Source organism: Gluconobacter aidae (genome assembly GCF_009547075.1).
GTDB lineage: Bacteria > Pseudomonadota > Alphaproteobacteria > Acetobacterales > Acetobacteraceae > Gluconobacter > Gluconobacter aidae.
Genome location: NZ_WIPH01000014.1, coordinates 1 through 57,671, shown reverse-complemented (window position 1 = coordinate 57,671; position 57,671 = coordinate 1). Strand labels below are relative to the sequence as shown.

At 61.5% G+C, this 57,671-nt stretch carries 50 protein-coding genes (1 of these 50 running past the window's edge); 21 read left to right on the top strand and 29 right to left on the bottom strand.

All coding sequences use genetic code 11. The features are described 5' to 3' along the window. A protein-coding gene (locus GFJ39_RS07965; protein WP_407645878.1) for an efflux RND transporter periplasmic adaptor subunit crosses the window boundary here: on the bottom strand, window positions 1-1,075 show its 5' portion. The gene continues 125 nt to the left of window position 1, outside the view; only the first 1,075 of its 1,200 coding nucleotides appear in the window; it begins with the start codon at window positions 1,073-1,075; its stop codon lies off the left edge, out of view. Between the two features lie 132 nt (window positions 1,076-1,207). Here GFJ39_RS07965 and GFJ39_RS07960 point away from each other — a divergent pair, with 132 nt between their 5' ends. Next, window positions 1,208-1,876 carry a TetR/AcrR family transcriptional regulator gene (locus GFJ39_RS07960; RefSeq protein ID WP_228391849.1) on the top strand — a complete coding sequence of 223 codons (669 nt, stop codon included), beginning with the start codon at window positions 1,208-1,210 and terminating at the stop codon, window positions 1,874-1,876. A gap of 6 nt (window positions 1,877-1,882) precedes the next feature. On the opposite strand, the gene GFJ39_RS07955 is transcribed toward GFJ39_RS07960, so the two are convergent. From GFJ39_RS07955 to GFJ39_RS07935, 5 genes are read right to left on the bottom strand one after another with little or no spacing between them, the layout of a single operon-like run. Beyond that, complete coding sequence (locus GFJ39_RS07955; RefSeq protein WP_153430825.1) at window positions 1,883-4,426, bottom strand: tetratricopeptide repeat protein; 2,544 nt, start codon at window positions 4,424-4,426, stop codon at window positions 1,883-1,885. Beyond that, entirely contained in the window at window positions 4,423-5,181 is a 759-nt protein-coding gene (locus GFJ39_RS07950; protein WP_153430824.1) for a MotE family protein, read from the bottom strand. The genes GFJ39_RS07955 and GFJ39_RS07950 overlap by 4 nt, the downstream gene beginning before the upstream one ends. Window positions 5,182-5,187: 6 nt before the next feature. Next, complete coding sequence (locus GFJ39_RS07945; protein WP_153430823.1) at window positions 5,188-5,685, bottom strand: DUF6468 domain-containing protein; 498 nt, start codon at window positions 5,683-5,685, stop codon at window positions 5,188-5,190. Between the two features lie 14 nt (window positions 5,686-5,699). Further along, window positions 5,700-6,818, bottom strand: coding sequence for a flagellar motor switch protein FliM (gene fliM, locus GFJ39_RS07940; protein ID WP_325062879.1), 1,119 nt, complete (start codon window positions 6,816-6,818; stop codon window positions 5,700-5,702). After that, entirely contained in the window at window positions 6,815-7,288 is a 474-nt protein-coding gene (locus GFJ39_RS07935) for a flagellar basal body-associated FliL family protein (RefSeq protein WP_325062878.1), read from the bottom strand. The genes fliM and GFJ39_RS07935 overlap by 4 nt, the downstream gene beginning before the upstream one ends. Window positions 7,289-7,351: 63 nt before the next feature. On the opposite strand from GFJ39_RS07935, the gene GFJ39_RS07930 reads away from it, so the two are divergent. Together GFJ39_RS07930 and GFJ39_RS07925 are read left to right on the top strand one after the other, a co-directional pair. After that, window positions 7,352-8,611, top strand: a complete 1,260-nt coding sequence (locus tag GFJ39_RS07930) for a lytic transglycosylase domain-containing protein (RefSeq protein WP_153430822.1) — start codon at window positions 7,352-7,354, stop codon at window positions 8,609-8,611. A gap of 192 nt (window positions 8,612-8,803) precedes the next feature. Beyond that, a complete protein-coding gene (locus GFJ39_RS07925; RefSeq protein ID WP_153430821.1) occupies window positions 8,804-10,219 on the top strand; it encodes an amino acid permease in 1,416 nt (471 codons plus the stop codon). Between the two features lie 70 nt (window positions 10,220-10,289). Here the strand turns inward: GFJ39_RS07925 and GFJ39_RS07920 are convergent, their stop codons facing one another. Genes GFJ39_RS07920 through pstC form a run of 7 tightly spaced genes read right to left on the bottom strand, consistent with a single transcriptional unit; the run spans window position 10,290 to window position 17,820 of the window. Then, the gene (locus tag GFJ39_RS07920; protein ID WP_228391848.1) at window positions 10,290-12,374 is read right to left on the bottom strand and encodes a prolyl oligopeptidase family serine peptidase; all 2,085 of its coding nucleotides are present in this window, start codon (window positions 12,372-12,374) and stop codon (window positions 10,290-10,292) included. A gap of 37 nt (window positions 12,375-12,411) precedes the next feature. Beyond that, on the bottom strand, window positions 12,412-13,680 hold the full coding sequence (locus tag GFJ39_RS07915; RefSeq protein WP_228391847.1) for a sensor histidine kinase: 1,269 nt from the start codon (window positions 13,678-13,680) through the stop codon (window positions 12,412-12,414). Window positions 13,681-13,683: 3 nt separating this feature from the next. Further along, window positions 13,684-14,406: a response regulator gene (locus tag GFJ39_RS07910; RefSeq protein ID WP_325062877.1), complete on the bottom strand. Its 723-nt coding sequence runs from the start codon at window positions 14,404-14,406 to the stop codon at window positions 13,684-13,686. Continuing rightward, window positions 14,403-15,137: a phosphate signaling complex protein PhoU gene (gene phoU / locus GFJ39_RS07905; RefSeq protein WP_153430820.1), complete on the bottom strand. Its 735-nt coding sequence runs from the start codon at window positions 15,135-15,137 to the stop codon at window positions 14,403-14,405. The genes GFJ39_RS07910 and phoU overlap by 4 nt, the downstream gene beginning before the upstream one ends. Before the next feature lie 6 nt (window positions 15,138-15,143). After that, window positions 15,144-15,932, bottom strand: coding sequence for a phosphate ABC transporter ATP-binding protein PstB (gene pstB, locus GFJ39_RS07900; RefSeq protein ID WP_153430841.1), 789 nt, complete (start codon window positions 15,930-15,932; stop codon window positions 15,144-15,146). A gap of 38 nt (window positions 15,933-15,970) precedes the next feature. Then, window positions 15,971-16,843, bottom strand: a complete 873-nt coding sequence (gene pstA, locus GFJ39_RS07895) for a phosphate ABC transporter permease PstA (RefSeq protein WP_011252280.1) — start codon at window positions 16,841-16,843, stop codon at window positions 15,971-15,973. After that, window positions 16,840-17,820, bottom strand: coding sequence for a phosphate ABC transporter permease subunit PstC (gene pstC / locus GFJ39_RS07890; RefSeq protein WP_153430819.1), 981 nt, complete (start codon window positions 17,818-17,820; stop codon window positions 16,840-16,842). Before pstC ends, pstA begins: the two co-directional genes overlap by 4 nt. 331 nt (window positions 17,821-18,151) lie before the next feature. On the opposite strand from pstC, the gene dps reads away from it, so the two are divergent. After that, window positions 18,152-18,691 (top strand): DNA starvation/stationary phase protection protein Dps, encoded by a 540-nt coding sequence (gene dps / locus GFJ39_RS07885; RefSeq protein WP_153430818.1) that lies wholly within the window; start codon window positions 18,152-18,154, stop codon window positions 18,689-18,691. A 62-nt stretch (window positions 18,692-18,753) separates the two neighbouring features. Here the strand turns inward: dps and GFJ39_RS07880 are convergent, their stop codons facing one another. The 8 genes from GFJ39_RS07880 to GFJ39_RS07845 all read right to left on the bottom strand — a co-directional run bounded on the left by GFJ39_RS07880 (window position 18,754) and on the right by GFJ39_RS07845 (window position 31,977). Next, window positions 18,754-19,137, bottom strand: coding sequence for a hypothetical protein (locus tag GFJ39_RS07880; RefSeq protein WP_153430817.1), 384 nt, complete (start codon window positions 19,135-19,137; stop codon window positions 18,754-18,756). Window positions 19,138-19,783: 646 nt separating this feature from the next. Then, window positions 19,784-21,016, bottom strand: a complete 1,233-nt coding sequence (locus GFJ39_RS07875; protein ID WP_325062876.1) for a glycosyltransferase family 4 protein — start codon at window positions 21,014-21,016, stop codon at window positions 19,784-19,786. A 137-nt stretch (window positions 21,017-21,153) separates the two neighbouring features. Beyond that, complete coding sequence (locus tag GFJ39_RS07870) at window positions 21,154-22,158, bottom strand: hypothetical protein (protein ID WP_153430816.1); 1,005 nt, start codon at window positions 22,156-22,158, stop codon at window positions 21,154-21,156. A 175-nt stretch (window positions 22,159-22,333) separates the two neighbouring features. Next, window positions 22,334-25,288: a glycosyltransferase gene (locus GFJ39_RS07865; RefSeq protein ID WP_325062875.1), complete on the bottom strand. Its 2,955-nt coding sequence runs from the start codon at window positions 25,286-25,288 to the stop codon at window positions 22,334-22,336. A gap of 5 nt (window positions 25,289-25,293) precedes the next feature. Continuing rightward, a complete protein-coding gene (locus GFJ39_RS07860; RefSeq protein ID WP_153430815.1) occupies window positions 25,294-27,066 on the bottom strand; it encodes a tetratricopeptide repeat protein in 1,773 nt (590 codons plus the stop codon). Between the two features lie 93 nt (window positions 27,067-27,159). Beyond that, window positions 27,160-28,620, bottom strand: a complete 1,461-nt coding sequence (locus tag GFJ39_RS07855; protein ID WP_194285321.1) for an HlyD family type I secretion periplasmic adaptor subunit — start codon at window positions 28,618-28,620, stop codon at window positions 27,160-27,162. Window positions 28,621-28,622: 2 nt separating this feature from the next. Next, entirely contained in the window at window positions 28,623-30,773 is a 2,151-nt protein-coding gene (locus tag GFJ39_RS07850) for a peptidase domain-containing ABC transporter (protein ID WP_153430838.1), read from the bottom strand. Between the two features lie 430 nt (window positions 30,774-31,203). Further along, window positions 31,204-31,977, bottom strand: coding sequence for an SDR family oxidoreductase (locus GFJ39_RS07845; RefSeq protein ID WP_153430814.1), 774 nt, complete (start codon window positions 31,975-31,977; stop codon window positions 31,204-31,206). A 131-nt stretch (window positions 31,978-32,108) separates the two neighbouring features. Here GFJ39_RS07845 and GFJ39_RS07840 point away from each other — a divergent pair, with 131 nt between their 5' ends. Together GFJ39_RS07840 and GFJ39_RS07835 are read left to right on the top strand one after the other, a co-directional pair. Continuing rightward, window positions 32,109-33,026, top strand: coding sequence for a LysR family transcriptional regulator (locus GFJ39_RS07840; RefSeq protein WP_153430813.1), 918 nt, complete (start codon window positions 32,109-32,111; stop codon window positions 33,024-33,026). Window positions 33,027-33,111: 85 nt separating this feature from the next. Further along, on the top strand, window positions 33,112-34,566 hold the full coding sequence (locus tag GFJ39_RS07835) for a protein adenylyltransferase SelO (RefSeq protein ID WP_153430812.1): 1,455 nt from the start codon (window positions 33,112-33,114) through the stop codon (window positions 34,564-34,566). A 33-nt stretch (window positions 34,567-34,599) separates the two neighbouring features. Here GFJ39_RS07835 and GFJ39_RS07830 read toward each other — a convergent pair whose 3' ends face one another. Then, window positions 34,600-34,806: a hypothetical protein gene (locus tag GFJ39_RS07830; protein WP_024716644.1), complete on the bottom strand. Its 207-nt coding sequence runs from the start codon at window positions 34,804-34,806 to the stop codon at window positions 34,600-34,602. A gap of 220 nt (window positions 34,807-35,026) precedes the next feature. Here GFJ39_RS07830 and GFJ39_RS07825 point away from each other — a divergent pair, with 220 nt between their 5' ends. The 7 genes from GFJ39_RS07825 to mdoH all read left to right on the top strand — a co-directional run bounded on the left by GFJ39_RS07825 (window position 35,027) and on the right by mdoH (window position 43,433). Then, window positions 35,027-36,304, top strand: a complete 1,278-nt coding sequence (locus tag GFJ39_RS07825) for an adenosylmethionine--8-amino-7-oxononanoate transaminase (RefSeq protein ID WP_153430811.1) — start codon at window positions 35,027-35,029, stop codon at window positions 36,302-36,304. Next, window positions 36,301-37,491 carry an aminotransferase class I/II-fold pyridoxal phosphate-dependent enzyme gene (locus GFJ39_RS07820; protein ID WP_153430810.1) on the top strand — a complete coding sequence of 397 codons (1,191 nt, stop codon included), beginning with the start codon at window positions 36,301-36,303 and terminating at the stop codon, window positions 37,489-37,491. The genes GFJ39_RS07825 and GFJ39_RS07820 overlap by 4 nt, the downstream gene beginning before the upstream one ends. After that, entirely contained in the window at window positions 37,488-38,114 is a 627-nt protein-coding gene (locus GFJ39_RS07815; protein ID WP_325062874.1) for an alpha/beta hydrolase family protein, read from the top strand. Before GFJ39_RS07820 ends, GFJ39_RS07815 begins: the two co-directional genes overlap by 4 nt. After that, window positions 38,101-38,892 carry a methyltransferase domain-containing protein gene (locus GFJ39_RS07810; protein ID WP_153430809.1) on the top strand — a complete coding sequence of 264 codons (792 nt, stop codon included), beginning with the start codon at window positions 38,101-38,103 and terminating at the stop codon, window positions 38,890-38,892. Before GFJ39_RS07815 ends, GFJ39_RS07810 begins: the two co-directional genes overlap by 14 nt. Continuing rightward, window positions 38,889-39,554, top strand: coding sequence for a dethiobiotin synthase (bioD, locus tag GFJ39_RS07805; RefSeq protein ID WP_153430808.1), 666 nt, complete (start codon window positions 38,889-38,891; stop codon window positions 39,552-39,554). The genes GFJ39_RS07810 and bioD overlap by 4 nt, the downstream gene beginning before the upstream one ends. 163 nt (window positions 39,555-39,717) lie before the next feature. Next, window positions 39,718-41,271 (top strand): glucan biosynthesis protein, encoded by a 1,554-nt coding sequence (locus GFJ39_RS07800; protein ID WP_153430807.1) that lies wholly within the window; start codon window positions 39,718-39,720, stop codon window positions 41,269-41,271. After that, the gene (gene mdoH, locus GFJ39_RS07795) at window positions 41,247-43,433 is read left to right on the top strand and encodes a glucans biosynthesis glucosyltransferase MdoH (protein ID WP_153430806.1); all 2,187 of its coding nucleotides are present in this window, start codon (window positions 41,247-41,249) and stop codon (window positions 43,431-43,433) included. Before GFJ39_RS07800 ends, mdoH begins: the two co-directional genes overlap by 25 nt. Window positions 43,434-43,621: 188 nt before the next feature. Here the strand turns inward: mdoH and GFJ39_RS07790 are convergent, their stop codons facing one another. Further along, complete coding sequence (locus GFJ39_RS07790; RefSeq protein WP_153430805.1) at window positions 43,622-44,134, bottom strand: DUF2501 domain-containing protein; 513 nt, start codon at window positions 44,132-44,134, stop codon at window positions 43,622-43,624. Window positions 44,135-44,400: 266 nt separating this feature from the next. Here GFJ39_RS07790 and GFJ39_RS07785 point away from each other — a divergent pair, with 266 nt between their 5' ends. From GFJ39_RS07785 to GFJ39_RS07775, 3 genes are all read left to right on the top strand, one after another. Next, on the top strand, window positions 44,401-46,512 hold the full coding sequence (locus GFJ39_RS07785; protein ID WP_153430804.1) for a S9 family peptidase: 2,112 nt from the start codon (window positions 44,401-44,403) through the stop codon (window positions 46,510-46,512). Window positions 46,513-46,572: 60 nt separating this feature from the next. After that, window positions 46,573-46,965: an ArsR/SmtB family transcription factor gene (locus tag GFJ39_RS14520; RefSeq protein WP_407645877.1), complete on the top strand. Its 393-nt coding sequence runs from the start codon at window positions 46,573-46,575 to the stop codon at window positions 46,963-46,965. A gap of 420 nt (window positions 46,966-47,385) precedes the next feature. Then, complete coding sequence (locus GFJ39_RS07775; RefSeq protein ID WP_153430803.1) at window positions 47,386-47,832, top strand: YeeE/YedE family protein; 447 nt, start codon at window positions 47,386-47,388, stop codon at window positions 47,830-47,832. 114 nt (window positions 47,833-47,946) lie between these two features. Here the strand turns inward: GFJ39_RS07775 and GFJ39_RS07770 are convergent, their stop codons facing one another. The 4 genes from GFJ39_RS07770 to GFJ39_RS07755 all read right to left on the bottom strand — a co-directional run bounded on the left by GFJ39_RS07770 (window position 47,947) and on the right by GFJ39_RS07755 (window position 51,745). Then, window positions 47,947-48,897 (bottom strand): HlyD family secretion protein, encoded by a 951-nt coding sequence (locus tag GFJ39_RS07770; RefSeq protein WP_325062873.1) that lies wholly within the window; start codon window positions 48,895-48,897, stop codon window positions 47,947-47,949. Between the two features lie 38 nt (window positions 48,898-48,935). After that, window positions 48,936-49,136 (bottom strand): DUF1656 domain-containing protein, encoded by a 201-nt coding sequence (locus GFJ39_RS07765; RefSeq protein ID WP_153430802.1) that lies wholly within the window; start codon window positions 49,134-49,136, stop codon window positions 48,936-48,938. Further along, on the bottom strand, window positions 49,130-51,139 hold the full coding sequence (locus tag GFJ39_RS07760) for an FUSC family protein (RefSeq protein WP_153430801.1): 2,010 nt from the start codon (window positions 51,137-51,139) through the stop codon (window positions 49,130-49,132). The genes GFJ39_RS07765 and GFJ39_RS07760 overlap by 7 nt, the downstream gene beginning before the upstream one ends. A 168-nt stretch (window positions 51,140-51,307) precedes the next feature. After that, entirely contained in the window at window positions 51,308-51,745 is a 438-nt protein-coding gene (locus GFJ39_RS07755; protein ID WP_153430800.1) for a hypothetical protein, read from the bottom strand. Between the two features lie 215 nt (window positions 51,746-51,960). Here GFJ39_RS07755 and ykgO point away from each other — a divergent pair, with 215 nt between their 5' ends. The 3 genes from ykgO to GFJ39_RS07740 all read left to right on the top strand — a co-directional run bounded on the left by ykgO (window position 51,961) and on the right by GFJ39_RS07740 (window position 53,133). After that, the gene (gene ykgO, locus GFJ39_RS07750) at window positions 51,961-52,086 is read left to right on the top strand and encodes a type B 50S ribosomal protein L36 (protein WP_007281615.1); all 126 of its coding nucleotides are present in this window, start codon (window positions 51,961-51,963) and stop codon (window positions 52,084-52,086) included. Window positions 52,087-52,127: 41 nt separating this feature from the next. After that, complete coding sequence (locus GFJ39_RS07745) at window positions 52,128-52,799, top strand: tetratricopeptide repeat protein (RefSeq protein WP_194285320.1); 672 nt, start codon at window positions 52,128-52,130, stop codon at window positions 52,797-52,799. Window positions 52,800-52,890: 91 nt separating this feature from the next. Next, the gene (locus GFJ39_RS07740) at window positions 52,891-53,133 is read left to right on the top strand and encodes a hypothetical protein (RefSeq protein ID WP_153430798.1); all 243 of its coding nucleotides are present in this window, start codon (window positions 52,891-52,893) and stop codon (window positions 53,131-53,133) included. Window positions 53,134-53,143: 10 nt separating this feature from the next. On the opposite strand, the gene GFJ39_RS07735 is transcribed toward GFJ39_RS07740, so the two are convergent. Then, window positions 53,144-55,384, bottom strand: coding sequence for a primosomal protein N' (locus GFJ39_RS07735; protein ID WP_153430797.1), 2,241 nt, complete (start codon window positions 55,382-55,384; stop codon window positions 53,144-53,146). 45 nt (window positions 55,385-55,429) lie between these two features. Here GFJ39_RS07735 and GFJ39_RS07730 point away from each other — a divergent pair, with 45 nt between their 5' ends. Further along, complete coding sequence (locus tag GFJ39_RS07730; RefSeq protein ID WP_153430833.1) at window positions 55,430-56,383, top strand: tyrosine recombinase XerC; 954 nt, start codon at window positions 55,430-55,432, stop codon at window positions 56,381-56,383. Beyond that, window positions 56,380-57,300, top strand: coding sequence for a retroviral-like aspartic protease family protein (locus GFJ39_RS07725; protein WP_153430796.1), 921 nt, complete (start codon window positions 56,380-56,382; stop codon window positions 57,298-57,300). Before GFJ39_RS07730 ends, GFJ39_RS07725 begins: the two co-directional genes overlap by 4 nt. Before the next feature lie 178 nt (window positions 57,301-57,478). Here GFJ39_RS07725 and GFJ39_RS14210 read toward each other — a convergent pair. Next, a partial coding sequence (locus GFJ39_RS14210; protein ID WP_228391845.1) for a hypothetical protein occupies window positions 57,479-57,671 on the bottom strand: 193 nt, incomplete at its 5' end.

The window sequence follows — 57,671 nt, the reverse complement described above, 5'->3', positions numbered from 1 at the left end:
CAAGCCAGGAATCCCCCACCGTCCGCGAGATCTGAATGGAACGCTGGGCGACCTTGTTCTCGCCATCCACGATCATGACGTAGGGATTGCCCTTGGCATCCCGGGCGACCGCAACCTGCGGCACCAGCAGACCGTTCGGCTCAATGCCTTCCTGAATATGCGCATGCACGAACATGCCCGGCAGCAGCAGGTGATCAGGATTCGGGAAAACCGCCCGCATGACAAGCGTTCCGGTCGACGGATCAACCGTGACTTCGGAAAGCTGGAGCTTGCCGCGCGTCGGATAATCGGAGCTGTCTTCCAGCTTCAGGCTGACAGCCGCCGCATCCGCGCCACTGCGCTCGACCTGCCCGTTCGCCAGCTCCCGCTTGAGGCGCAGCATATCGGAAGCTGCCAGATTGACGTCCACGTAAATCGGATCAAGCCGGGTCACGACTGCGATCGCCTGGGTCTGCCCCGCCGTCAGCAGCGCGCCCGGCGTATAGAGCGTACGGCCAATCCGGCCGCTGATGGGCGCACGGACATGCGTGTAGTTCAGATTGACGGCGGCTGCTTCCACGGAAGCCTTCGCCTGCGCCACCTGGGCTTCAGCCTCACGCGCGGTTGCCAGCGTGTTGTCGAAATCCTGCGAACTTACAGCATGGGCTGCCACCAGCGGACGATACCGCTTCAGCTGACCATTCGCCCGGGCAGCTGCGGCCTGTGCATTGAGAAGCTGCGCTTTCGCCTGATCGTAAGCCGCCTGATAGGGCGCAATATAGATCTGGAAGAGCTGCTGCCCCGCCTTGACGTCCGCACCCTGCTCGAAATCACGCGAGACGATGACACCATTCACCTGCGGCCGGATCTGTGCCTGTTCATAGGCATCCGTCCGACCTGGCAGGGACGTCTCAAGCGTAACGGGCTGCGTCTTCAGCGTCACCACATCGACAGGCTGCGGCGGCATCTGGGGAGGGGGAGTTTTTTTCTGGCATCCTGCTACCAGCAGCGGCAGTGCCAGAAGCGACACCAGAAAAGTTCCCTTCCCACCCCACGGACCGACCGGAGACAGGGCGGCAGAAGAATTCAAAGACATTTTCTGAAAAGAAGGCATGATACGGCCGCTATCCTGTGATACAGAAACCCGCTAGTTTCCCGCGAGAACGGAAACTAGCGGGTTTCTTTGACAGACGTCAATTCAGTCTGTGAAATAATATCGGAGTTGATCTTGAACAGTCCGTCGAGCAGCCAGTCCGAAGACCGGAAACAGCCCTGCTGTGGCCGTCCAGCGCAGCTCGATGAAGCCGAAAGACGCATCCGGATCCTGGATGCGGCCAGTGCGGTTCTGACCACCCACGGCTATCATGCCGCGTCGATGGACAGCATCGCAGCCTGCTCGGGGATGTCCAAAAAAACCCTCTATCAGTTTTTCGACTCCAAGAAAGTTCTTTTCGAGACCCTGATCCTGGAACGGCTTTTCGCCCCCATAGATTATACGCCGCTACCCACAGATCCCATGGAGAAACAGCTTCTGGGCCTGATGACCAGCATCGCAGCCTGCATGTTCTGCGACGAGCGCCTGAGCCTGCTCCGCTCCGTCATTACGGAAACCAGCCGCAACCCGGCCGTCCGGCAACTCGTCGCAGATCTCTTCCAGCTTTCGGGCCGTGTCCTGCCGATCCAGAACTGGCTGGCTGCACAGTCCGAAGCCGGCAGACTGGATATTCCCGACATTACCGAAGCTTCGGATCTGCTCTTCGGCATGACACTGGGGGGCCCCATGCTGGGACGGCTCACCCACTGCAAACCCCATCGGTCAAAAGAAAACCTCGAAGAATTCATGGCGTATGGCATCAGGGTTTTCCTCGAAGGCCATCGTCCAGCCAATCAGAGCTGAAAAAACTTATCCCCCCGCGGAGACCGGTGGTGAGGTCTCGTCGTGACGACCCGTCAGCAGGCGGAAAATACCTTCAGATGGCGTTCCCTTCATCATTGATCCAAACCGGGTCAACAGGTTCCTGAGCGTCTGCTGGTCCTGCGCCCTTGAGGCATCCCCCCCAAGTCGCAGGACGAGAGCCTGCTGCTCTGGCGAAAGCACTCCTTTCGAGTTGGCAATAACTCCCGGAAGGCCATCCAGCAGGGGAACAAGCGCCTCAACCGCACGAGGCCAGTCTCCGGCCTTTTCAGCAATTTGTGCCCGCAATGCCCAGGCACGCGGATCGCGAATGGGCGCCAGATCTGCCGCTGCTTCCTCCGGATGATGCTCTGCCAGTGCGATATCTGCTTTCAGAAGCGATACCTCCACGGACTGACTGCTGCTCCCACCAGGAAGCGCGAACGCGGCATCAGGAGATCCCTCGGTAAAAACCCCGAGATCCTGTCGGGCAGACTTGAGATCTCCCATCTTGAGCTCAAGCCTCGCCAGTCGGGTCCGGACTTCCATTTCCCGGGCGTTATTCCCGGACGCCAGAAGACCTCGCAGGGCCTCCCGTTCCTGATCCGGCAAGCCAAGGGCCTCATAGCGACGCGCCAGACCATTGAAAATATCATCTCGCAACGCACTGTCAGACGCTTTGAGCAGTGCATCTTTCAGAAAAGCAACCTCATTCATGTTCTGCCGCACCCCGGGAGGCGCTGACCGGGCCATCTGCCGAATAATGTCCGCTTCCTGAGTTGCCACGCTGGAAACATCATCCGGATACAGGCGACCCCACTCCTGCGTTGCCGCAGCGGCACCTTCAAGGTTTCCACCCTGCATCAGGGCGGTAATCTGTAGAAGGCGCCCCTCCTTCTCCCGTCCCGCAATCCGGAGAGCAGGCAGTATACCATCAACCTGATCCGCAACAGCCTGCGGAAGGAGCGTCTTTTTTTTCAATGCCAGTCGGAGAGAGGCTTCCCGAGCCAGCGGCCAGATCAACGGCGATGGATCATGTGCAAGGAAAGAGAGTTTCGCTTCTGCATCCGGCGCATTCCGCCGTGCCGCCAGCAGAGCCTTCGCCAGAGCAACTTGCGGACCATCCGGAAACTGATCGAGAACTTTCGTGGCGTCCTCATTGCCATACCGGGCGATCCACTGGGTCGCCAAAGGCAGGAGGCGATCCCGCAACGGAGCTGCATACGCCTGAAGAACAGGAAGACCTGTTGCAATCAGATCAGCCGTCTGAAGGCGGTCGTTTTCCGGAGATCCTGATGCGCTTTGTCCAACCCGGCTGGAAAATGGCAAAAGCATCCGCATCATCCCGCGCCAGAGCTGATCTTCCGGAGTACTCCCACCATCTTCCGCCAGCGAGGAAGAACCCGACCGGGCATTGAGCACCGTCGATATCTGTTGCAGGCGACGCGCTTCCGGCTTTTCCACACCCTCAGGCCAGTCCTGCAAAGCCACCTCCATAACTTCGCCCAGCAACGGGCCATTGGCCGCCCGTGCTGCCGCCTGCGCAACCCGCATCCGGGCACCAAAACGATCACCCGAAGACGCCATGGCAGCAGAGGCCACACTCCGCCTGAGCGCTTCACGCAGTTCTTCTGGTGTTCCTTTCCCCAGACTGACGCCACTCAGGGACGAGCCATAAGGTTGAAGCCGATTGGAAGCCATCAGCGGAAAACTGTTCGGCCCCATCGTATCCAGAATGAGTTTCTCTCCCGCCTGACGCAGTTCTATGGTGTCGGAATCAGCCGCCACCACGACACCGATCAGACTGTTCCGGACGGCAAACCCGGTTCCCAGGCGCCGCATGGACTGCTGAATGCGACCTGAACGCGTCAGTCCCAACAAAAGCCTTCGCCCTGAATCAGGATCATCCAGCGCGACAACCTGCGGCAGACCTTCTGCAACCGGCGGCGTGAACGTCAAGGCGTTTGCATCCTGCCCAAGGAGCATATCAGCCTGGGGCTTTACATCCGCCGCAACCGATATCGTCCAGCCGGCCCCGACAGGCCGAAGCACGGGATCACGTTCATCGGATAACGTCACGGTAATGACTGTAACATCTGACAGAATCAGGCTGGAAACCGCTTTGAAAGGCCCCGTCCCGGCCAGACCCGCCGTATCCAGGACATGCCGCCCCGCCGCCACGAGCACGATATTCTGCCCATTGCGGAACGCCGCAACAGGCGTCAGTTCACCCAGAGGCAGCCACAGTCCGGTTGCGCCGGGGACCTGCACGGACGTTCCATAAGCGGGAACTGTCGTCGCCTGTGACGGAGTTCCGGTGACTGAGGCCGGCCCAGCAGAAACCCGTTTTTCCTGTACTGCTTTTTCAGGATGCGGAAAAAGCGGCGACGGATCGTTCAGGAAAGCCCAGCCCGCAGGCAACAGCTTCTCATCAGCGGCTTTTGCAGGCCCAGTTTCTACCTTTGCAGGCTTGGCACCAACGGCTTTAGGCGCAGCCACAGCCGTTTCGAGCAGCGACAGGCTCAGTGCAGTGGCCAGAAACGCCCGTTTCATCCGTTACCACCGATCCGGGTGGCAGGCCGCGCATGAGAGTTCACAAGAAGCTGCGTGGCGAGAATGGCGCGCTGGGGGGACATGGCCTCCATAATTGCGGACGCCTTGCGCGGATTCATCCTGTTGAGCAGCGCTACGCCAACACGCAGATCAAGAATATTGAAGATTGCTGCGGCATCTTCGGGTTTCATCGCCTGATAAATCTTGACCAGCCTGTCAGCATCATCATTCCGCAGCTGGTCCGTATGCTGTTCGCTGTTCTCAAGGGCAGTCCGGGAATTTTCCAACGCTGTCATCCGACGCTGCAGCTCTTCCTCAGCCGCATCAACAAGGCGCTGGCGGTCATTCAGTGCTGCATCACGCCGATCCAGCTCCTTTTCCCGGCTAGCGAGCTGTTCCACGAGTGCTGGATCTGCTGGCTGAGCCGTTGGTGCTGGCTCAGCTGGCACGGGTCCCTTGCAGCCCCCGTGCGCGCACAGATCATCCGTTTTCGGAACAGCCATCGCCAGGGTGGGGGCAGCTCCCGCGGGCTTGGAAGCAGCCGGCAGGACCTCTGTCGGCGCAGCGGTCTGGGCTTGCGGCTGCGGCTGCGGCTGCGGCTGGGGCTGGGGCTGGGGCTGGGCCATCGCAACAGTTGTCAGAGACGAAGAGGGAGAATCCGCGTCTCCCATCAGATCACCCGCGATCGCGTAGATCTTGACCCCGAGAAGAACGATCATGAGACCGCAGGCAAGATGCAGGATACGGAAAAACATGACGTCTTATCCCTGCTTCTGCCGAAGAGCGCGCAGAAGTTCACGCTCGGCAGCACTTTTACTGCCGCCGGGCTTCATGGTCCGTACTTCGTCCGGCTTCAGGCGAAACGCAGAGCGGAACGGGATCTCCTCGGACCGTTCCTCAACACGGGGAGCGGCCTTCATGCCCGGAGTGGCGATACGCCCGGCGGGAAGGAGAGATTCCAGTTGCTGGGCCAGCGTCTCGGAGCGTTCGCACAGCATGGCCAGATCCCGCTTCAGGCTCTTGCCGGACTCAACGGTTTTCCCCAGGGCACGCCCGACGAGTTCCGTCGTCTGGCGCAGATGATCAATGCCGGACTGAGCCTGCGCACTGCTGGACTGGAGACTGGCGATCAGGGCATCGAGCTGTCCGCGGTCACGCCGCAGGACGGAGAGGGCACGCCCCAGATAGAGACTGTAGAAAATCGTCACCAGCAGCAGCACTGACAGGGCGATCTCGATCCCAAGCTGAAATCTGTCCATGAAATATGCTCCGCTCAGCTATAGGATGTGGCACGATCCGTGCCGGGTTTCTGGTTAAGAACGTCTTCGATCTTGACGGCGACCTGTCCCTGCTTTCGCCCGACCCGCCCCGTAAAAAGGACATGTTCGCCACAACGCAGGCTGACGGGAGCATCCGGCTTGCGACGCAGGACAAGCTGATCCCCCGGAGCGAGCTTCATGATGTCTTTCAGATTCATGGTCTGCTCTTCCAGAACGGCATCCAGGGTCAGATCCGTCTGCCAGAGCTCTCGGGCGAGATGGTTTTCCCAGATGCCGTCATGACCGAATTTCTCGCCCATGAACTGCTGCAGGAGAATGTCTCTGACAGGCTCGAGCGTGGCGTGGGGCAGTACGATATCCACGTCTCCGCCGCGGCCTTCCATATCGATGCCGAACCGTGCGGTAACCACCCCGTTTCCGGCCCGGCAGATCATCGCAAAACGTGAATTCATCTCCAGTCGCTCGAAATGAAAATTGACGGCGCAGAGCGGGCTGAAACTCGTTTCCAGATCATCCAGGATGATCCTGACCATCGGCTCGATCAGCGCGCGCTCAATGGCAGTATGATGCCGGCCGGTCTGGCGGCTGGCCGGAACGGTGAGAGCGCTGTCGCCACGGACATGCCCACCAAGAAGGGCGTCGACGATGCTGTAGATCAGGGAAGAACTCAGCACGACGACGCCGTAATTGTCCCACTCTTCCGCCTTGAAGACCGCGAACATGGCCTGTCCCGGGACGTTTTCGAGGTAATCTCCAAAACGCTGGGAGCCCAGGCGGTCCATGGACGCCTCGACGTTATCGCTGGTGAAATTGCGCAGGCTTGTCGTCAGGATTCTGGTAAAACGGTCGAAGACCACTTCAAGCATCGGCAGCCGCTCGGACGAGACACCCGATGTGCTGACCACGCGCTCGATACCGCTGCTGTCAGCAGCGCCCGTGACCACAGAATCCTTGCCGAAAAAGCTGTCGATCTCGGCCTGGCTGAGAACATGGTCTTCATCGCTGTCATGGCCCGGCCCTGCCATGTCCTGTCCGGACAGGGGAAAGGCGGCGGCGGGTATCTCCATGCCCTGGTCCGCGAAAACGGTATCAGCCTGTCGGTCGTCGCTCACTGCACCAGCACCTCTACGAAAAAGAGATCCCTCACACGCAGGGGCGCCACGATATTGGTGATCTGTGCCAGCATTGTCTCGCGTAGCCGGTAGATACCGCTTCCGGAAAGCTCCGAAGGCTGCATTCCGTGCAGGCAGGTCTGGAACGCATCCTGGATCTGCGGCATCAGGGCCGCGACATTGGCGGCGTCCTTGCCATCCTCGACCTCAAGCCGGGCACCGATCCGGACGTATCGCGTGCGATCCGTACCGGAATCGAGATTGGACAGAATGGTCGGAATGGTGATGGTGGTCCACTTCACCGGTTGAGTGGCAGTCTTGGCGACCGGGGTTGCCGCATGATGAAAATGCTTCCATGCAAAGGCTCCACCACCAGCCAGAAGCAGGCATGCCAGCACTGCAAGGATGATGATCTTGCGCTTACCCCCCTTCCTGACCGGGGTTTCGTTTTCCGGAGTCTCCGTCGTCACCGTTTGTCTGCCTTCTCTTTCGGACAGCACTCATCATCGGCATAAAAGATTAACAGTGGGTTTATGATGCTCAGGAAAAGGCGAGTCTTCCTTCAGACGGGAACCATCATCCTGAGCCTTGCGGCCCTTGCAGGCTGCGCGTCCCAGCGTTCTCCGTACAACCGGTACTATTCCTCAAGCGGCGCCTATCGCGCGCCTGGTCCGGCCAGTGATCCGTGGGGCCCGTACATCATTCAGGCCGCAAACCGCTTCTCGATTCCCCAGGACTGGATCCGTGCCGTGATCCATCAGGAATCGGGCGGTCACCAGTTTCTGGACGGTCGGCCCATCACGTCCCATTCCGGGGCAATGGGCCTGATGCAGCTCATGCCCCAGACCTATGCCGACATGCGCTCGCGCTACGGTCTGCGGTCGGATCCTTACGAGCCGCATGACAACATCATGGCAGGCACGGGCTATATCAGCATTCTCGCCCGGAAATACGGGGCTCCGGCCTTTCTGGCCGCTTACAATGCCGGTCCGCAGCGGCTTGAGGACTATCTGTACGAAGGACGGCAACTGCCCAACGAAACCGTCAATTACGTTGCGAGCATCACGCCGCATCTCGGTACGCAGGTCGCCATGACGGGTCCGCTGGCGGCCTATGCCACCGCCGATCAGCTGAACGCCTCGCAGTCCGGAACGGCCCTCGCAGGTCTGGCCCCGGCCCAGACAGCGCCTGCGCCGGTCATGACAGCGTCAGCCCGCAGCGTGGGGCAGGTCTGGGCCAGCCGGCATGTCACGAGTGCCGCCGCCCAGACACCCATCGCAGCCCCCAGCGCTGTTCCGTGCAACCCGGATGACGCCTACGATCCCGATGTGCCGTGTGCCGTCCAGCCTGTCAGCACGCCTCCCCTCGCCGCGCCGTCCCCGACCTTTGTTTCCAGACCTGCTGGCGATACGCTGACCATTCAGGAGCCGGTCTCTTCCCGACCGCTCCCGCCCGCCCCCGCCATTCCGACGCCCCATACACTGCCGACACAGCCGACAGAATCGACCACCATGGTCGTTGGCTACAGGCGTCCCGGAAGTTATGGCCCCTGGGCGGTCCAGGTGGGGGCCTTCAGCAGCATCGGACAGGCGAAGTTCGCGGCCACCATGGCGCGACAGGCCGCGTTTACATCACTTCAGTCCGCCAGAATCGAAGTTCATCCCACCCCCAGCCATGGCACCACGGTCTGGCGTGCCCGCCTGACGGGGATCAGCCGTGTCGGAGCGGCTCAGGCCTGCTCGACTCTTTCCGGCCAGGGAATGGCCTGCATGGCCGTCCCACCGGGACATTGAAGGCACAGTCCGGGGAACAGTTTCGGCCTCAGAAGCAATCCGCGTTGGCAATACGGTCACTTTCGCCTATGTTCCCATGCATGCCACACATAGCTGACGCGCATGAAGCGTAGGTCCTAACGTCCCAGCCTCACCTCATGCCCCATAGAGCTTTATCGACACCCTTTTACGACGACTTCCCAGGACGCGCAGATGACGACAAGCCCGGCTCCCGATCATACCCCGCCCCATGCAGGGGCCATCAGTGAGGAGGGCTATCACAAGGACCTCGGACGCCGTCATGTGCAGATGATCGCCATCGGTGGCGCCATCGGAACAGGACTGTTTCTGGGCGCGGGCTCACGCCTTCAGGTGGCCGGGCCGTCCCTTGCGATCATCTATGCGATCTGCGGCGTCTTTTCGTTCCTGATCCTGCGCGCCCTGGGCGAGCTTGTCATGTATCGTCCGACCAGTGGCAGCTTCGTGACCTATGCGCGTGAATTTCTCGGGGAGCGCGCTGCCTACATGGCAGGCTGGCTGTCCTTCCTGAACTGGGCCATGACGGGCATCGTCGATATCACGGCGGTTGCTCTGTACATGCATTACTGGGCGGTCTTCCTGCCTGTCCCGCAATGGGTTTTCGCCCTCGTGGCGCTGGCGATCGTTGGCACCATGAACATGATCGGCGTGCGCTATTTCGGCGAAATGGAGTTCTGGTTTTCGCTCATCAAGGTGGTAGCGCTGGCACTTTTCCTCGTTGCAGGCGCCATCATTCTCGGGACCCGCATGCCTGTGGCAGGTCATATGACGGGTTTTCATCTGATTACCGAAAACGGGGGCATTTTTCCGCATGGCCTGTTTTCGGCTCTCATGCTGCTTCAGGGCGTGGTGTTCGCCTATTCGGGAATCGAACTGCTGGGGACAGCGGCGGGAGAATGTGAAGACGCCCGTGAGATCCTGCCCCGCGCCGTCAACAGCGTGATCTGGCGGATCGCCCTTTTTTATGTGGGTTCCGTCATCCTGCTGGTCTGTCTGCTGCCCTGGACGGAATATCATGCCGGCACGAGCCCGTTCGTGACCTTCTTTCAGGCGCTCGGCATTCCGGGCATCGGCACCATCATGAACATCGTGGTCCTGACCGCCGCTCTCTCCAGCCTCAATTCCGGCCTGTATTCCACCGGTCGCGTCCTGCGCGCCCTCTCCCTCGGCGACTCCGGTCCGAAGGCTCTGAGCAAGTTGAACCGCAGTTCCGTGCCCTATGTCGGCATCCTCACCACTCTGGGCGTTTATCTGGTGGGCGTGATGCTGAACTACCTCATTCCATCGCGCGTCTTCGAAATCGTCCTGAACTTCTCAGCACTGGGCATCATCAGCACCTGGGGCTTCATCCTGCTGTGCCAGCTCCGCCTCCGGGCTGCGATCAACCGTGGGGACATCGCACCGACAGGCTTCAACATGCCCGGTGCGCCCTATACGACCTGGGCCACTCTGGGCTTTCTGGGCTTCGTTCTGATCATGATGGCCTTTGACTACCCCGACGGCACGATCACGATCGGCGCCATTCCCCTCATTGGCGCCATCCTGATTGGCGGCTGGTGCCTGCTGGATCGCGGTCGCCGCCACCGCTGATCCTCTTTCCCGGCACAAAAAAAGGGCGCTCCGAGGAGCGCCCTTTTTCATGTCCGCATGATGCGAAGCCTCAGTGCGTCCGGCCCAGTTCGGACCACAGATAGGCGTAGCTCAGCGCCTGCGTCTGGGCGATTTCCTTCTGGCTCGCACCAAAACCATGACCGCCCGCCACCTGCTCCCAGTAATAATAAGGCAGCTTCAGCTCACTCATGCGCCATGCAAAACGACGGGCATGAACAGGGCCAACGCGATCATCCTTGGTGGTCGTCTCGATGAACGGCACGGGGTATTTCACATCCGGCTTCAGGTTCTGAAGCGGTGAAATCCCGCGCAGGAACGCCTTCTGCTCCGGGATAGAGACCGTCCCGTATTCACCAACCCAGGACGCGCCCGCCGACATGTGCTCGTAATTCATCATATCGAGCAGCGGGACCTCGATATCAACAGCCTTCCAGAAATCCGGATGCTGCGTGAACTCGACACCCATCAGCAGGCCACCGTTGGAGCCGCCCTGAATCGCCAGATGCTGTGGAGACGTCACCTTCCGATCCATCAGATCCTTCGCAACAGAGGCGAAGTCATCATAGATCCGCTGACGATGCGTCTTCAGCCCCGCATCATGCCAGGCCGGTCCGAACTCCCCGCCACCGCGAATGTTCGCCAGAACATAAACGCCGCCCCGTGACAGCCAGTTATTGCCAATCCCGGCCGAATAGAAAGGGAAAAGCGGCACTTCAAAGCCACCATAGGCATAAAGCAGCGTCGGATTGGTGCCATCCAGCTTCATGTCGCGGCGATGCACGATGAAATACGGAACACTGGTTCCATCCGTCGAGCGCACTTCCTGCTGCTCCACCGTCATGTCCGAGGCATCGAACTGTGCCGGCAGCGTATGCAGCTTCTGCACCGAAGCCGTATCGCTGTTGAGTTCCCACAGGGTGGTCGGGCTCAGAAATCCGGTCGAGACGGCATAGGCCACCGCGCTGTCCTCATCGACACTGGCCAGATCCACCGACATGTTCTGCGGCAGCGGCAGGTCCCGGTGCGTGAATCCCGTACCGGACGGCGTATAGATCGAGATCCGGCCCCGCACGTTGTCGTAAAGCGTGACGATCAGATGGCCGTGACTCGTGGACACTTCCTCGATCATCTGCTTCCCGGTCGGTGCCAGCAGAAGCTGGGGCGCAACGGTTGCGGCCGCCGGATCGACCAGCACCACACTCCCCTGCGGGAAAGTCTGCGTCCCGACCTTCCAGTCTTCCTTCAGCTGAACGACCAGACGGCCATTGAACAGCGCCGCCACGTCTGCTTTCAAGGGAATGGCAACCGGCGTCACCTGACCATCGCGATACAGGAACACTTTTGCCGAAAATGCATCCAGACCTTCACGGATCAGCGTGACCTGATGCCCGGCTCCATCATGCAGGACTTCCGGCCCGACCTCGACATCCTTACGATTGCCCGTAAAGACCGTCTGCGCTTCAGCCAGAGACTGCCCGCGCTTGAGAAGCTTCACGATATACGGATAGGACGATTCCGTAACATCGGCATCTGTCCAGGGATAGCTGACCAGGAGGGTGTCCCGGTCCAGCCAGCTGGAGTCCTGCTTAGCATGGGGCAGGCTGAACCCGCCTTCAACAAACTTGCCGGTCCGCAGATCGAACTCCCGGACGGTCTTGGCATCCTCGCCACCATCGGAGAGACTCAGCAAGCAGAGATTCTGATGGCTGTGCAGGCAGTCCACGCCCCCATAGACCCAGTTGCGTTTTTCCTTCGCCGCCAGCGCATCGAGATCCAGCGCCACCGTCCATTCCGGATGCTCGGTCGCGTAGGAATCCGGCGTTGTCCGGCGTAGGATGCCCCGCAGATGCCGGTCATCGCGCCAGAAATTGTAGATCATCCCGTCAATCTGCATCGGCGACGCCAGACGGTCATGCGTTTGAAGCAGTCTCAGTGATGTGTTGTACAGACCTTGATACAACGGCCCATGACCCAGAAGACGCAGGGTCCGGTCGTTCTGTGCCTTCACCCAGGACATAGCCTGCGCGCCATTGATATCGCTCAGCCAGGCGGGGATGGTGTCGGCGGCATGAAGCGGAGTGAGCATGCTGCCCGTCAGCAGAGCAGCCAGGCCGACACGGCGGAGAACTCTCATTGTCACAACACCTTCTGATTGTTTCAGAAGGAAACTGTCATTCCACCAGCGAAACCGCAAGGGCCGCGCCTGCCGACGGCAGCCAGACCAGACAGGTCGTCCCTTTTCCCGGCGCACTGGCAATCCGCAGTCGCCCGCCATGCCGGTCCAGAATATGGCGCACGATGGACAGACCGAGCCCCGTGCCCTGTCCCGCACCGTCCGTCGGCGCCCCGACCCGGTAGAAACGCTCGGTCAGGCGGGGCAGATGATGTGCTTCCATCCCGCAGCCGTCGTCTTCGATCCCGAGAATGACACCCCCATCCGCAGGCCAGCGATCATCCGGACGGACCGCACGCCGCGCGGACAGGGTGATGGTCAGCGGATCGCCCTCCTGCGCGCCATAACGCAGGGCATTTTCGATCAGGTTAAGCAGAACCTGAACCATCTCATCTTCGTCAGCGCGGACCAGCAGGTCGTCCTCGATCTCCAGCCTCAGGGCACGCCCTTCCTGCTCGAAACGTGGCGCAACTTCCCCGAGCACCACGGCCATGAGATCAGCCACGTCCACCACGTCACGGGGACGCTGATGCTCATGCGCCTGCACGCGCGACAGGTACAGCAGACGGTCGATCAGGCGTTTCAGCCGCTCGGACTGCTGCCGCATGATGTCGAGGAACTGATGCCGCATGACGGGGTTTTCCCCGGCCGCCCCCTGCAACGCATCGATGAACCCGCTCAACGAGGCGAGCGGCGTGCGCAGTTCGTGGCTGGCATGAGCTACGAAATCCATGCGCATCCTGTCCGCAGCCTGCGCCTCGCTCCGATCGGTCAGCACCACCAGAACACGCCTGTCCTGTCCCTTCCCGCCCGGAAGCCGGCGCAGCATCAGGTGAAGCGTACGTGGAACCGGCACATCGAGCGTAAAGGTCGTGGAGCAGACCGGCGGCAGATCACCCCGATTGCTGTTGCCCGGTGGAGCGGCCGGAACCGGTGCCCGCAATGCCGCCGAAAGTGCGGCACGCGCTGCCGGATGACGCAGAATGGCCCCCACCGTTTCCCCGAACTGGGACGCGGCTTCCTCGTTGACCTGCACGATCGCCCCCAGTCCATCCAGCACCACGGCGCAGGCGGGCAGCGGATCAACCGGCAGGTCGGCCGGCGACACGGGTTTCAGATAATCGTCAGGTGGAGACGTCGGAACCCGGGGCTGACGCAGCAGCAGCCAGATCGCCAGCACCCATCCCGCCAGCGCCACACAGACGAGGACCATGCCCACCTGCAATGGCAGCGTATCCGCTGCAGGCGGAAGTCCCCCCGGCGGCATGCGTCAACCGCCGTCCGTCGTCGGACCGTCATCCAGGGCATAACCAGCCACGCGCACGGTCCGCACCAGGTCGATCTCCCCCGGACCGTTGATGGCCTTGCGCAGACGCCGGATATGGACGTCGATCGTGCGGATTTCGACATGGATGTTCTGCCCCCAGATCCGCCGCAGCAGATCCTCGCGGGAAAACACCTTGCGCGGATTGCGGATCAGAAGGTCCAGCAGGCGGTATTCCGTCGGCCCGAGCGAAAGCATCCGCCCGGCCCGCTCCACGCGATGCGTTTCCGGGTCCAGCGTGATGTCCGCGAAGGACAGACGGTCATAGGAAGACTGATGCCGCCGCAGCAGCGCCCGCAGACGCGCATCAAGCGTATCGATGCTGCACGGCTTCATCAGATAGTCGTCCGCACCCGTATCCAGACCGCGGATCGCATCCTGCTCGGCCGAACGCGCCGTCAGGAGCAGGACCGGCACGTCGCGCAATGCGGGATTGGCGCGGATCCGGCGACATACATCCAGACCGGACAGCCCCGGCAGCATCCAGTCCAGTACCACCGCGTCCGGGCGGGACGTTCCGAGAGCCAGAAGAGCCGCTTCCCCGTCCTCTGCCGTCTCGACGCGGTAACCACGCTGTTCGAGATTGTAGCAGGTCATCAGCAGGAGGGCCGGATCGTCCTCGACCAGAAGAACGAGCCCCTTGGCACGTGCCGGCGATGGCCCCTTCACCGGACGTCCGGCTCCTGCATCGTCTCCGCCACCGTCAGGGCGGTCGCCGGGGTCCCGCGCGGACGCAGGGACGGCAGGTTGTCGCCCGTCACGGCATAAAAGACGCGCTCGGCAATGTTGGTCGCATGATCCCCGATCCGCTCGAGGTTCTTGGCGATGAACAGCAGTTCCGTGCAGGCGCGGATGTTGCGGGCATCTTCCATCATGTAGGTCACGAGTTCACGGAACAGGGCCGTGTAATACTCGTCCACGGCCCGGTCCGCATGCCAGACTTCCATGGCGCGATTGGAATCCTGCTGTGTGATGGCATCGATCGACCGGCGCAGGTTTTCCTGCACCAGACGGCCCATACTGCGCAGACCCGAGAGCGAGATCTGGTTTTCCGGCATCCGGATCCGCAGCGAACGACGCGCGATGGAGGAGGCATAATCGCCGATCCGCTCCAGATCGCCGGTGATTTTCAGAGCCGCCACGATTTCACGCAGATCGCCCGCCATGGGGCTGCGTAGCGCCAGAAGACGGATCGCAAGACCTTCGACTTCCCGTTCAAGCTGGTCCACTTCCGGGTCCTGCCGGGCCGCCGCGTCAGCGGCTTCCTCGTTCCGGTCCGCGATGGCGGAGAGCGCGAGAGCGACCTGGTTCTCCACGATGCCGCCCATCTGCGCCATCATGGACCGGAGCTGGCCCAGCTCGTGTTCGTAGCTTTTGACGATATGGGATCTGTCAGCCATGACGCGTTATCCAAACCTGCCGGTGATGTAATCCTGGGTCTGCTGCTGCTTCGGATTGGTGAACATGCGGTCCGCGCTGTCCACTTCGATCAGCCGTCCCATGTAGAAAAATGCCACCTGGTCCGCACAGCGCGCAGCCTGCTGCATGTTGTGTGTCACGATCGCGATCGTAAACTCTTCCTTGAGTTCATCAAGAAGCTCCTCGATGCGCGCTGTGGAAATCGGATCAAGAGCCGAAGTGGGCTCGTCCAGAAGCAGGACCTCGGGCCGAGTCGCAATCGAACGGGCGATACACAGACGCTGCTGCTGGCCGCCGGAAAGGCCGGAAGCCGGGGCATTGAGGCGATCACGGACTTCGTTCCACAGCGCAACGCGCGTCAGCACGTCCTGCACGCGCGCGTCCATATCCGCCTTGTTCAGCTTTTCATGCAGACGCAAGCCGAACGCGATATTGTCATAGATCGACATCGGAAACGGCGTCGGCTTCTGGAACACCATGCCGACACGCGCGCGCAGGATGTTCAGGTCCAGATCGCGCTCCAGAACATTGCGCCCGTCGAAGATGACCTCGCCCGTCGCGCGCTGGCCGGGATAGAGGTCGTACATGCGGTTGAAGACCCGCAGCAGCGTCGATTTCCCACATCCGCTCGGCCCGATCATGGCCGTGACACGACGGGCCGGAAAGTCGATCGAAATGTCGTGCAGGGCGTGGTTTTCGCCGTAGTAGAAGTTCAGGTTGCGGACAGCCAGCGCCACTTCAGGGCTTTTCGCCACCTGCGGATCAGTCTCGGTCATCATGGAATCCTGTATTATCCCCTGCCTTGTTCCCGGGGTCATCCGCGTCGCGCCGAAACGCGGACGGCAATGTTGATAGCCAGCACGCCCATCGTCACCAGAAGCGCGCCAGCCCATGCCAACTGCACCCAGTCTTCATAGGATGCACCGGCATACTGGTAGATCGTCACCGGCAGGCTCGCCATCGGCCGGTTGAGGCTGAAAGACCAGTTCTGGTTACCGAGCGACGTGAACAGCAGCGGCGCCGTTTCACCGCTCACCCGGGCCAGAGCCAGAAGAATACCCGTCAGAACGCCCGTCTTGGCGGAACGCAGGCACAGCGACAGCGTTACCCGCCAACGGGTCGCGCCCAGAGCAGCTCCCGCTTCGCGCATGGATGTCGGGACGAGCCGCAGCATATCCTCGGTCGTGCGCACGATGATCGGCACCGCGAGGATCGCCAGCGCAACGGACCCCGCAAGCGCGGAGAAATGTCCGAATGGCGCTACCAGAACCTGATAGACGAACAGGCCCACCAGAATGGACGGTACCGACATCAGAACGTCGGAGACAAAGCGGACGCAGGACGCGAATTTGTTGGTTTCTGTCCCGTATTCCGAAAGATAGATCCCGCACCCCAGCCCCAGGGGCGTCGCCATCAGCAGCGCCATGAAAGTCTGGATCAGGCTGCCGACAATCGCGTTCGCCAGCCCCGAAGACGAGCCGGGCGGTCCCATCGGTTTCATGATCGCGGCGGCAGACAGACCGGCAAGTCCGCGTGACAGCAGCGTCCACAGGATGGAGGCCAGCACCAGCACAAGAATGCCGGCCATCACCATGCCGAATGCGGTCGCCAGATGATCGGCGCGGCGTCGACGGGCGGCGCGGGGATTAGGCTTCCACCCGGTTGTGGAGACGACGGTTTCGCTCATTTCGTATCTCCCCGCAGCATCCGCGCCAGTGCCAGACTGGCAAAGGACAGCAGCATCAGGATGAAGCCCAGCGCCAGCAGCGCGGACAGACGCAGCGACCCGGCCGGACTTTCCGGGAACTGAAGTGCGATCAGCGACGCCACCGTACTGCGGGGCGCAAACAGCGACCAGCCCACAGCCGTCACGTTCCCGATCACAAAGGTCACGGCCATGGTTTCACCCAGGGCACGCCCCATCCCGAGGACGATCGCACCGATCATGCCCGTGCGGGACCAGGGCACCACGACCCGCCACATTACGTCCCACCGGGTGGCTCCGAGGCCATAGGCACTCTCACGCAGCATGTTGGGCATGGCGGCGAACACATCCCGCATCACCGCGGTCATGAAGGGTGCGATCATGACCGCCAGCACCAGACCGGCCGTCATGAGACCCGTACCGAAAGGCGCACCATGGATGATGAATCTGATCCCCGGAACATGCCTGAAATGATGGGACAGGAAAGGCTGGACCGTCTGGGCCATGAAAGGAACGATCGTGAAAAAGCCCCACATACCGAAGATAATTGAAGGCACGGCGGCCAGAAGCTGCACGGCCGTTCCAATGATCGCGGCAATCCGGGGAGGTGCCATTGTCGTCAGCCAGAATGCCGTTCCGAACGCCAGCGGCAAGGCGATGGCCACGCCGATCAGGGTACTGATGATCGTACCGAACAGGGGCGCCCAGGCCCCGTAGATATCGGCGACAGGGTTCCAGACATCATGAAAGGCAAATCCGAGACCGAACGTCCGGAAAGCCTGACTCCCTCCCACACCCATGAGAACCACGAGACCACCCAGCACCACCAGGACGAGCAGCGCCGAAGCCGCGACCAGGAGGTGAAATGCGGTATCGGGCCCGCTGCGGCGGCTTCCAGCGTGGGAAACTCTGGCCTTGTCGCGGGCCTCTTCGGGCTGCGTGGCTGTAGCAAGGGTCATGCGTGAGGGGCTCTGACTTGAAAAACGGGCATTATCCGGCAGCTTCAGCCACCACATCAGTGCATTAGCCGTCCTGTCAGGGAAGAACAACCGGAACAGGAATGACACGGGATGAAAGATTTATGTCATCAGTGCGCTCAACAACCGTGACAGGCGGCCCGGAACACGCGGCAGAACAGGCTGGCATCCCTTCCGGAAACAGACGAGGCAACCGTGGCACGGATGACACGTTCATGATGGGTAAGGGCCTCGAAACAGGAAGGGGCGCGAAAGAATTTTCACAGCCTGAAGCGCATCTTCAGGTCGCATTTTGATGTTCAGGAGTATTCCCATGGTTTCCAGAACCGATCGCCACGTGACGCAGAACAACACGGCGGACAATACCAAAAATGTTTCCATAGAAACACTGAACGCCCGTCTTTCCGACCTGATCGACCTGTCGCTCATCACCAAGCAGGCCCACTGGAACCTCAAGGGACCGCAGTTCATCGGTGTCCATGAAATGCTCGACGGCTTCCGCTCAAGCATTGACGGTTTTTCGGACACCGTGGCCGAGCGCGCCGTGCAGCTTGGGGGAACCGCGCTGGGGACCGTGCAGGATGTCGCGAAGAACAGCGCCTGCAAGCCTTATCCGAACAACATCTATCGCGTGGCCGACCATCTGGCGGCGCTGATCGACCGTTATGCGACGGTTGCCAACAACATGCGCGCGTCCATCAAAGTGACGGACGAGGCAGGAGACGACGATACGGCCGACGTTTTCACGGAAGTGTCCCGTGGCCTCGACAAGCATCTCTGGTTCCTTGAGGCGCATGTCCAGGAGCCGACGGGCCAGATGCGTGACGGCGATCACAAGGGAAGCCGGAGCTGACATCTTCGGCACCGACTGAGCTTTCCAGCGCCCCGCAGGTCTTCCGCGGGGCGTTTTTCTGTTCAGAGACAGCGTTCGAGATGCTCGCGGGCAAACTCCAGTTCCGGGGCTTCGCGCGTCCAGCGTTCCACCTCCTCCGGCTGCGGCTGAATATCGGCCTCTGGCGGCTTCTGTTGTGACACGGCTGGCTCCGAAACCGCCAGAGGTGCGGACCCATCTGAAAGTACCGGTGAGATCAGAGCGGCCAGATGTTCGAAATCGCGGGTCTGCAATGGCCCGGGCGCGATGCCCGGTTTCTGCTGGACGATCCAGTCTTTCGTCAGTTCCCTCAGATTGCCCCATTCCCGTTCTCCCTCCGGTGAGGACGGGCCCGACATCCCTGCCTGTGTCGCCACGGCAAGAGCATGAAGATCGGGCTCCGTGAGCAGGGACGGATGAGACGACACGCCTTTTCTGCAAACCCATCGCCCCAAAGCACTTTTCAAGACCGATACGACATCGTTCGTCATTGTTACTTCTCCTTGCTCCGTTTTGCCCGATTCCCTGTCCGAACGTCAGTCTATTCGGCATGCAAAATGCATAAAAATCGTGAAAAAGACAAAGGATTCCCAGAATCACATCCGGACTATTGATAAATACAAAGACATTATATTATGAGTTACGATAATACTAATGAAAATAAACCAAATATGGTTGATATATACTCAATTCCTTCCACGACCATCAGGCGGTGACCTATTACGAAAAACATGACGCCTCGACCGTCGAGCACGCCTTTGCCATCGCCAATATCCTCCATATTCATAGCAAGGTTCTCGAAGCCTCCTATTTCTACAGGGTGGCTTTCGATATGCACGACAAGACGCAGACGGAATTTCCACTTCCCCAGTCACGGCTTCAGGTCAGGTTGCTGTGTCTTCTGAAATCTTCCAATGCGCCACAGCGCCACAGGCCGCTTTGCGACCTTCAGATTGACGACCAGCACCAGTTCAATGAGGCGGTCGGGAATATGAGGTCTCTTACAAACACCTCGGCTCAGACTGGCATAGCGCCTGAGGTGACAGGAGGGCCTGAGCCCTCCTGCTTCCTCTTTCAGGATCGGTGCGTTTTCGTGATCCGGTCGACCAGATCGTCGTAACGCTGCAGATAGTCGTTCAGACAAAGTTCGGCCTCGGCGTAACGCCGGGCTTCCTGCCCCAGACGACGAGCCGTCCTGCGGTCGTCCAGAAGCGCAAGCGTGGCTTCGGCGATTTTTTCGGGCTCCAGAAAGGGCACCAGCCGGCCGGTGACGTCATCCGTGATAAACTCCCGCACCGGCGCCGTGTCGCTTCCGATGATCGGGCAGCCTGTAGCCATGGCTTCGCGCAGGGACCAGGAGGCGACGAACGGATAGGTCAGATACAGATGGGCATCCGAACGCCGCAGAAGGGCGCGGAAATCGTCATATTCGACCTTGCCGACAAAATGCACGCGATCGAGATCCAGCCTGTCTCCCAGTTCGCGGAGCATGACCTCGCGCCAGCTCTCGCCGTCCGTCGGGAGCGTGCCATAGCTGACCCTGTCTCCGCCGACGAGAATGACATGCGCATCCTTGCGTTCGGAAAGAATACGGGGGAGTGCGCGCATGACGACGTGGAAGCCACGATAGGGTTCGAGGTCACGGGCAACATAGGTGACGAGCGGGGTTCTGGGCGTGATCCGGACGTCCTTGATGACAAGATTGCGCCGTCTGGCCTGCGGCTCGGGGGAGCAAAGCTCCAGATTGACGCCTTCGCGCAACAGGGAAATCTTTTCCTGCGCCCAGACAGGATAGGTTCCGAGCTGGAACTGCGTGGGGCACTGACCATACCCGTTCGCCAGGCAGAGCGCCTGCAGATTGATCGCGTTCTTGACGCGGACGGACGCGGCAAGTTCCGGTGAAGGCGGAAATTCCGGGTCGAACCCCACGTCGTTCTGGTCGGCGTGATAGAAAAACTCGAAATATCCAAGAATTGGGCAGTCGGGAAAAACATCGACCAGATTGAGCAGTTCACCCCAGCCGTGATGGCCGATGATGATATCAGGCTCATACCCCAGCCCCTTGAGCGTCCGGGCAGCCGTTGCGACGGCTTCGGCACGGAGCAGACCGTATTCGAATTCCCTCAGACTGCGATGGGTTTCCATCGAAGGCAGGCGCGGCACGCGGTAAATGGCGCGGCGGACACCCGGAATATGATTGCTGTTCGCTTCAGAGATGAAAACGATCTCATGACCCTGCGCCAGAAGATGGCGGACAAAATGCAGGAACTGTCCTGGAAAATTCTGGTGGACGAATAGATAACGCACGTCTTCTCCGGAGCGACAGGACGCCTCTGCGGTTTCCTGTTCGCGCACGGAGAGGACAGCAGATGACAGCGGTTTTCAAAGACGACCGGAAAGGAAAAGTTCCCTTGCCGGTCACTTGGTCGGGCATCAGCGACGGATCAGGATGCCGGGGTGGACTTGCGCTTTCTGGGGGAAGTCGCTTTGGCGGAGGCGGAGGCAGCCTTCGGAGCACGGGGTTTCGGCGTGACGGGCTTCGCCTCGGCCCTGGCGCGGGTGGCTTTCGGAGCAGCTTTGGGAGCCGCGACCTCCTCGCCTTCGGGCAGGATTTCCAGCAGGAAAGCTTCAAGCGGCGCCAGGCTTTCGGCTTCAAGCGCATCGGCGCCGTCCACGGGCCCAAGACGCGTGCCGTCCGTGAATGTCGCCGTCAGACGAATCCTGTGCGTCTCGGCGGATTTGCCTTTCAGGCGCACGCGCAGCCCCAGAATGGGAAGCGCCATGCCGCGTGAGCCGCAATACTGGCCGCCCTCGGCCCACGGAGACAGCCAGCCCTTGCCGAGAACGGCCTGGTATTCGATGTCCGAAGCCGGGATGCCCTCTTCAGGAGCGACGCTGAAACCTTCGATCCAGCTCTGGCTGCCGGGGACACCCATCCAGTGTCCGATGCCGCTCGTGACATCGCCACGACGCTGGATATGGGCCGCAATATCTTTCGAGATTTTTTTCACACCGGTCTCAGCCGCTTCGGCGGCGGCCGATGCGGCCACAGGAGCCGGGGCCGGCTGGGACGTAGCTGGCTGTGCCGGAGCCGAGGTCACAGGACCGGCAAGCTGGGCCACCTGTAGACGCGGTGCGGCATGGGTACTGTCCGGCTCCTGATAGGTCGTCACGAGAACCGCAGCCGGGCCGCGCATCACACGGACCAGCGCTGCGCCGTTCGAACCGCCGATCCAGCCATCCTCCTCGAAAGTGCTGACTGTCACGACTCCCGGTGGCGTTCCCGGAGCACGCGAAATCCGCACTCCCGGCAGGCCGGCCGGCCCTGCGGGCGTCTGGCCGGCAGCATGGAAGATGCAGAAAATACCTGCATCCAGAACCATCATGTGTGCACCGGCCTTGAGGTCGATGACCCGGTTCTGTCGCGGTGCTTCGGCGGCGTTAGACATTCCCTACTCCCAATTACGTCCGTTCTCGCGGGCAATAATACTGGCATGTTTCATAAACTGTCGCGAGTGGTCCTGACACTTGCAAGCAGCAGCCCAACGATGCGTTGCACCAGTTTTCATAAATACCGGCCTCCGTTTCTGCATTATAGTGGACTGCTTTGATAGAAAAGATAAATCACCCGTCATTCTGATGACCCCATCGCCGCATCAGGATCATGGCAAGCTGGTACGGCGCGACCCCGAGTGGCACGGCAAAACCGGTCATGCTTCTTCTGACCCGTTCTCCCTGCGCGCCCAGGTCGAAGCAGACCGCTTCCAGCCCGCTGCGCCAGATCTGGCCCAGAGCATAGCACCATGTTTCGGGAGCGATGGAGGGAATCAGTCCCACATCCGGCTGCTGCTGGCGGATCAGGGACTGGACCTCCTCTTCGCGATATTCTCCCGTTACCCGGACACCCCGCGAGATCAGCGCATCGTCGTCATGCGTATGGCCAACCAGAGACAACACGATGGGCAGGCGATGGGTCTGGATCTCGGTCGCCAGCGCCAGCAGGACGTCATACCCTTTCCACTGACTGATTCCCCCCACGACACAGACCCTGAGCGGTTGCCCCCGGGTCGCGTGACGATGGGGCATGATGTCTTTGTGAAGCGCCGCATCGTCTTCCAGCGGCAGGGCTTCGATATTCAGACCGGGGAAATGGCGGCGGATGCGCCGGACCGTATCCCCGGAAGGCGCCATGAGCCTGCGCGCGCCGGATAACTCGCGGGTGGAGCGGGCCAGAAGGTCGGCAATGGAGAGGTCTTCGCCGAGATAGCTTCCCCATCGTGCCACACAAAGTTCACATCCCGCCGGGTCCGGTTCGCCGCAGTAACGTCCCGTTCCGTCGCAAAGCGAGATGCGCGGACAGAACCAGACATGATCATGGATGAAGACGTCATACGGAACGCCGAGCGCCTCATGCAGGGCCCGGATGCAGGGCGCATGGCCGATCAGATGGTGCCACTCCACTGTCTGGACACGCAGGGCAGCGAGCAGGCCCAGCAGGGACGGAAGTTCCTCCGGGAGATGGTATTTCAGGTTGGGAAAGCGTTTTCCATCAAGGGCGTATTCAAGCACGCAGCCGCGTTCATGTGGACGAAGCGCGAGGGCCAGAACGCCGTCCGCCTCGAACGCCTCCGACCGCTCACGCACGACACGCCCGACCCCGCCTCCGGCGTCATGCTGGACCATGAGAATGGCGGGCCGGCCCGCGCCCTGCCGGAGCAGCCGTGCGGCATCCAGCCTGCGCCGCGTTTCGTGCAGGGGATCGGCGGCAATGAAACGCGCCACGAGGGCATGATAGCCAGGGTGCAGGGCATTGAGGATGTCCAGATTCCGAGCGCCGAGAGCATTCCGGGCGGTTCCGAATGACGCGGATCCGACATGAGCGACGTAAAGCTCCGGCGCGGCCAGATGCCGGAATCCCCGGGCCGTCGCACGGAGACAGAAATCATTTTCCTCGCCATAGCCCTGCGCGAACAGATCTTCGCGGAACAGACCCGTTTCGGCCAGACAGTCCGCGGAAATCGCCATGCAGAACCCGTGGGCAGTGGGCAGGTCGATCTCCGTAGAGACAGCCCCACTCTTCTGGCACAATCGGTCCATCGCGCGCATTTCCGCAGGGGATGGAACCGGGTTGGGATGGTCCGTGGACGGATAGGACAGGATGGTCGCATCGTTGGAAAATGGCGTGACCGTACCGACATCCGCTCCTGCAAGCCTTGCCCGCAACCGCCCGACCCAGCCAGCGGGGACGAGCGTGTCGCTGTTGAGCAGCAGGATATCCCGCCCTGCCGCCGCACGCATTCCGTCATTGGCGGATATCGGAAAGCCCCGGTTGCGCTCATGACGGATCAGGGTAATCCGTCCGTCCTCCGTCAGTTGATCGAGCGCCTGTGCAAGAGACGGCTCGGGGGTGGCATCGTCCACCACAATCACCGGCACATCCGTCGGACAGGTCGCAAGAACGCTCCGCAGGCAGGCCATGGTCCGGACCCGGTCGGCATAGACCGGGATCACGACCGCACAGCCTGGGCTCTGGCGCGGAAGATGCGGACGCATCCTGCCCGGCTGGATCTTTAAGGGACGTAAACGTGCCGGCAGAGCCCGCGTCTGTCCCGAAACCAGTTTCCCCACCAGAGGATCAACGGGAGCACCCGTCAGAAGACGACCGTTTTCGTTCCACAGATCGAGGGGACCGTCATCGCGTTCGGGGCACTCTTTGGCCGGAACGTGAAACGCCCGGTAACGCGCCAGGGGGACGTCGCTGTCCACATCCTGCGCGAAAGCCTCGGCCCGGAGGGTGGAGCCGTTCCACAGTGTGACCGCAGGGACATGTTCGGGTTCGGCCGGCGTCCAGATCCAGCCCCTCAGGCCATCCGCCGCCGCTTCGACGAAGGACTCGCAGCGGGTCAGGGCGGCGATCTCCAGCGGGCTGCCAAGAACATGCCGCCCGCCAGCTCGGACTGCCAGATGCCGCGCTGAACGCCAGCCTTCCGGAAGGTCATATCGGCCACCTGTGGCGCCCTGTGCGATTTCCCGTCCGTCAAGAAACAGACGAACCGGGCGGGACGTCCCGATATGGACGGTGCCCGCATTGGATGTCGTCATCCATCCCGGCAGCCCTGCGGAAACTGCGATCTGTTCCGCCAGAGAACAGGTTTCCGGGGTCGCATGAAAGGCGGACAGGGCCGCCTGCATCCGGATTGTGGCCTCTTCCATGCGCTGCAACCGCACCAGACAGACGACTTCCAGAAACGCGGCTTCCCGCAGCCCGAAATCCTGCCGCAGATCTTCCATGCGGACCAGGCAGTCCATGAGCCTGCCTGCAGAGAGGCAGGCCAGTCCGACGGACCATTTCAGATTGGGGTTATGCCGCGACATCCGTTCGGCCCGCTCCAGCCAGAACAGGCCAAACGATGCGTTTCCGGCCTGAAGGGCGGCCTGGCCCCGGGCAAAGGCTTCCTGCGCCCTGCGGCTCATGGCCTCCCGCCACAGGGCACGGTCCTCGTCGCTGACAGTCCGCCCGAACCCCGCGAACGCCGCGCCGGGGGTTTTCGGACCGGGGGGAGGACGATCAGCAGGCACGGAAATCAGTCATCGTCATCTGGCTGCGCTTCATCCAGAAGGGCGAGTTCCGCTTCAGCGTCCCTGATATTCTGTGCCTTTGCCCGCTCCAGCCAGATGCGACCTTCCACCGGGTCCGTCACGCCAGCCAGTCCACGCACGAGGTAGCGGCCGAGCATCATCTGGGCGAGGCCGTTTCCACGCTGGGCGGCCTTGCGGAACCACATCTGCGCCTGCGGGCGGTTTTCGGGCACCTCATGACCGCCGCCATACATCGCGGCCAGCGAGAACATGGCGTCCACATTACCGCTGCCAGCGGCTTTCCGATAGAGTTCCAGGGCTTTCTCATGATCCTGACGGCCGTTGATGCTCCCGTCCACAAGCAGCCCCGCCACAGTGACCTGTGCCTCGGCCATGCCCGCATCGGCGGCCTTTTCCATCCAGTAGAACGCCTGCGTGGGATCGGGCTGCACGCCGCGCCCTTCCAGCAGCATCCTGCCGTACCAGTACTGCGCATTGACGACACCATCGGCGGCTTTCTGCATCCAGCGCGCCGCTTCACGTCCGTCCTTCGTACCAGTCACACCTTCAGCAAAGCACACACCCAGATTATAGGCCCCGACCAGATCTCCCTTTTCGGCGGCTTTTTCGAAACGGGCGTGGAGAGCCTGTTTTTCATCAGGAGATGCGGACGCCCCGGCGAGAATCAGGTTCCCGAAATCGGCATCCGCATGCGCATCCCCCGCTTCCGACGCGACCCTGAACCAGTGCGCCGCGACATCGGGGTCCTGATGGACACCATTGCCCGTCAGGTAGAGCAGCCCGAGCGCCCGTGCGGCACCGGCATGTTTCTGCTCGGCCGCCAGGCGGTACCATTTGGCGGCTTCCACAAGATTGGGAGGCAGATCGCCACCATTGGCGCAAAGGTCGCCCAGAAGGGCCGCGGACTGCGTATCGCCATTCATTGCGGCCCGCTTCAGCCAGGTTTCGGCCCGGCCGTAATGCCGGGACGTGCCCGTTCCATCCAGCAGCATCAGCCCGTACCGTGCCTGGGCCGTTACGATATTGCGCTCCGCCGCCTCATGAAAATAACTGGCGGCCTTTCCCAGATCCCGTGGCACGCCCGAACCCGCCTCATACATCCGGCCGAGAATATCGAAAGCCGTGCCGAGGCCACCTTTCGTCGCCTCACTCAGATGCCTGGCCGCAGAAGACAGGTCCGCATCTGTGTGGGCCTCCTGGAGAATGGACAACGCAACACCCAGATGGCCCTGCGAACACCCCGCAGCGGCGGAGCGGTCATACCAGAACCGGCCCTGTGGCGGATCGCGCAGGTCTTCGGGGCCATTGGTCAGGATATATCCTAAAAGGGCCTGTGCATCCGGGGAGCCAGCGTCCGCAGCGATTTTGGCCCAGTGCAGACCCAGATGGAAATCCGGGTGTCTGGGCCCGCCCTGCGGCACATGCGAGAGATCCAGCCCTTCGCTGGCCGTACGGATTTCAAATCCTTCAGGCAGGCCGACCGTATAAAGCGTGGCCAGCACGAAGGCTGCTTCAATATGCCCTGCCTCGGCGGCCTGATAGATCCATCTGGCGCCATCTTCGAGACTGGGCGGAACGCCGAGCCCGTCCAGATAGGCGCGCCCGACCCGGAAGGAGGCCTCCGCGTCTCCTCTGGCGGCGAGACGACTGAGAAGCGCGAATCCCTGAACAGCCTGACCGGTTTCCGTCAGATGGATCGCATATTCCAGCTTTCCCCGAGCGGAAAACAGAGCAGAAAGGCGACGTTTGAACGACATCAGCGAGACAGGTCCTGAATAACTGCCATACAGAAACGCCCGGTCTGTGCCGGGCGTTCCGTTGGGCGCTTCTAGAGACGCACCGTGCTTTTATTATGGCTCTCTCATGCCATTCGTGAGCGCAGGCGTGAGTTTGTTGAACAGATACTGCAACACGGTCCGTTTTCCGACGTCGATATCAGCCGTCAACGCCATGCCCGGCATCGGATGGAAGAAAGAGGGCTGACCATGCAGGGTGTAACGGTCGATCCGCAGTCGGACACGATAGACTCCTGAAGCGCTGGTATCGTCGACAGCGGCGCTTCCGTTCGCACTACTGTTGCCGCTCTGCGACTGTGGCGTGAAAGCGTCCGCACTGATGACACGAACCGTCGCTTCCGCGCCGCCATACTGATCGTACGGGAATGTCGCGAATTTCAGAAGCGCATGATCGCCGACCTGCACGAAACCTACATCCTGCGAGCGCAGGATGGCTTCCATTTCAAGTCCATAGCCAGTGGGAACGAGGGTAATGAACTGCCCGGCGGACTGGAGGACGGACCCGACGGAGCCCTGCGCGATGGTCAGGACGATACCGTCTTCGGGAGCCCGCAGAAGTACCAGATCCTGACGAAGATGCGCTTTCTCATAGGAACTTCGGTATTCGGCCAGATGATGCCCGGCTTCGGTCAGATCCGAATAGATCTTGGCCTGCCAGTTCCCGATATATCCGTCACGTTCGGCCTTCATCGCGGCGAGCTTCTTTTCCGCGGAATTGGCGCTCTGCTGGGCGGCGATCTCCGCGCGCTCGGCTTCCATCAGTTCGGTCTGGGCGCCAAGGGTCGAAAGACGGGAGCCGACCTGATCGGCCTGTTCCCGCTGACGCATCTGCAGGACCTCGGACGCTACCCGCATTTTGCTGCCATAGATGGCCGCATTGGCCCTGTAACCCTGGATATCACTTTCAAGACCGGCAATCTGCTGAACGTAGTTCTCGACATGCGCCTGATATTCGGTCTTGCGACGCAGAAACGCGGCGCCCTGCTCGACAGAGGCCGGATCATTCAGATTGACGTGATAGTCCTGCCCCGCGGCTTCCGCTTTCAGACGGTCATATTCCGCCTGATAGGCATCACGCTGCAAGCGCATGTTGGTGATGTCGGCCTCGGTGATGGTCGGATCAAGATGGGCGAGCACATCACCCTTTTTCACGAAATCGCCGACATGGACGTCAATGGAACGGATAATGGAGGTTTCAAGCGGCTGCACGACAATGGTCGGCTGCGTTGAAATCAGCCGCCCCGGTGTGGAGACGACGCGATTGATCGGAAAGAAAGCCATGGCTGCAAGACACGCCAGGAACAGACCGCCGATCAGCAGGATGATGTAGCGCGCGGCCGGGGTGGCCGGAAGATTGACCAGTCCTGCCGTTGGCGAATGAAACTCCAGCAGCGCCAGTGGCATGTCGTTGGGCGCAAAAGGATCGTTGGCCGTCCGCGGAACGTGCTGGTTGAAATCTTCATCGGCCGGGCCGGAGGACCGGTCATCCTGAGGGATCATGTCGGAAGAGTTCATGATCACTCTCCTTCCGTCAGTTGCCCGGCAGAACCGGGACCGTCGTTATCTGTCATGTGCCGGTTCTGCTGCAGCCAGAGCATGCGGTAGATTTCACAGCGCTCCAGAAGGACCCGGTGAGGCGCGATATCCACCAGCTTGCCCTGATCCATGACTGCGATCTGGTGGCAGTTTACCAGAGACGACAGGCGATGGGAAACGATCACCATCGTCCGGCCCTTGCCGATCCGTTGCAGATTGGCGTTCACGAGTGCTTCGGACTCAGGATCCAGAGCCGATGTCGCCTCATCCAGAATCATCAGCTTCGGATCACTGATCACCGCACGGGCGATGGCAAGCCGCTGCCTCTGACCACCCGAAATGTTGGTCGAGCCTTCCTCGATCCAGGTGTCATAGCCGGCGGGCATGCGCTCGATGAACTCTTCCGCACCAGCCAGACGCGCGGCGCGGATCGCGTCATCGATCGTCAGGCCGGGACGGCCCGCCGTGATGTTGTCGCGGATCGTTCCCCGGAACAGGAAGTTGTCCTGAAGCACCACGCCAAAGGAGCGGCGCAGATGGGTCAGGTTGATTTCACGCAGATCCACACCGTCAAGACGCAGATAACCCGTGTAGTTCCGGCTCACACCCTGCAGAAGGCGGGTGATCGTCGATTTACCGGACCCTGAACGCCCCACGAGACCCAGCATCGTCCCGGCGGGAATATCGAACGTGACATCATTGAGAGCCTTGGTCGTCGAACCGGGATAGGAAAAATCGACATGGTTGAACGACAGCGCACCCTTGACGACCGGACGCATGCCCGTTGTCAGGGCCTTGGTTTCCGTCGGCTGGTTCAGCACCATTCCGGCTTCGCTCAGGGAAACACTGACCTCGTTAAAGGCTTCCATCAGCTTGGCAAGATTGACGAGCGGACTGGCGACACGGCCGCCGAGCATCATGAAGCCCATGAGAGCACCGGCCTGCATGGAACTGGCATTCGTCAGGATGAGATAGGCCCCGACCAGGATAACGCCCCGGTTGATGAAAATCTCGAACGGCATAACCAGGGTCTGCGGCCAGCTGGCCATGCGACCGGCCGCCAGTTTCCAGCGCACCACATCGGCCGTGCGCTCATCCCACAGTTCGCGTCTTGTCGTTTCAAGGGCCAGCGTCTTGACCGTCCGGATACCGGCGACCGTCTCGTAAAGGATGGAGCCACGCTTCATTTCGGCGAGAACCTGCCGACCGATGACACGTGTGACGGGAGGCAGGAACACCACCACGATGAGACCGATGCAGCCCGCGGCGGCCAGTGTCATCCAGGCGAGGGTCGGGCTCATCACGAACAGGACCGGCAGGACCACGATCAGGGTGAAAAGATCCAGCAGGGTGCTCATCAACTGCCCGGTCAGGAAGTCCCTGACCTTGAAGACGGCCATGAATCGTCCCAGGATTTCACCTGTCTGTTCACGCTCGTAGAATTCCAGCGGCAGAGCCAGCAGCCGGTTGAAAGCATGCAGAGAGATACGCGCATCCAGTCGGGTGGACAGGATCAGGGACAGTTCGCGCCGGGCGTAGGTCAGCAGGATCTCGTAGAACGAGAGAATGATGACAAAGCCGCTGAGCGAAATCAGCGTCGCCATCGAGTGGTAGTTCACCACCCGGTCGACGACCTGCATCACGATCAGGGCCGGGAAAATCTGAAGGATGCTGAGGACCATCGACGCGAAAGCGATGTCCCGCATCACCTTCTTTTCGCGCAGCACCATCTTCGCGAACCAGAGCAGATCGAACTTGGCGTCGCCCTCGGATTCGTCGCGCCGGCGTTTGACCAGCAGCACATCGCCGGTCCAGACCTGCATGAGGCGCAGCTCGTCGACGGGGACCGGGGTATCACCCTCGCCGCCCATCGGATCGCGAAGCCACACCACGCCCTTTTCGGCGTCGGCGCGGACCATCAGACCGGCCGAGCCATCCTTGAACATCAGGACAACGGGAGGGGAATTGCGGATCTTGACGAGATAACGCCACCGCAGACGCATACCTTTCGCGACGGCACCCTGCTCGTTCAGCCACCGCGCGAGAGTTGCGGGAGAAGGCGAATCCTCACCCGGTTCCGCCGCAAAATCGCGGATATCCAGCTCCAGGCCGTGATAGCGGGCGGCGGCCAGGACAGCGTAAAGCCGGATGACGGTCGGGCTGACCCTTCCGCCGGGGCCTGACAAGCTCTGGGTATGCTCCACGAAATGTCCTCTATGCTGTTGTCGCGCCAGGGCAGACCAAAGGGCGGCACCAAAGGCAGGAACGCCAGTTCATCTTCTCATGAATAGAGAAGACTCTCTTTTCCGTCACCACCCCTGCAGGCAGGAACTGAAAAATACCTGATGCCAGCATAGTCCCGACAGATCAAAAACTCATTAACGTCTTCAAGCATAGAGGCCCCCGTCACGAGGGCGTTTTATTGAAAACAAGGGATATGACCAGAAAAAACCATATCCCGTATCCTGTTATTCCCGAGCGGGCGTTTTGTCTTTTCCGTTTTTATCCCGGGGAGCGGGATTTTTGAAAAACCCCGGCTTTCCTCTCTCCCTTCAGGGACCGTTACTTCGTCGTATATCCGCCGTTGACGAGAATGGTCTGTCCGGTCATCCACCAGCCATCCGAAACCAGGCAACGGACGATGGGCACGATGTCCTCGATATCGGTCAGACCCGTTTTACTCAGGGACGACAGGGCAGCGGCCGTCTTGTGATAGGCCACGGCTTCCGGGGCTTCCTGACCGTAGAAGAACGGCGTATCCATCGGGCCCGGACCGATCGCGTTGACAGAGATACCCCGCGCTCCGAACTCTTTTGAAGCCGCGCGCGTCACATGTTCGACGGCAGCCTTCGAACCGGCATAGGTCGAATAGAACGGCGTATAGGCACCGAGCAGGGACGTCACAATGGTCAGGAGCTTGCCGTTGTCGTTGAGGTGCCGCCCGGCTTCCCTGATGAAAAAATAGGCAGCCTTGGCGTTGACGGCGAACATCTCGTCATACTCGTCTTCGGACGTTTCCAGGATCGGCTTCTTGAGAACCTTTCCGGCCGTATTGATGGCGATATCCGGTTTTCCCAGTACCGCGACAACGTCGGCGAACAGTTTTTCGTTCGCAGCGGCCGTCGTCAGGTCGGCCTGAAAAGCCTGTGCCCGCACGCCCTGCATTTTCAGGGCCGTGACCGTGGCCTCGGCATCCGGACGCGTGGCGGCACTGTTATAGTGAATGGCAATGGCGGCTGCGCCCTGAGCGGCAAGATCGAGAGCGATCAGCCCGCCCAGATTCTTGGCGCCACCTGTGATGAGAGCGGTTTTTCCCTTGATGCTGTGATCGGCCATGATGAGGAGTCCCTCGCGTTGTATGGATGATGACGGGGACTATGATTTGTCAGACAATCTGGAAAAAGCATGATAATCTGACATCATCTGTCAAAATTAACGAACAGAACCCCCAGCATGCCGGAGACATCATGGACCGCATCGAGCTGCTCCGCATTTTCATCCGGGTCGCGGAAAGTGGCAGCTTCACGCATGCGGCCGATACGCTCCAGATGCCCCGCTCCACCGTTTCGACCGCCGTGCAGGAACTGGAAAACCGGCTTGGCACCCGTCTTCTGGCCCGTACCACACGGTCGGTCCGGCTGACGGATGATGGCCGGATGTTCCAGCAGACAGCCCTGCGGCTGCTCGGGGACTTCGAAGACGCTGAAAACCAGTTCCGGCTTCACAGGTCCCAGACGCGCGGGCATGTGAAGGTCAATCTTCCCAGCCGTATCGGGCGGCTGATCGTCGCGCCCGCCCTGCCTGAGTTTCTGGACCGTTATCCGGGGCTGGACATCGAACTGGGCATGACGGATCGCAGCATCAACCTGGCCGAAGACGGGACGGACTGTGTGTTGCGGGTCGGGGCTTTGCAGGATTCGAGCCTGATCGGCCGGAAACTGGGGCTGCTGCCGGTCTTCAATGTCGCGAGCCCGTCCTATCTGGCGCAGCATGGCACCCCGCGGTCTCCCGCTGATCTGCCGGCGCATCAGGCCGTGCTCTACGCCTCGCCCACCACGGGCCGTATCGAAGACTGGGAATGGGAGCACGATGGCCGGGAAGACAGCCAGGCGGTCCGGGGGCGGGTGACGGTCAACAGCGCGGAAGGGGCCGTGGCCTGCTGCCTGGCAGGGCTCGGGCTGGCGCAGCTTCCCGCTTATGACGTCCTTCCCCATATCCGCAGGGGCGAACTCATTGATATCCTGCCGCAATGGCGGGCCGCTCCGCTTCCGATGACCCTGTTATATCCGCACCGGACGCATCTCTCCCGCCGGCTGGAGGTCTTTACGGAGTGGCTGACCGGACTTCTGGACGCGCACTGTTTTCCCAAAGATGCCGAAAGCTGAACCCGCAAAGCGGCTGCGGCCCTTCCCTTTTGCGGCTCTCTGGCCCATCTGAAGACAGACTCCACAAGTCCCGATTGGATTTCTGATGCAGCTCTCCCGCATCTATGCCTCCCTGCCCGAGCGTTTTTCCGCCCCCCTCTCCCCCGCGCCATTTCGCAATCCACAGATCGTGGCGCTGAACGAGCCTCTGGCGCGTGAACTCGGGATGGACCCGGACTGGCTGCGCAGTCCGGCGGGGATCGCCTTTCTGAGCCAGGGCCTGCGACCGGACGGGACCGCGCCGGTGGCCATGGCCTATGCCGGGCATCAGTTCGGGCATTTCGTCCCGAGCCTCGGAGACGGGCGGGCGATGCTGGTCGGCGAAGTGACGGACCGGTCCGGGCGCCTGCGGGACATTCATCTCAAGGGCTCCGGGCCGACGCCGTTTTCACGACGCGGGGACGGACGCGCGGCTCTGGGGCCGGTTCTGCGCGAATATGTGGTCAGTGAAGCCATGCATGCGCTCGGCATTCCCACGACACGCGCGCTTGCCGCCCTGACGACGGGCGAGAGCATTGCCCGCGAGACGATGCAGCCGGGCGGTGTTATCGTACGGATCGCCTCCAGCCATGTGCGGGTCGGGACGTTCCAGTATTTCGCGGCGCAGGGCGATATCGAAGGGGTACGCATTCTTGCGGATCATGTGATCGGGCGTCTGTATCCGGAGCTGGCGGAGGCTGAAAATCCCTATCTGGCCCTGCTGAAATCCGTGACGGCACGACAGGCGGGTCTGGTGGCGCGCTGGATGCTGGTCGGGTTCATTCATGGCGTCATGAACACGGACAACATGTCCATCGCAGGCGAGACCCTCGATTTCGGTCCCTGCGCGTTTCTGGACGCCTATGATCCGGCGAAAGTCTTCAGCTTCATCGACCAGAACGGGCGCTATGCCTACGGCAACCAGCCGGACATGGCGCTGTGGAACCTTGGACGACTGGCGGAGGCGCTGCTGCCCCTGCTGGACAGCGATCGCGAGAAAGCGATCGAACAGGCCAAGGACGCACTGACGGGCTTTGATGACGTGTTCAACGAAACCTATCTCGGCGGCTGGCGGCGGAAGCTGGGTCTGGCGCGGGAAGAAAACGGAGATCCCCGGCTGACGGGGCGTCTGCTGACGGCCATGCATCGGGCCGAGGCGGATTTCACGCTGACATTCCGACGGCTTGGCGACGTGGTTCGGACCGGACGGACGGACAGTTTCGTGGCGCTGTTCGGGGCGGCTTCGGGAGTTGAAGACTGGATCGGGGACTGGCAGGCCCGTCTGGGCCGGGAAGACCGCCCGGTCGAAGCCTGCTCCACGGACATGCAGGCCACGAATCCCCGCATCATTCCGCGCAATCACAGGGTCGAAGACATGATCCAGTCCGCAATAGCGGGCGACTACGCGCCGTTCCACCGTCTGGTTGAAGCGCTGTCACACCCGTTTGATGACTCGGCAGACGGTTTTGAGGCAGCCCCGGCACCTCATGAGACGGTCATGAATACATTCTGCGGCACCTGACGCGCCGCAGGGAAAAGGATCAGAACAGCCGGATCAGGCGACTTTCGGCGTCAGCAGGCGACTGCGGTTGAACAGGCTTTTGACCTGGGCATACAGCGCGCCGAAATCCGGCATGCAGGCGTTGTGAAGCGCGCGCACGCTCTCATGCGTGGCATAGAAACGCAGGGTGCTCAGGCTTCCACTCATGATGGCCGTCCCCAGAAAGACGCCATCGACATGAATGACCTTGGAACTCAGCATTGGTCTTCAACCTCGTCATGGCTCCCGCGTCGGGAGCACAGAATGTTTCCACGTTCTTTTAGGAACGCGTCACTAACGAGGCTCATGCCACATCGTTGCTTAATGGAACGTGACCTTTTTATGATACGGCGTGCCGTCTGCGGAACGATCCTGCCCCTTTCCCAGCCCCGCGGGGAACGGGGGATGGACTCACCCACAGCCATGCGGGAAAACGCAAACCATGTCTCGCAATACTCCTTCCACCCCCCGCACTGCCGCTGACCTGCCCCATCTGTGGCTGCCCTACACCCAGATGCAGACCGCCCCATTCCCCGTGGAAGCCGTCAGCACGTCGGGAAGCCGGATCACGCTCGCGGACGGACACGCTCTCGTGGATGGCGTGGCGGCCTGGTGGACGGCCTGTCATGGTTACAGCCATCCACATATCCATGAGGCACTCCTCCGGCAGGCGGAGCGGATGCCGCATGTGATGTTCGGCGGGATGGTCCACGATCCCGCCATCAGGCTGGCAGCACGACTGGCGGCGATGTTGCCGGGCGATCTGGATCGGGTGTTCTTCACCGATTCTGGATCGGTCGCGATGGAAGTCGCAATCAAGATGGCGGTGCAGTACCACATCAACCGGGGCACAGAAGGCCGGACGAAGATCCTGTCCTTCCGCGGCGGATATCACGGGGACACGCTGGGCATGATGGCCATCTGCGACCCCGAGGAAGGTATGCACAGCCTGTTCGCCGGCGTTCTGCCCGAACAGGTCCTGGCCGATCTGCCGGTGGATGCGGACAGTCTAACCCGGCTGGAGGCCCTGCTGGCGGAACGCGGGGACAGCATCGCGGCCATGGTCACGGAGCCTCTGGTTCAGGGAGCGGGGGGCATGTTGTTCCATGACCCCGAGGTCCTGCGCCGTCTGCGCGAACTGTGCGACCGGCACGGAATCCTGCTGGTCCTGGATGAGATCTTCACCGGTTTCGGCCGCACCGGCACGATGTTCGCCTGCGAACAGGCCGGGATCGTACCGGATATCGTGGCGCTGTCGAAGGCTCTGACCGGCGGGACCATGGCGCTGGCCGCCACCGTCGCCCGGCGCGGCGTCTTCGAGGCGTTCCTGTCCGACAGCGCCGGGCACGCCCTCATGCACGGGCCGACCTTCATGGCCAATCCGCTGGCCTGCGCGGTCGCCAATGCCTCGCTGGACCTGTTCGGGTCCGAGCCGCGACTGGAGCAGGTCGCGGCCATCTCGGCCCAGCTCGCGCGGGAACTCGAACCCTGCCGCACGCTGCCCGGCGTCAGGGATGTGCGCGTTCTCGGCGCGATCGGCGTCGTGGAGCTTGAGGCGCTGGACGATCCCGATGCGCTGCGCCGCGCCTTCGTGGAGCGTGGCGTCTGGATCCGGCCCTTCCGCAACATCGTCTATCTGACGCCTGCCTTTACCATCACACCCGAAGAACTCGCGCATCTGACGACAGCCATCGTGGATGTGCTGCGAGAGCGCGCATGAGCCTGCTCGACAGCCATTTCACTGCTGCCCTGACCCAGCGCGAAGCCGCCGGAACGCGCCGGAGCCTGCGCCCTGTGGTCCGGCAGGACGGCATGATCGTCCGCGATGGGAACGGGGACGGGCGGCGGATGCTGGATGTCTCGTCCAACGACTATCTGGGGCTGGCGGATCATCCGCTGCTGCGCGAACGCGCGGCGGACTGGGCACTGCGCTTCGGCACCGGTGCGCGCGCCTCCCGATTGGTCAGCGGAACGCTGGACCTGCACCGGCAGGTCGAGACGAAAATGGCGGCCTTCAAGGGCTGCGAGGACGCGATCCTGTTCGCATCCGGCTGGCAGGCCAATGCGTCCGTCATGCCCGCACTGTGCGCGCTATCCGTAGCGCGGACGGGCGCGCCGATGCTGGTATTTTCGGACCGCCTGAACCATGCCAGCCTGCATCATGGCTGCGCGGCGGCAGGCGTGCGGCAGATCCGGTTCCGGCACAACGATCTGTCCCATCTGGAAAGCCTGCTGGCCCGCGAGGCCGAAAAACCCGGCCTGCGCATGATCGTGACGGAGAGCGTCTTCTCCATGGACGGGGACCGCGCCGATATTCCGGCTTTGCGGGCGTTGGCGGACCGGGCAGGAGCGTTCCTTTATGTGGACGAGGCCCATGCGACCGGCGTTCTGGGGCCGAAGGGTCGCGGCCTGTCCTGCGGAATGGCCGATCTGACGATGGGAACATGCAGCAAGGCGCTGGGCGGAATGGGCGCCTATATCGCGGGTTCGAAACCGCTCTGCGACTATCTGGCGAATCATGCGTCGGGCTTCATTTACAGCACGGCCCTGCCTCCTGCGGTTCTGGGGGCAATCGATGCAGCACTCGATGTCGTGCCAAATCTGGACGAGGAACGCGCCCGGCTGATCGAGCAGGCCGAGCGCCTTCGAACCATGCTGCACGGGGCTGGACTGTCCACGGCGGACTCAACGACACAGATCGTTCCTGTCCTGATCGGGGAATCCGAACGCGCCATGGCTGTGGCCGCCGGATTGGAAGACGCCGGGTTCCTGACGGTCGCAATCCGGCCGCCGACCGTCCCTCCCGGAACCGCGCGGCTCCGGCTTGCGCTCCATGCCGGACTGAACGATGCATCGATCGACCGTCTGGGGCAGGCGGTGATTGCCCAGACAGGCGGCGCCTCGTGACACGCGCGCTCTATCTCGTGCATGGCTGGGGCTTTGATGCGTCTTTCTGGACGCCAATGCTGGCGCGTCTGCCGGATGTGAACGCGCAGGTCGTGGATTGCGGATATTTCGGCTCCGGACATCGTCCTGCGCTGCCCGAAACGCCTTATCTCGCCGTCGGACATTCCGCCGGGTCTCTGGCACTGCTGGGGCAGGATCTGCCAGGATGCGCGGGGCTGGTGTTTTTCAACGGGTTCCCGCGATTTACTGCCGCATCGGACTTCCCTGACGGCACGCCCGAACGGCTTCTGACGCGGATGCGCGCGCGCCTGAAGCGCGATCCGGTCGCCGTACTGCACGATTTCCGCGCTCTTTGCGGAACGGACGCGCCCCTTCCTGGCACGCCGGATGGGAACGCGCTGGACCGGGGGCTTGAGGCGCTTCAGCAGCAGGACCATCGGGTGAAGGCTGCCGGCTGGGGAAACCGGCTGCACTGGATGACGGGCACGGACGATCCGTTCGGCGCCGCACAGGCCGGGTTTGCATCGCCGGGCGAACGGGTCGCGGGCGGGCATCTCCTGCCCCTGACCCGGCCCGGTTCCTGCGCGGCGTTGGTGCGACGGAGGCTCGATGACGCGGGCTGACGACATCCTGCGCCGGGCCAGTATCGCCACGCGGTTTAACGCCGCAGAAGGCTATAACGCCGCCGCCCATATCCAGCGACGCTGCGTCACGGCGTTGATGGAGCACATCCAGACAGAAATGGCGGAGCACGCGCCTGCCTCCATTCTGGAATTCGGCTGTGGAACAGGATTTCTGACAGCCCGACTTGCCGGGCATTTTCCACAGGCCAACCTGCTGGCGAGCGATCTGGCCCCCGGCATGATTACACGGGCACGCCAGCATCTTTCGGACGAGAACATCCGCTTTCACGTCATGGACGCCGAACATCCGGACGTGTCCGGGCCGTTCGATCTGATTGCCTCCAGTCTGTGTCTGCAATGGTTTTCCAGCCGGGCCGAAGGGTTGCACAGGCTCTGTGACCTACTCGCGCCACAGGGGCGGCTGATGGTCACGACGCTCCTGCAAGGTAGTCTGGACGAGTGGAAACAGGCCTGTCTGGCAGAAAACGCACCCTGTGGCGTGCCGGACTATCCGCCCATATCGACCGTGAAAGCCGAATGGCCCGGCGGCGGTGTCGGATCGTGGGATGTGCTGACCCTGCGCGATCCTGTCGGCAGCGCGCGGGAGTTCCTGCGTGGTCTGCGGCAGATCGGAGCGTCACTGCCCCGTCAGGACGGGACGCCGGCCAGCATCGGGGCTCTGCGCCGGGCCATGCGCCATTTTGACCGAACGAGTTCCGAAGTGACGTATCAGGTCGGCATCGGGACGTTTGTGAAGACGGGGAGGACAAAGACATGAGGGACATATCGACGAACTGGCAACGCGGCGTCTTCGTCACAGGAACAGATACCGGAATCGGCAAGACACTCGTCAGCGCCATTCTGTGCCGCGCCTGGAACGCCACCTACTGGAAACCGCTTCAGACCGGCCTTGCGGACGAGAACGGCGATACACCGACCGTGCGGGATCTGGCCGGTCTGGACCCGTCCCGCGTCATTCCCCCGGCCTATGCGTTTCAGGCCCCGCTCGCTCCGCTGGCGGCAGGCGATCTGGAAAACGTGACGGTCAATCCGGGGCGGCTTGTCCTGCCACAGGCGCAGGGGCCGCTTGTCGTGGAAGGCGCGGGCGGCCTTATGGTGCCGGTGCGTGAGGACATGATGATCGTGGACCTGATCGAAAGCCTGGGTCTGCCGGTCGTTCTGGTAACGCGCAGCGGGCTGGGCACCATCAACCACACGCTTCTGAGCCTTGAAGCGCTGCGGCGACGCGGCATTTCCATGACGGGCGTAGTGCCGGTGGGCCCGCTGAATTCCGGCAATGAACGGGACATTGCGCGGTTTGGCGAAACGCAGATCCTGTTCCGGGTTCCGTGGCTCGATGCGATAACAGAAACATCCGTATCCGGATTGTCGCGTAACGTACCGTTACTTGATGTCTTGCAGCAACAGATTTCACAATAATGTGTCATCCGGGACGCATGCCATAAAAAGACCGCGCCAGACCTTGCGAAATGACATCCTCATCATAGAAGAGCCCTTCGCAACGAAACACTTCCGGCGTATCGCTGGAAGATCGGACTTCGTTTCGGAAGACGCCGAGAGAAACTGGGATATTGGGAAAAGTATGAGTATCCTGCGCCGTGATCTGGTCAAGCTTGGGGCCGGACTGACCCTTCTGGGAACAGCCAGCCGTATGGCCCACGCCCAGTCCACCGCCGCCCCCTCGCCTGCGACACCCGCCATACAGTCAACACCCTTTGACGACGGAACCGTCCGCCTCATCGCGCAACGACTGTCGAAGAAGCCTTATTCTCCGCCGTCGCCGACACTCCCCAATGCCATTGCGAACATGGATTTCGACCAGTTCCGCGGCATCGCCTTCAATCCTGAGAAAGCCCTGTGGCATGGCCAGAACCTGGCGTTTGACGTGGAGTTCTTCCCGCGCGGTTTCCTGTACAAGCCACGGATCGGCATGAACGAGGTGGTGGGCGGCCAGTCCACCCCCATTCCTTACGATCCGGATGTCTTCACCTATTCCAATCCTGTCCTGCGCGTAACCGACGATCTCGGCTTCTCCGGCCTGCGTCTGCGCTATGCGATCAATACGCCAGGCGTGATGGAAGAATGCGCGGTCTTCCTCGGAGCATCCTATTTCCGCGCCGTGGCCAAAGGACAGAATTACGGCCTGTCGGCGCGGGCGTTCGCGGATGGCACCGGCAATCCGAAAGGCGAGGAATTCGCTCTGTTCCGCGAGTTCTGGCTGGAAAAGCCGGAGCCGGGCGTGGAATCCGTCGTCATTCACGCGCTGCTTGACAGCCCCTCCCTGACAGGCGCGTTCCGCTTCACCATCCGACCGGGCGATACGACTGTTTTCGACGTCCAGTCCTCCCTGTTCCCACGTCAGGACATTACGGAATCCGGGATCGCCCCGCTCACGGGCATGTTCTATTTCGATGCGAACGAACGCAACCACGTCGATGACTGGCGCCCTGCCGCGCATGACAGCGAGGCGTTGCAAATCTGGACGGGCGCGGGGCAGCAGCTTTACCGGCCGCTCATCAACCCGACGGATCTCCAGTTCTCGGCCTTTGCCGACAGCAGCCCTCACGGATTTGGCCTCATGCAGCGCAAAAGGTCGTTTCACGATTACGAAGACCTTGCTCTGAACTACGAGAAACGTCCGTCCCTGTGGATCGAGCCGATCGGGAACTGGGGCGACGGCGCAGTGGACCTCGTGGAGATCCCGACCCCCAATGAAGTGAACGACAACATCGTTTCCTTCTGGCGCCCGAAGCAGCCCATGAAGGGCGGCCAGGAATACAGTTACATCTACCGGATGTACTGGGGCTGGGACACACCGTGGCCCACGCAGCTTGCACGTGTTGCGGCAACGCGGATCGGTGCCGTGACCGATCATGCCGATGCCCGCTTCTTCGTGATCGACTTTACCGGCGCGCCGTTCCAGAACGTGCCGCAGGGCACGAATTTCCATCTGATCTCGCAGGCCGCGCCCGGCACGATCCGCAACGTCGTGGTCGAACCCAACCCCGAAATCCAAGGCTGGCGCACGACATTCGAGTTCGTGCCGGGCGATGCGAAGATGTGTGAACTCCAGGCGCAGCTCGCCAACGATCAGGGACCGATTTCAGAAAAATGGATGTACCGTTGGACCCCGTGACCGAGTTTTCCTCCTCCGCCACGCCGGCTTCCGCCCCGTTCCTGCCGACCGAGGCACCGCTTACGATGAAGGCACAGAACCTTCATCAGCAGCCGGACCGCCATGGCCGACCATTCAGCATCCTGCCAACCACGCCATCCCTGCTGTGGCTGCGTCGCCTAATGGTCTTTGGCGGTGCGTTCCTGCTGACGGGATACGGCATCTACCGCATCAATGAGGTCTTCAACTCGCTGGGCGTTTCGACGCTTGGCATCATCATTCTGGTCCTGTTCGCCATTCTGGCCTTCTGGATTGCACTGTCCTTCACCTCCTGCCTCGGGGGATTCATCTCCCTGATCCGACGCGGCGGTCTGGGGCTTGGCATCCATCGCACCGGGCCACTGCCGGAACTCAAAAGCCGCACCGCTGTCCTGATGCCGACCTACAATGAGGATCCCGGCCGGGTTCTCGCCGGTCTGCGCGCCATTCACGACAGCATTCTCGCGACGGGACAGATCGACGCTTTCGATTTCTTCATCCTGTCCGACACAACCAATCCGGACATCTGGGTCCAGGAAGAACGTGCCTTCCTGGAGTTCCGTCAGGCCACGAACGGCGAAAAACGGGTCTTTTATCGGCGACGCCACAAGAATACGGACCGCAAGGCAGGCAATCTCGGGGACTGGGTCACGCGGTTCGGTGCATCCTACCAGCAGATGCTCACGCTTGATGCGGACAGCGTCATGGATGGCAGCCTGATCGTCCGGATCACGGCGGCGATGGAACAGCATGACAGCGTGGGACTGATCCAGACACTTCCGGTCATCGTGGGTGGTCGCACGCTTTTTGCCCGGATGCAGCAGTTCGCAGGCCGCGTCTATGGACCGCTGATCGCGCATGGCATTGCGTGGTGGCACGGCTCGGAAGGCAATTACTGGGGTCATAACGCGGTCATCCGCACGCAGGCTTTTGCCGAACAGGCCGGTCTGCCGCACCTGAAAGGGAAAGCACCCTTTGGCGGCCATATCCTGAGCCATGACTTTGTGGAAGCCGCGCTCATGCGTCGTGGGGGCTGGGCCATTCACATGGTGCCGGGCCTGTTCGGTTCCTATGAGGAAAGCCCGCCATCACTGACCGATGTCGCCATCCGGGACCGTCGCTGGTGTCAGGGCAATCTGCAACACAGCAAGATCCTTGGCACGAAGGGCATGCACTGGGTCAGTCGCGTCCATATGCTGACCGGCATCGGCTCCTACGTCATGTCGCCGCTCTGGCTGCTGTTCCTGCTGTTCGGCATCCTGATTTCGCTTCAGTCGCATTTCTATCATCCCGAATATTTCGGCACGAAACCCACGCTTTATCCGCACTGGCCGCGGGTCGATCCCGTGCAGGCGAAGCTCGTCTTTATCGGGACGATGGGCATCCTGCTGGCCCCAAAGGCTCTGGCCTTCATCGCCATGATGTTCGACCGGGCAGCTTTGCGGGGATCGGGTGGCATTTTCCGGCTGGCGGTGTCCATCGTGCTTGAGACGCTGATCGGTGGCCTGATCGCGCCGATCGCCATGCTGATCCAGACCTCCGGCGTTATTTCGATCCTGCTGGGCCGGGATTCAGGCTGGAACGCGCAGAACCGGGACGATGGCCGGGTTTCGCTGAAGGAAGTGGCGCATGGCTACTGGATCTACACTGTGTTCGGCCTGCTGCTGGCCATCGCGGCATGGTCGGTGTCTCAGGCTCTGTTCCTTTGGATGACGCCTGTGCTGCTGGGACTGGTGCTCGCCATCCCACTGGCCGCGCTGACGGCGAGCCGGGATGTCGGGCTGGGCCTGCGTCGTGCCGGGCTGCTGTTGATCGAAGAGGAAACCGCACCGCCGCCGATCCTTCAGCTTGCCGCCGCCAATGACGCGGCGCGCGAACGCGCGGCCCATGCCCCCGATGCACCGCCGGAAGAAGCCTTCGCCGCCCTGCGCCAGAGCGCGCCGCTTCTTGCCGCGCATGAGGGTGCCCTGCCCCCGCCCCGGAAGCCGGGCACCCCGATCGACGCCAACCTTCTCGTCGGGTTGGTCAAGCTTCGGGAAGCGCCCTCGCTTGAGATCGCGCTGGAACGCCTGTCCCGTCAGGAAAAAGCAGCGGTTCTGGGAAATGCCGAAGGGCTGGCCCTCATGGAGCGGCTCGCAGGCTGAGGAAAATCCGGGGGGCGTTCGATGCATATCCTTGCGCCCTCAAATCTCGGACCAAGCCCGCTTCATGAAGGTCACATCCCCGGTACATGGCGGGCGCCGGAGAACGGGATCTGGATCCATCACAGCACAAAAAAACCCCGGCCTGGAAGGACCGGGGTTTGTTCTGACACATCGTGCCCAAGAGGCGATCAGTGTCCGACGACAGCCGAGCTTCCGAAAGACTGGGCTTTCTTGACGATGTCATTACACGTCGTGACACGCTTGTCCTTGGGCAGGGTGCTGATGTCGAAGACATTGCCACCAGCCGTCTGGAGCAGACCCTTGCCGCCAAGGGAGTAGAACTGGTCGTTCTGGACGTCCGGACGCTTGGCCAGCGTTCGGGCCGCGACGATCGGCGACGTGCCGAGCACCAGTTTCTGTTTCACGCAATAGTAGCTCAGCCCGGCGACGTTGCCTGCCTGCGCATTCTCGATCGTCGGAAGACCGTCGGCACCCAGCGTACCCGGCGAGGCAGCCGTCAGAATGTTCTTGCCCCCCGAGACAGCCTGAAGATTGGCGGACGGCAGGGTTGCCTGCGTGCCCGGCGCGACTGTCGGGACGGGGCTGCTCTGCGGAATGGGCGGCACCGTCTGGGCGACGGCTGCGCCCGAAATGGTCAGACTGGCAGCAGCAAGAACAGCGAAATATTTATTCGAAATCATGGCACTCTTCTTTCCGTATACTGGATGCCCTGTACGCCCTTGAGAAGGAGATACAGAAATCACCCGGTCTGGAACATCGCGAAGGATGCCCCGTTGCCATGAGTAACACTCGAGACCGGACATGGTTTCTTGCGAGATTTCCTTTTTCCTCATGGCGGTCATGCGGAAACTTTTGGATCATTTCGTTTTACCGAACACATCGGGGAGCTCTGTTTCCCCTTCACGAGCGGATTGAACGGCAACGGTTTCTGCGTCACAGTTTGCCCATGCCACAGACCCCCGATGCCCCCTCCCCCACACCCGTTCCTCCCGCCGCCCGTCGTGAGCCGCTGACCACCACGCAGCTTGGCCGGACGCGCACGGATTCCTATGCCTGGATGAAGGACGAGAACTGGCAGCAGGTCCTGCGGGACCCGTCCGTTCTGCGCGAGGATATCGCCACGCATCTGAAGGCGGAGAACGCCTATGCGGAAGCCATGCTGGCGGACATGGAGCCACTGCGCGAGACACTGCTTCAGGAAATGATCCGCCGCATCCCGCCGGCGGAATCTTCCGTGCCGGTCCCGGATGGCCCATGGGAATATTATGTCCGCTTCGAGGACGGGGCGCAGCACCCGCTACGGGTCCGCCGCCCGCGCGAGGGTGGAGAGGAACAGATTCTGCTCGATGCTGATGCTCTGGCGAAGCAGCATGACTATTACGCCCTGTCACAGACCGACCATTCCCCCGATCACCGCTATTTCGTCTATGCGGAGGATGTTCAGGGTTCCGAGGTCTATCGCATTCAGGTCGAGGATCTGGAGACGGGCGAACTCTGCGCCCCGCCAGTGCCGAGCACGACGGGCAGCTTCGCCATTTCTCCCGACAGCCAGTGGCTGTTCTGGATCTATCGCGACGACAATGGCCGCCCCTCGAAGATCTATCGCCGCCCGCTGACGGGAGGTGAGGATGTTCTGGTGTTCGATGAAACCGATCCGGGATTCTTCCTCAGCATCGGCGTCAGCGCCTCCCGCAAATGGATCGTCATCGAACGCGGCGACCACGATACGAACGAAACGCTGCTCATCCCGGCGTCCGAGCCGACGGCCCCGCCCGTCCTGGCAGCACCGCTGGTGCGGGGCGAGCGCTATTCCCTGACGCACTGGAATGACCGCTTCATCATCCTGACCAATGCGGGCGGCGCCGTGGATTTCCAGCTCATGCAGACGCCCGACACAGCCACAGGCCGCGAGAACTGGACGCCTTTCGTGCCGTACCGCGAGGGGCATTATCTGCTGGGGGCCAGCGCCTCGCGCGGGTATCTTGCCTGGGCCGAGCGTCGGGACGGGAACATTCATATCCTCGTGGTTCCCGAAGGCACTCAGGGCGATGTCCGGGCGCAGGCGAAAGCCATCGGGATGGACGAAGCGGCCTATGATCTGACGATGCTGGGCACGCTGGAATATGACATGCCGGTTCTGCGTTATATCTATCAGTCCCCCACCAATCCCGCGCACTGGTACGATTACAACATGGCAAGCGGCGAGCGCGTTCTGCGCAAAATCCGCGAGGTTCCGTCCGGCCATGATGCGAGCCGCTACGAAACGCGCCGCCTGTTTGCGACATCCCCGGACGGCGCGCAGGTTCCCATCACGGTCCTGATGCGCAAAGGGCAGGCTCTGGACGGCTCGGCACCGCTGCTTCTGTACGGATACGGCTCCTACGGCATCGCCATGGACGCCGATTTCTCCACGACCGTGTTCAGCCTGGTAGACCGGGGCTGGATCCATGCCATCGCCCATGTCCGTGGTGGCTCCGAAAAGGGCTGGAACTGGTTTCTGGACGGGCGCGGGACGAAGAAGCCCAACACCTTCATCGATTTCATCGCCTGCGCCCGGCATCTCGTCTCGGAAGGCTATGGCTCGGCGGGACGCATCGTCGCGCAGGGTGGCTCGGCCGGTGGTCTGCTGATGGGCGCGATCACCAATATGGCGCCCGAGCTTTTCGCCGGAATTGCCGCGCAGGTGCCGTTCGTGGACATGCTTAACACCATGTCCGACATATCCCTGCCCCTGACGCCGCCGGAATGGCCGGAATGGGGCAATCCTCTGGAAGACCCCGCCGCCTATGACCTGATCGCCAGCTATTCGCCCTATGACAACATCACAGCCAAAGCCTACCCGCCGGTTCTGGCAATGGGCGGCCTGTCCGATCCGCGTGTGACGTACTGGGAGCCTGCGAAATGGATCGCAAAACTGCGGGAAGTCACGTCCGGCGGCCCGTTCCTGTGCCGCATCAACATGGAAGCCGGGCATGGCGGCTCATCCGGCCGCTTTAAACGTCTGGAAGAAGTCGCCCTCGTTCAGGCGTTCGCCATCTGGAGCATGGATCGCACTTGAATGCGTGACGTGTGTCTGGAGGGGAAAGTGCCTGCTCATATGTAGCAAGGCACAGGGAGAATGGAGACGACAGTCAAGTGCCCTGGCAGGCACAGGAATATTGACACTCACCAAGATAATATCTTATTATCGATAATAAGATATTATGTGAGCACAATGGAAGATATTCAAAAAAACGTTCATCAAGTGGCGGAATTGTTGAAGACGCTATCGCATCCCGATCGCCTCCTCATTGCCTGTAAACTTGCTGAAAAGGAGTTGTCGGTCGGAGAGATGCAAAGTGAGTTGGGCATATATCAGCCTAATCTTTCCAGACATCTGACAACTCTTAAATCTGCGAAAATCGTGACGTTCCGCAAAGAGGGATTATCGGTTTTCTACCATTTGTCGGACACCAGGGCAGGGCAGGTTATCACGGCTCTTCATCAAATTTTTTGCTCAAGGAAGCACTAAGCATGCCACTCACATACTGGCACAGTCTTGCAGGAGGAGCTCTGATCGGCGTGGCCTGCGCAGGCTATCTTCTGATGGACGGTCGTATAGCCGGCATGAGTGGACTGCTCGCTCGAACCCTTTCAGGGCGCAACATTTGGCCAGGAACAGCTTTCCTCCTTGGATTGGCCAGTGGTCCACTATTATGGCGCCTTATGACAGGGACATGGCCAGAAATGATTATTCAGGGATCCTGGCCCCTTATTCTCGTTTCTGGCATTTTTGTCGGCTTCGGCACCCGCCTTGGAAGTGGCTGCACAAGTGGCCACGGGGTGATTGGATTAGCGCGTTTATCACCGCGCTCAATGGTGGCTGTCCTCTGTTTTCTTGGAACTGGAATGGCAGCAGCAACCCTGATCCACCTTCTGACAGGGGGCTAGTATGCTCGCGATAGCAAGAAATATTGCCGCCATGGCGTGCGGGATAATTTTTAGCCTAGGGCTGATTTTAGGTGGAATGCTTAACCCTTCGAATGTTCTGGCTTTTCTAGACATTTCCGAAAACTGGAACCCGTCACTGGCATTTGTGTTGGGTGGCGCTGTTTGCGTGACATTTTGTGGTATTTGGCTGCAAAAACATTTGTCACACCCTCTTTTTGACACCAATTTTCAAATTCCGACCGCACGTCAGATCGACGGACCTCTGATTGCAGGAAGCTGTTTATTCGGCCTGGGATGGGGACTTGTTGGTTTTTGCCCGGGCCCCGCGATTGCCTCCATTTTTATCGGGCAATCACAAAGCATGATTTTCCTGCTTGGTCTTGTCGCTGGGACAATGGCGTTCTCATATCAGAAATATGTAAGGCAATGTCTGCGTCCAGACCGGTAAATCTCTACGCTGCACGTCCGACATACGGGCGAAAACGGTCGTGGTTACAGGCGGGATGGCAGTCGGAAAAAAGGCGGAATAAAAACTTCACCAAACACTTTTGTTCCAGAAACCTTACCGATGCCCGAACAGATGACGGATATCATCACCGAAATGCTGGAAGGCGGCGTGGGTGGAGCGGTGACGGCGATTACCCTCTTCTGACACGACCGTCACGGTGGCCGTCATGCCGGCGGCAAGCGTCAGGTCATCGGGGATCCTGTCGATCTTCACGCGGACCGGGATACGCTGCGCCAGACGGACCCAGGTATAGACCGGGTCCACTTCCGGCAGGCCCTGCTTGTTCACCAGCGCGTTGTTGCTGGCGATACCGCGGGTGATGCTCTCGACATGACCGAAGAGCGGATCGTGATAGCCCATGAGATCCATGCGGACGAGATCACCTTCGTCGAGGTCATGGACCTTGGTTTCCTCGAAATATCCGTCCACCCAGTAGGAACTGGTGTCGATGATGTGGATGTTGACCACACCAGCAGTCGCAAAATCGCCGGGACGCATGATGAGGTTGGTGACAATGCCGTCGATGGAACTGCGGACTTCCGTTCGCTCCAGATTGATTGTGGCCTGACGTTCGGCGGCCAGCGCCGCATCGTACTGGGCCTGCATCTGCTGGGACAAAGCCTCATACTGCCGCTTTTCCTCGACCGAGACAGCAGTGCCGGGAATGGCCTTGCGCCACTGGGCCTGAACGACACGGAACTCCAGATCGGCCTTGCGCTCAGCCACACGCGCTTTGGCGGTATCGAGCGCCACCCTGAAATCGAACGGATCGATGACATACAGCACATCGCCCTTGTGGACGAACTGGTTGTCCTTTACCCGCACGTCCAGGATCTGGCCCGAGACGCGGGGCGCGATATTGGCGACCTGTGCGCGCACCTGTCCGTTCCGGGTCCAGGGGGAGGCCGTATAGTAGTCCCACAGAATGACGACCACGAGCGCCGCCACCACGAGAATGCAGAGCGTGATGGTCAGGCGGATCAGGCGATGGGCACTGGAAAGCACGGGACGGTCACCTTGGTTTTGTTAAAAGCAAAAGCGGATCAGAGAAGCAGGGTGTAGAGGCCGATCAGGCAGATCAGGATGCCGAACTGGGCCAGCGGCGGATCCCAGACGAAACGCCATAGATCGAACCAGCCCATGATCCAGCGCAGGATGGCCAGCGTCAGAAGCGCCAGCGCCAGATTGATGACGAAGGCCGAGACCAGCACGCCATCGAGATCGACGACCTGTCTCATCACCATCGCTTGCGTCCTATCCCGTAATGATGCACGGCGGAGCGGTTCAGACGCACCATGGTCCGGACGGCTTCAAGACCGCCGATACAGTTGATGATCATGGACTGTTCCTCGCGGATTCCATCCGACAGACGTTCGAAAAACATGGCCTGAAGTTCGGGGATCTCGGCTTCCAGAAGGCCGAGCCGGTCATGGGCCAGCAGACGCCGGACATGACGGACCATGGGCCTGAGGCCGTGAAGATGCCCGGCCTGATCCAGATAGTGTCGTACCCGCGCGATCGTGCTGGAAAAATCCTCCAGCGCCACGAAGCGGTTGAAGATACGCCGGGAGCGCAGGCCGGGATCGTGCATCCGGTCCGTCCACATCAGGAACTGGCTCAGGCGTTCGTATTTCCGGCTGAGAAGCGGCGGCCCCATGCGCTCGCCATGTCCGGCGAGCTGGGTTTCCAGATCGTAGGCGATGGATACTGCCAGACGGAAACGATGCCGCCGCGCCGTGGGGGGCCACAGCAGAACCAGCAGCACGAAGGACAGGACGGCAGCCATCGCATAGAACGTATTGCGTGTGATGAAGGCCATCGGGTCGTAATTGTGGTGGTTTCCAAGCCCGATGAAGACTAGGAAGAACACGCCGTAATTGAAACCAATGGCGCTCGTTTTCGGATTCATCAGCAGCAGACAGGACATGACGGTCTGCGGCAGGAACACGAGGGCAAGGCTCAGCATGCTTTCCACATGCGGCAGGATCATGAAGTCCAGCCAGGCCGCCACGAGAATGCCCGCGGGCATGCCGATAATGGCGCCCTTGCCGAACTCCGCCGTATCGATGGCTGTGGAAGCCAGCGTCAGAACGAGCGCGGTCTGGGACAGGGCCGTGACGGAAGCGGGGATGCTTGAGCCCAGACACAGCGCTGCGGCAACACTGAAACCCAGAAGCACGCGCATGGCGTTGATGAAGGCGGTCACATAATCCGGATTACTCTCAAGCTGCGCCAGCTTGAGTGCATCGCCCGCTGGCGTGGCGCGCAGGAGCGTGTTCATGCCGGTCCGGATATGCAGACGGTTGCTGAGAAGGGTCGAGCAGCGCTCGAAAAACCAGGCCTCACGGGCTGAAGGAACGAAATCGGGATCTTCCTTGCGGATGCCATCCAGAATCGTATCCATGGTCTCAAGCCGGGTCGTGCCATCCTCGGAACGCTCATGCCAGGCCCGGACGTGACGGATCAGGATGTCGGAAATGCCACCGGTCTCCAACAGCCACGCAATGGCACGGCTCGTGGTCAGGACCGTCAGCATGCCGATGATGCCCAGCCGCGCGCCCGCCATCCGCAGACGCCCGCGCTCGACTTCGGTCCGGGCATAGGAAATCTGGGTCATGAGCGCGAGGATTTCGCCGCTCAGACCGATCATCTGCTCGGGGGTGGCGATCGGTTCGCCCATGATGGCGGACCTGCCGGTCTGCCGCACGCGATGCGACAGCGTCTCCATGGCCCTGGACAGACGTCGCCATGCCTCGGGAGAGCCGGACAGAATATTCACGACTGCGATCGACGCCACACCAATCGCGATATCGGAGGCGCGCGCGATACTGACAGGGTAGATGTTCTGAGGATCGTCCATCGTCGGGAGCGCCACAAGTGCCACGGTATACCCCGCCAGCAGAGCGCCATAGGAGCGGAAATCGCGCTCCAGCGATCCTACGAACGCGCAGGCCGAAATCCACAGCGCCGCGCCGCCGAGAAACAGGGCGCGTTCCTGGTTGAACATCGCGACGAGAATGATGGACACACTGACGCCGAGCACAGTCCCCGCAAGACGGTAGAACGCCTTGGACAGGGCCTGACCACGCAGGGGCTGGGCCAGGATCATGACTGTCACGCCGGCACTCGCGGGCGAATCAAGCTGTGACCAGAAGGCCGTTCCGAGCGCCAGGACAAGTGCAAACCAGGTCCTGAGACTGAACTGGAGCCACCCCGGGCGAAGAACTGACTGTAGTGCCGCGGTCAAGAGCGATACCCCTTACCCGGCACAGACTTCATCAGAAACAGTCCCACGGCCCTCATTACCAGAATCAGACTTCCAACCTTAGGAGCGCTTGCCCGGAAAAGTTAGTCCTCGAATCCTCTGGACACGTTTTGACAGACGGCGTTTTCGCATCTGCGCCGTCCGGGGGGACTAGTCTTCCTCGGGCGGCAGGGCGTTGCAGGCCGCGGTCAGCTTGGGATCAGGATGAGCGGCGGACTTGCGACAGTACGTGCGCGCATCGGCACCACACATATTCGTGACATCCTCCATTTCAGAGGACAGAACATCACGCGCAACACCGATATCCTGATTGTGCTCGGCGTCGACGCCCTCTTCCTTGCTCAGCGCCGTCTGGGCCTGGTGCATTTCCTTGAGCGCGTTGATGCAGGAGTCGCTCGCGGCATCCGGATTGGTCTGGAGCACCCGGAGGATCTTGTTGATGGCGAATCCCTGCTGGTTGATCGTGGGATCGTCGTCATTGGTCTTGGCATCCCCGTCATCAGCTCTTGCGGCCACGGGCGCGGCAAGGGCGACGGCGAGAGGAAGAAGAGCCAGCAGCAGGGCCGGGCGGGAATGGCGCTTGATCATGGAACTGACGTTAGGAGAAAATCCCGGCCGGACAAAGACCCTGAACGACGCTGTTGCAGGTTGTTGCAAATCGGCAGCATCAAGGAATTCCGCCGCACGGATGGCTTGTCAGCTTGACTCTACAGGGCGGTATGGGTAATCGGGGCCATTCTTTCGCGGGCGTTCCGGCCCGCTGTCCGGTCCGAAAGGGCCTTACCCGTCGAGAGCCTGCAACCATGAAGATCCGCAACAGCCTGAAGTCCGCCAAGGTCCGCGACAAGGACTGCCGTGTTGTCCGCCGCCGCGGCCGCGTTTACATCATCAACAAGAAGAACCCGCGCATGAAGGCTCGCCAGGGCTGAACCCCTTGGTCTGCCGGATGACGGACGGGCGGCGCTGGCTGATGGCTGGCGCCGTTCTGCTTTGTAGCCCGGCCCTGACTTTTCTGCCAGTTCAAGCCGCACGCGCCGCAGATCCTGCCGCATCCGGCCCCACAGCACGTTCCGCTGCACAGCCTGCCCTTCCCGGCTCCCAGGCGGGACGGGCAAAGGCCACGCCCCCTGCTTCCTCCCCCCGTCCGCCACGTAAAACGCTCCATGACCGCCTTGTGGATGCGGAAAAGGCTCTCGCCATGGCGGGAAATGAAAAGCAGGCCGGCGAAATCTCCGAACGTGCAGAAGCCCTCCGCAGCCGCGCCCTGACCGGCAGCGTACAGATGCTCATCAGCGATTCGCATGATGCGCTTGAGAAACATGATTTCCAGCAGGCGCAGGACGATCTGACGGCCGCAATCACGATCCAGCCTGACCAGTCCGTGCTTTACCGCCAGCGCGCCGCCATCCGGCTGGCTGCGGGTGACAGCAACGGGGCCATCGCCGATCTGGGCGTCGAGCTTCAGGCTGATCCCGGTGATCCGACGGCCTGGGGCATGCTCGCGGAAGCGGAACATGAGCGGCATGAGCCCGAGGCTGCTCTCAAGGCCTTCCATCAGATGCTGCTCCTGAATCCGAAATCGCCCGATTCCGACAAGCAGCTCAAGACGCTGGAACAGGCCCGGGACGGCCAGCAGGACTGACGCTTCTGGCGGTGTCGGCCGCCTGTCGCTCTGGCAACCCCTTGTATTGCCGGGTGTTCATCCCCTGATTCCTTTTTTCAGGAGATTTTATATGACCAAGCAATCCCCCGCCCATGCAACTGCCATCCCCCAGGCAGAAGCCAGGAAAAGCTGCTGCTCCAAGATGAAGACCTGCTGTCAGAAAGCCACGCGCGCGCGCGAAATCGGCCTTGCCGGCATGACGGCCATGGCGACGTTCGGACCCAAGCGTTTCCGCCCGTATTTCCAGCAGATTCTGGCTGTCATTGCCGTCGTGACCGCCACGGTTGAGTTCTTCCGCAAACGCAAGGGCTGATTGTTCAGCCCTAAAGGAAGGAAATGGGGTCGATATCAATATCGACCTTTGCTCCACCCGTGGGTTTGATATCTCCCAGCCACTGACGCAGGATCGGTTGCACGGCAATGCCCCGCATCGTCCGCAGCAGCAGACGCCTGCGATGCCGTCCGCGCAGGACGGCGAGCGGTGCCGGAGCCGGTCCCAGGACCTGCACCCCCTCCCGCTCAGGAGCCGCGAGCGCGATCTCCCGTGCCAGTGCGTCCGCCGCGTCCGCGCTCGGCGCGCTCACGATCAGCGCCGCCAGCCGTCCATAAGGCGGCCAGAAGGATGGCCGTCTCTGCTCGGCTTCCTGTTCCATAAAGGTCTGGAAATCGTTGGAGACCAGCGCCGTCATGACCGGATGCTCGCCGACATAACTCTGGAGCAGCACGCGCCCGCGATGCTCCGCACGCCCCGCACGCCCCGCGACCTGATGCAGAAGCTGCACCGTCCGCTCGGCCGCACGCAGATCCCCGCCCCCAAGCCCCAGATCGGCATCGACGACACCCACGAGCGTCAGCTTCGGGAAATGCCAGCCCTTGGCCACGATCTGCGTGCCGATGATGAGATTGACCTCTCCGTCCGAAATCTTCCGCACCGCCTCCGCCGTCGCAGCCGGGGAGCCAAGCGTATCAGAGGACATCACCAGCAGTTTCGCGTCCGGAAACCGCAGCTTCGCCTCTTCGGTAATGCGTTCGATCCCCGGCCCGATGGGAACGAGTGAGTTCTCCGCGTGACATTCCGGGCAGTCTTTCGGAATCCGCTCGGTATGTCCGCAGTGATGGCAGGTCAGGATGCCGCGCGCCCGATGCTCCACCAGCCAGGCCGAGCAGTTCGGACACTGCATCCGGTGCCCGCACGCCCGGCAGAGCGTCAGCGGCGCATAGCCGCGCCGGTTGAGGAACAGCATGGCCTGCTCCCCTTTCTCCAGCGTCTCATCAATGGCGGTGCAGAGTTTGGGAGACAGGAACAGGCCGCGTTCGGGCGGATCGGCCCGCATATCCACCAGCGACACATCCGGCAGGGTCGCCCCGCCATGCCGCGCCGTCAGGAGTTCATGCCGGTAGCGTCCGCTCTCCACGTTCGCCAGCGTTTCGAGCGATGGCGTGGCGGAAACGAGAATGGCCGGCGCATCCGCCAGACGGGCGCGAACAACCGCCATGTCCCGCCCATGATACATGACGCCCTCTTCCTGCTTGAAAGCGCTCTCATGCTCCTCGTCCACCACGACGAGACCCAGATCAGCAAACGGCAGGAACAGGGCCGACCGGGCACCGACCACGACGCGGGCACTTCCTTCCGCCACGGCGCGCCAGGTCTCGCGCCGCCGTTTGGCCCCGAGATCGGAATGCCAGACAGCGGGTTCCGCGCCGAAACGGCGGATGAAACGATCCGTCCACTGGGCGGAAAGCGCGATTTCCGGCAGCAGGACCAGAACCTGCTTTCCCTTGGCCAGACAGGCCGCCACAGCCTCGAAATAGACCTCCGTCTTGCCCGATCCGGTCACGCCTTCCAGCAGCGTGACCTGAAACCGCCCGGTCTCGACGGGACCGCACAATTCCTGCGCGACCTCAGCCTGCTCTTCGGAGAGCTTCGGCGCGCCATGCATCGGGTCCGGCAGACCAAACGGGGCGGCTGGAGCAATGACGGCTTCGCGCAGCAGACCGGCCGTGGCGAGGCCGCGAATGACGGCCGCGCTCGCCCCGCTACGGTCCCCCAGTTCAGCGGTGCTCATGGGCGTGGACGACGCAACATTCAGCACGGACCGACGCGCAGGCGTGATCCGCAGATCGCCCTCGGACATCTCCGTCCGGACCCAGCCCAGAGCGGGTCTGGGTGCGTCCTTCAGATGAATACGTGTCGCCATCGCCAGCACCAGACCCGGCGGGGTCAGCGTATAGGCCGCAACCCAGTCGATGAAGCGGCGCAGGCTCCGCGGAAGGGGACGGACATCCAGCTTTCCCGCCACAGGACGCAGACGCGCAAGCGGAACTTCACGGCCGACCGGCAACGCAAAATCGGCAGGCAGGGTACGATCGGTTTCCCAGACACATCCCACGGTTTCACGGCGCCCCAGCGGGACCGTCACGAGGTCGCCGGGCTCAAGTGGCATGGGCGCGAGATAATCGAGCGGCCCCGGAAACGGCAGCGGCACAAGCACCGAAACGCGCGTTCCGGTGGAAGGTGGCTTTCGCCGGGGGTCAGGCTTGGATAGGCTGCTGGATGCCATGACCGTGTCTAACCTCCCCCGTCGCGAAATACCATGACCGCATCCCTGATGGCGCTTGATGCCCTGCGCGACTGGAGCGAATGGCTGACGCATGAAAGGCGTTCGAGCCCCCGCACGGTCGAAGCCTACCAGCACGATATCCTTCTGGCGTTGACGTTTTTTCAGCAGCATCTGGGTGGAGAAGTCACGCTGACGGACCTGGAAAAACTCTCGCTTGCAGATCTGCGCGCCTGGCTCGCCCATGAAACGGCCCGCAGCGAACAGCCAACCCGCCGCACCACCAGTGCCGACTCGCGGGCACGCTCGCGGGCGCGGCATGTCTCCGCATTGCGGTCGTTCTTCCGGTATCTGGGCCTGCGGCACGATCTCTCCAATCCCGCGCCCTCACTGCTTGCCACGCCGCGCACGAAAAAACGCCTGCCGCGTCCTCTCGGGGAAGACGCCGCACGAGCGGCGGCAGAAGGCATTTCCGACGATGCGGAAACCAGTCTGGCCGCGTTGCGGGACCGGGCGCTGTTCACGCTGCTTTATGGCACCGGACTGCGGATTGGCGAGGCACTGTCGCTCAATATCCGCGATCTGACGAATGCGGGGCACACCATGCTCCGGGTGGTCGGCAAGGGTGGCAAGGAACGGCTCGTGCCTCTGCTGCCGGCTGTAATCGAGGCGCTGGAAAGCTGGAAAGCGGCCCATCCATCTCCGACGCCTGATGCGCCCCTGTTCTGCGGGGTGCGCGGCGGGCGGCTCAATCCCGGCGTGGCCCAGCGCGCCATGCGGACCTGGCGCAAGGGCGAAGGTCTGCCCGATTCCGCAACGCCCCATGCCCTGCGCCATTCCTTCGCGACGCATCTGATGGAAGGCGGGGCGGACCTGCGCACCATTCAGGAACTGATGGGCCATGCCAGCCTCTCCACCACGCAGGCCTATACGCTGGCGGACGAGAAGCACCTGCTGGATGTCTGGCGCAAGGCTCATCCACGCTCGGATCAGGGATCATGAAACGCGCGCTGCCAGCCATCCTGTTTCTGGGCATGACGCTGTGTGCAACGGCCGCCCCTGCTGCTTCCACCTGCGAACTGGCTCGAGCGGTTGTCCTGCCGCTTCGGGATGATGGCGGCTATCTGAGCGTGCCGGTCACGGTGAACGGCCAGAACGCCTCGATGATCGTGGATACCGGTTCCGAAGGCAGCCTCATGACGCCGCAGGGCGTCTCGGCGCTGCACCTGCCGACCGATCCCGAACATCGCACGATGATGCAAGGGCCTAATGGCAGCCCGCGCCTCGTGCCGAATATCCGCATTCAGGACCTCCGTCTGGGAACACGTCCGGCAGATGAGCTTCCCTTGGGTAGGGGGACGATGGCCGTTGGCATCCTGCCAGGCTCGCCCATGATCCGGCCCCCCGTTTACGGTCTGCTGGGGGCGGATGTGCTGGCGGATTACGATCTGGAGTTCGATGTCCCCCATCAGCGCCTGACACTCTGGACTGTCCGCCTGAACTCCAGTATCTGCCACCAGCCTCCCGCCTGGAGCGGACACTGGACCACAATCCCCGTGCAGCGTCAGTTCGGACGCCTGATGGCGGCCTTTACGCTGGATGGCGTGAAAGGTACGGCCCTTCTGGACAGTGGCGCGCGCTCGCATATCGTCAGCACGGATTTCGTCCACCGCATTGGTCTGAGCGACGAAAAGCTCGCCCTGGACCCGGGCGGCCTGACGGCAGGCGTGGACCTGGGTGAGCGTCAGTATCACTGGCATCGTTTCGAACAGTTGGAACTGGGCGGCACGATCTGGACACACCCGGTCCTGACCGTCGCCCCCGTCCACGATCAGGCGGACATGCTTCTGGGCTCGGACTGGTTCGCCCACCACGAAATCTGGCTGTCCTACGCCACAAAACAGCTTTTCTTCCGATAAATGCCAAATATGGAAAAGAAATCATGCCGTTTGTAAATACGGCTGCTTCCGCCTCCTTTCCGAACTGCGAAACTTGGCCCGACCACTCCGCAGAGCGGACGTGGCTCTGACTCACGACGTACATCCACCGTAAATCCCCGGAATCTCCACATTTGCACGTAAGAACGGATTGCGCCGATTATATAAGATTTAAGGCCTTCCACAGCCCGCGGTGAAGCATAATATCCTCATTTTCATTAAAAGAAGAGTGCCGATTACGGTATTTAAATGTATAGTAAGTTTTTCCTCCAGACCTATGCTGAATGTTGCCAATGGCGCTGCAGTTGAACAGTGCATCGCATAGCTCGAAGGTGCGATCAGCTTCTAGGTTC

What these genes read in the sequence shown, in the direction of transcription:
- pstB (WP_153430841.1), bottom strand. Translation starts at nt 15,932, where the DNA reads ATGACCGAGACTGATCCGCAGGTGGCGAAAAGCCCTGAAGTGGCGCTG.
- GFJ39_RS07775 (WP_153430803.1), top strand. Translation starts at nt 47,386, where the DNA reads ATGCTCGCGATAGCAAGAAATATTGCCGCCATGGCGTGCGGGATAATT.
- GFJ39_RS07915 (WP_228391847.1), bottom strand. Translation starts at nt 13,680, where the DNA reads ATGCCGCCGGGGGGACTTCCGCCTGCAGCGGATACGCTGCCATTGCAG.
- GFJ39_RS07825 (WP_153430811.1), top strand. Translation starts at nt 35,027, where the DNA reads ATGTCTCGCAATACTCCTTCCACCCCCCGCACTGCCGCTGACCTGCCC.
- pstC (WP_153430819.1), bottom strand. Translation starts at nt 17,820, where the DNA reads ATGACCCTTGCTACAGCCACGCAGCCCGAAGAGGCCCGCGACAAGGCC.
- GFJ39_RS07860 (WP_153430815.1), bottom strand. Translation starts at nt 27,066, where the DNA reads ATGTCGTTCAAACGTCGCCTTTCTGCTCTGTTTTCCGCTCGGGGAAAG.
- GFJ39_RS07745 (WP_194285320.1), top strand. Translation starts at nt 52,128, where the DNA reads ATGGCTGGCGCCGTTCTGCTTTGTAGCCCGGCCCTGACTTTTCTGCCA.
- pstA (WP_011252280.1), bottom strand. Translation starts at nt 16,843, where the DNA reads ATGAGCGAAACCGTCGTCTCCACAACCGGGTGGAAGCCTAATCCCCGC.
- GFJ39_RS07735 (WP_153430797.1), bottom strand. Translation starts at nt 55,384, where the DNA reads ATGGCATCCAGCAGCCTATCCAAGCCTGACCCCCGGCGAAAGCCACCT.
- GFJ39_RS07820 (WP_153430810.1), top strand. Translation starts at nt 36,301, where the DNA reads ATGAGCCTGCTCGACAGCCATTTCACTGCTGCCCTGACCCAGCGCGAA.
- GFJ39_RS07925 (WP_153430821.1), top strand. Translation starts at nt 8,804, where the DNA reads ATGACGACAAGCCCGGCTCCCGATCATACCCCGCCCCATGCAGGGGCC.
- GFJ39_RS07835 (WP_153430812.1), top strand. Translation starts at nt 33,112, where the DNA reads ATGCAGCTCTCCCGCATCTATGCCTCCCTGCCCGAGCGTTTTTCCGCC.
- GFJ39_RS07790 (WP_153430805.1), bottom strand. Translation starts at nt 44,134, where the DNA reads ATGATTTCGAATAAATATTTCGCTGTTCTTGCTGCTGCCAGTCTGACC.
- GFJ39_RS07755 (WP_153430800.1), bottom strand. Translation starts at nt 51,745, where the DNA reads ATGATCAAGCGCCATTCCCGCCCGGCCCTGCTGCTGGCTCTTCTTCCT.
- dps (WP_153430818.1), top strand. Translation starts at nt 18,152, where the DNA reads ATGGTTTCCAGAACCGATCGCCACGTGACGCAGAACAACACGGCGGAC.
- GFJ39_RS14520 (WP_407645877.1), top strand. Translation starts at nt 46,573, where the DNA reads ATGGAGACGACAGTCAAGTGCCCTGGCAGGCACAGGAATATTGACACT.
- GFJ39_RS07870 (WP_153430816.1), bottom strand. Translation starts at nt 22,158, where the DNA reads ATGTCTAACGCCGCCGAAGCACCGCGACAGAACCGGGTCATCGACCTC.
- GFJ39_RS07810 (WP_153430809.1), top strand. Translation starts at nt 38,101, where the DNA reads ATGACGCGGGCTGACGACATCCTGCGCCGGGCCAGTATCGCCACGCGG.
- bioD (WP_153430808.1), top strand. Translation starts at nt 38,889, where the DNA reads ATGAGGGACATATCGACGAACTGGCAACGCGGCGTCTTCGTCACAGGA.
- GFJ39_RS07830 (WP_024716644.1), bottom strand. Translation starts at nt 34,806, where the DNA reads ATGCTGAGTTCCAAGGTCATTCATGTCGATGGCGTCTTTCTGGGGACG.
- phoU (WP_153430820.1), bottom strand. Translation starts at nt 15,137, where the DNA reads ATGGCTGACAGATCCCATATCGTCAAAAGCTACGAACACGAGCTGGGC.
- GFJ39_RS07955 (WP_153430825.1), bottom strand. Translation starts at nt 4,426, where the DNA reads ATGAAACGGGCGTTTCTGGCCACTGCACTGAGCCTGTCGCTGCTCGAA.
- GFJ39_RS07740 (WP_153430798.1), top strand. Translation starts at nt 52,891, where the DNA reads ATGACCAAGCAATCCCCCGCCCATGCAACTGCCATCCCCCAGGCAGAA.
- GFJ39_RS07920 (WP_228391848.1), bottom strand. Translation starts at nt 12,374, where the DNA reads ATGAGAGTTCTCCGCCGTGTCGGCCTGGCTGCTCTGCTGACGGGCAGC.
- GFJ39_RS07950 (WP_153430824.1), bottom strand. Translation starts at nt 5,181, where the DNA reads ATGTTTTTCCGTATCCTGCATCTTGCCTGCGGTCTCATGATCGTTCTT.
- GFJ39_RS07945 (WP_153430823.1), bottom strand. Translation starts at nt 5,685, where the DNA reads ATGGACAGATTTCAGCTTGGGATCGAGATCGCCCTGTCAGTGCTGCTG.
- mdoH (WP_153430806.1), top strand. Translation starts at nt 41,247, where the DNA reads ATGGATGTACCGTTGGACCCCGTGACCGAGTTTTCCTCCTCCGCCACG.
- GFJ39_RS07785 (WP_153430804.1), top strand. Translation starts at nt 44,401, where the DNA reads ATGCCACAGACCCCCGATGCCCCCTCCCCCACACCCGTTCCTCCCGCC.
- GFJ39_RS07930 (WP_153430822.1), top strand. Translation starts at nt 7,352, where the DNA reads ATGATGCTCAGGAAAAGGCGAGTCTTCCTTCAGACGGGAACCATCATC.
- GFJ39_RS07800 (WP_153430807.1), top strand. Translation starts at nt 39,718, where the DNA reads ATGAGTATCCTGCGCCGTGATCTGGTCAAGCTTGGGGCCGGACTGACC.
- GFJ39_RS07845 (WP_153430814.1), bottom strand. Translation starts at nt 31,977, where the DNA reads ATGGCCGATCACAGCATCAAGGGAAAAACCGCTCTCATCACAGGTGGC.
- GFJ39_RS07840 (WP_153430813.1), top strand. Translation starts at nt 32,109, where the DNA reads ATGGACCGCATCGAGCTGCTCCGCATTTTCATCCGGGTCGCGGAAAGT.
- GFJ39_RS07765 (WP_153430802.1), bottom strand. Translation starts at nt 49,136, where the DNA reads ATGGTGATGAGACAGGTCGTCGATCTCGATGGCGTGCTGGTCTCGGCC.
- ykgO (WP_007281615.1), top strand. Translation starts at nt 51,961, where the DNA reads ATGAAGATCCGCAACAGCCTGAAGTCCGCCAAGGTCCGCGACAAGGAC.
- GFJ39_RS07725 (WP_153430796.1), top strand. Translation starts at nt 56,380, where the DNA reads ATGAAACGCGCGCTGCCAGCCATCCTGTTTCTGGGCATGACGCTGTGT.
- GFJ39_RS07855 (WP_194285321.1), bottom strand. Translation starts at nt 28,620, where the DNA reads ATGAACTCTTCCGACATGATCCCTCAGGATGACCGGTCCTCCGGCCCG.